This window comes from Pyrococcus kukulkanii (genome assembly GCF_041647995.1).
Taxonomy (GTDB): Archaea; Methanobacteriota_B; Thermococci; order Thermococcales; family Thermococcaceae; genus Pyrococcus.
Genome location: NZ_JARRIB010000003.1, coordinates 344430 through 400137 on the forward strand (window position 1 = coordinate 344430; position 55708 = coordinate 400137).

Here is a 55708-nt window from a genome sequence, read left to right on the forward strand (position 1 = left end):
CTTTTGTATTCCCGGATTTCTGTAACACAAATGGGTGACCGCCCTCTGAGGGGAACACTAGGTTTTGCAATTGTTGGGCTTATAGTGCCCATGATCCTCGCAGCGACTTGGCAGTGGGGACTCATTCAGCGCGAGGCAACATCCGAGGAGAAAGTTGCAATCCCGCTGAGCTTCTCAAATGATTCCAGCGTCTCAGTTCCAGCCCCAAGCATCTTTTCTGGCGAATCCGGAGAGCGGGTTCCTGCAACGTCAGAAGAAGCCGAACCACTCAACCTGAGCCAAGAAGAAGCACTCCAGCTAAAGGTAAGCCTCCAGAACTTTACCCAGAGCCTCTGGAGGAGCATCTCCAAGTACGGCTATGACAATGTCACCCTTGCTTTGGCGACATCCATCGCATCACTGCCCCTACTCCCCGAATGTGAGAACGTCTCCGGATACCGGAACCTCGCTACATACAACGAGGAAGTTTCAAACCTCACGGTGGCTCTCCATAAGTACAAGAACCTTGCAGAGGGGCTATCGAAGGATTATGGAATTGAACTGCCTTATTTAGATGACAGAGAAATCAAGAAGCTGAAAAACACTCTCAAACCTTCCCAAGTTGAGGATATGCTCATGGTCTGCTCGTTTGCCCGTGACTACAACAGACTCGTCAAGGCCGCACGGCGGGTAACTCCGGGAGATAAGGACACCTACTCAGCTTTCTACGAGAGGCTCTTCATAGTGGGGCTGGAGCTCATATTCATGAAGGAGAACGTTGCTTACAAGGTTTCGTACAAGCTCGTCGGCAATATCCTCTGGAAAACGCACCTTTTCCACGTGATTTACCGCTACGGGGGAAGCACGGCGCTCAAGGTCGTCATGAGCACTATGCACTGGGAGTTCCGGGGAGTCATAAACAAGTACTTTGAGGCCTTTGGAGACGATCCCGACAAGATAGAGGCCTTGATTTCAAATATCGACAATCCTGGCTGGATTTACGAACAGGTAAGCTCGCTGGGGGAGCTTCTCAAGAATAAGACCACAGAACTCATCGGAAATAAAACAGACATTGTTGATAAGCTCAAAGGACTCATTGGATCAAGTAATGGGTAGGTAACCGGAAAACTCAAAATACCCAAAGTTATACATAGCTCTTGGTGAGTCTATGGCGTTGAAGCCATTTTACCAGATTGCCATACCTCATGATGATATAAGAGAGGGGAGATTTACGCTTGATACCTTTGCGGCTGATCTGTGGAGCGTTTATCAGAATAAGGGACCAGAGGAGTACAGGAATCCCAAACTTTTCTGGGAGAGGACATATATAACAAAAGGCCTTAGCCAGCTCCTTGAAATCGCCAAAAGGAGATTACTTGAGGGAGTTGGTGATGCCATTATTCAACTCCAGACCCCCTTTGGCGGAGGCAAGACGCACTCGCTCATAGCCCTTTACCACAAGGCACGCGAGTGGAACGTCAAGGTTGTTGTTCTTGATGGGACTGCTTTTGATGCCAAGGAGGACATTCTTTGGGAGGAGCTCGAGCGCCAGCTCACTGGAAAGGTCGAGCTACTAAAGGGTATGACATCTCCAGGCAAGAAGAAGCTCTCAAAGATTCTTGAGGAGAACGCCCCTGTGCTTATTCTCATAGATGAGCTCCTTGAGTACATGGTGAAGGCCGCTGGAGTAGGAACGGGAGCTGTAGACATAAAAGTCGGAGAAACTACCCTTGCCGACCAGACTTTGGCTTTCATCCACGAGCTCACGGAGGTCGTAAAAACCACAGATAGAGTCCTGCTTGTGATGACTCTTCCATCGAGCATTCTTGAGCACTATTCCGAGAAAGCTGAAGAGTACTTCCAAAAGCTCCAGAAGATAGCAGGTCGCTCCCACAAAGTCTTCACGCCTGTTCAGGAAGAGGAGGTTTATGATGTCATACGAACGAGACTTTTCAAGAGGATCGACGAGGCCGAGATGGAGGCCGTCGCGAAAGAGATTGTGGACTACCTTGAAAAGGAAAACCTTATCCCCGAAGGTCTCAATGCTTACCAGTACAGACAGAAGTTCTTGAGGAGCTATCCTTTCCAGCCGGAAGTCATTGACGTCCTGTATCAGAGATGGGGCAGTCTACCAAAGTTCCAGCGTACGAGGGGTGTTCTAAGGCTCCTCTCGATAGTCGTGCGCTCGCTTCTTGGCAAGGACGTACCTTTCATAAGGCTTTCCGACTTCGATTTGAGCTTCAAAATGCTGAGGGATGAGCTCATTGACATTGTTGGGGAAAGCCGATATTACTCTGTACTTGACGCGGACATTCTGTCCCCGAACTCGGGAGCAAAGAAAGTCGATAGAATGCTGGGGGAATCTTACGAGCACTACCGTATAGGAACGAGAGCTGCAACAGCCATTTTTATGTACTCTTTCTCAGGAGGAGAAGTGAATGGAGCAACCACGAAGGAAATCAAGCTTTCCTGTGCCGATTTGAGATATTCGAGCAGTATCGTGGGGGATGCTATTCTATACCTCAAAGACAACCTCCTGTACCTTCACTATCGCAATGGGCGTTACTTCTTCAGCCTTGAGCCGAACCTCAACAAGCTTGTAGTTGATGAGATGAACAACATCGGAGATGAAGAAATAAGGGAAGTTGAGTACGAACTGTTGAAAGGCCAGCTCAAAGGAAGATACTTCAAGAAGGTATATCTTTGGCCCTCAAAGCCTTCAGACGTTCCAGACAACGATCCGAGCTTGAAGCTCGTGGTTCTGAGGGAATACGATAAGGATAAGGTTCTTCAGATCCTCCAGTCATATGGAGAGGGTGAGAGGGTTCACAAGAATACACTCATTTTCCTCGTTCCGCGGGAAACAGAAAGAGCTACGTTCAATCGGTTCATAAGAAGATACCTAGCTTGGAAGGTCATTGAGGATAAGGCAAAGAAAGGTATTCTCAACCTGACGCCAGAGCAGAGAGAGGATGTAAAGGAGAACCTGAAGAGAGCGAGGGACGACATTCTCCAGAAGATCTCTGAACTGTACAGGCTTGTCCTCCTTCCAAAGTCCGGAGGTTACGAAGAGCTTGACCTCGGAATGAAGCCGGTAGGAGTAAAAAAGACTATCGAAGAACTCATCTATGAGAAGCTCAAAGAGGAGGGTAAACTCGTCGAGAAGATGGCCCCAGTGGTCATTGAGATGAAGTACCTAGATGGGAAGAAGTACATCCCAACGAAGGCACTCTACGAGAGCTTCCTCAAGACTCCGGGAATGCCACTCTTGAAGAGTGAGAGTGTGCTTATAGATGCGATAAGGCAAGGAGTTAGTGAGGGGCGCTTTGGATTGGGATATCTCATCGGAGAAGAGGTAACCTGCGAATACCTTGGTGAAAAACCCACGGTTACTCTTGACGAGAAAGAGGTCATCGTGAACAGGAAGTACTGCGAAGAGCTGAGGGCAAGAGCAAAGGCTGAAGCTGAAGCAGAAGCTGAAGCTCAGGCTATAACTCAAGAGGAAGCTACGGCTGAGAGCATAGCTGGAGCTCCCAGGGAAGAATGGAAGCCCTCTGCAGTCAGGGATAAGCAGGCTGTACTGGTACCACCAGAAACAAAGGGCAGAGAAGAAGTCGTAGGAAGCCAGGTGAAGTCTATTCACCTACATCTGACACTTGGTCCGGGAATTGGAGGCCTAAGGGATATCCTGAGGGCACTAAACTTGCTGAAGAACAAGTTTGAGAGGGTAACTATTGAGATAAGAGCAGAAAAAGGTAGCCTGAGTCAAACTGAGTATGAGAATCTACTTGAAACATTCAGACAGCTTGGAATTGAAGTAAAAGACCTCAATGAGGCGTGATCCGCTTTCTTTTTATTCGCCTATAAGTAGTTTGTGAGAGTTTGATTCATATCTTCTTGTTTGTGATTCACATGGCATGGCAATAGTATGGGACTACAGGTTCTTCGTTGACACATAACCCCTCCACTCTCCTAAACCCTTACTTGCCCGATCTAGACTTCTACTGCTTGGACAGACCCGCTTTAGTAAATTTTCGCAATTTATGATTCGGAAAAAATTCTAAGAGCTTATTTCTTCTTGAAAGACGAAATAAAATCGAGGCACGGGGGTAAATTTCTCTGCAAAAATTTCTCGGCTAAGTTTGGGGTGATGTAGTGTTATCATTTGAACCTTCTCTGGGCTCTTTTTCTGATGAAGGAAAATCCAATGAATATTCCAGTATATTCTTACTCAAATCTGGGTAAAGTTTTTTCCTCAGAAAAGAAGTCTAGGTCAAATTCAACGCTCACACTTGTGCGCTTCTATCCAAATCTGAGTAATCTAAAACGAGGATGGGGGCAAGGGAAGGACGAGATGAGGGGAGGGTGAAAAAACACCATCCCAGGGGGCTAATCATATAAAAGCGTTGACGTGTATGAAAAACAGTATTGCGTTATCAATCGTGGATTTTGTCAGCATGCTTGTGAACGCAATGTGTTCATTTGCCTTCCACCCTTCCTGTATCCGGGACCACACGGGAAATCGATTGAAATTCCAGAACGAGGGTAGGGGGGAACACAAAGTTGTTCCCAGCCAGGTCCATTATAGGATATTCATCTAGGAATATATTACAGAGTAGAGATACACCCACAAAAACCCTCCTGTATCATAAACCTCTTTATAAAGCAAACTCGGCCCATTTTACAAAACAAGCCAAAAGAAGAAATCTCGTGGCTGTTTTTACAGGGAGTAAAAACCTTGCAAATATCAAAAATAAAAGAAAGGTCAAAGAGCACGGACAGACGCAACTTCATTAGCAATCTCTTCAGCCAGTTCAACGAGCTTGTTCTTCTTGAAGATTTTCGCAAACACAACCCCCCGCTTCGCTCTGGTTAGCGCTACGTATAGCAGGCGTGCTTCTTCAGTCCAGCTCGGCGTTTTTGAGTGAAAATCATCAACAAGCACGACGTAGTCAGCTTCTCGTCCCTTTGCCGAGTGCATTGTATCAACTACAACACCCTCACCGCTCGTATTGTATGCTTCAACAAGTTCTCTAATGTGTGTTTTCAGCATTCTAAGCTTTATCTCGAGACTGTTCAGCCTGTGCCAAAAGATTTGACCTTGCTTGAACGTTTCTGTCACGTATCTTACAACCCTTTGATCTTCAACAAGCTTTTGCGTTAGCTTCACTAGCTGCTCATAGTCTCTTTTCGACTTATGCTGTTTTTGCACGAGCTCAAGCAGCTGTCTAACTTCATGGACCTTGCTGGCATAGTTCTGCTGGAAAGTATCTGCGAAGATGTGATTTCTTATAAAAACATTTCTGAGCAGTTCCGCTGTCGATATTCTTCTCGTCAGTACCGCGACAGTAAAACATCGCTTTAGCGCAGCCCTCACAAGTGCTAGCAACTTCTTCACACTATCAACTTCGAAAAACTTCGCTTCCTTATCTTCCGCCGCAGCAAACTCGTAGTGGTATTTCAGCGTCGCGTCAGCGAAGCTTTTTGCAACATCTATCACATCCTTGGGTAGTCTATAGCTCTTATCAAGCAACACGACCTTCTTAGCACTCATATTTTTGAAAATCTCACTCTTTGCCCCCCTAAACTCAAAAATACTTTGCATATCATCGCCAGCCACAACGAGTTGGGCGGATGGAAAGAGAGAGGAGAGCACTTTCCAGTCTAGAGCACTGAAGTCCTGGCCTTCGTCTACGACAACGAGGCGGGGTAGATCGTGCTTTTCATCGTTCTCGATAGCTTCTCTTATTTCGTCAGCGTATTCAAGAGCTCTCAATCTTGCAAGATCGTAATCAAGCATTTTTCTCTTCGCAAGTTCAGCATAATAAGCCCTCACAACTTTGTTATGCTTTAGCACCTGTTCAATGTCTTGGAACGTGTGTATAGCTCTCGTCAGTTCTGCAAGGTGTGTGTTCAACGTATCAGCATCAAGCCTAAATCTTTTCATCAACCTCTGCTTGATTACATCGATTTTTTGAGGTGAGGGGATTTCTTTGCTCTCTATTTTGCCTGACACAACGAGAGCACGCACTATTACACCATCGAGGGTTCGTATCCAGCCCGCCTTCTCGTTTTGCCCTCTTCTATCAAGTATTTCTCGAATTGCTGAGTTTTCAAGACTTATAAATGCAAGTTCTTCACCCAGGGGTGCCCTTTCAAGCCCAAGCGTTTCGAGCACTCCTCTATCACCACCCTGCACTCTCTCAACTAGATCGACAAGGCTCCTAGTTTTACCAGTGCCGGGGGGCCCAATCACTTTTACGCGGGCTGATTTGAGCTCACTCATCACCCTCACCTCCGCTTGCAAGGTTTATGAGCTTTTTCAAGCTTGAAATAAACGCTTCTACTTCAACTTCAAGCTCTTCATCCTCACTTACCACTCTCACAACTTCCCCCTCACCCTCGGTGTGATCTTGACCCTCAAAAACGCTTATTTCACCTCTAAGGCGCTTTAGGTATAGGTCTCTCAACTCAATAGCTTCCAGCCCCTCCCCTACATATATAACATCAATATTGTAATAATCAAGCACGTGCAACAGCGCCCACACGGCGTCTCTCCACTCTCTCTCATTACCCCAATCAATTATTTCGTCTTGAAACTTCACTCTCATTATGTTTTCTTCTTCGACGTATTCAAAGTTCTCAGTATCTGCTTTCATTTCCTTGATTAGCTCCGGGTCGTCTGGCAAATCAACATACACTTCCATCCTCCCTGCGTGCTTCTTGATCTCCTCTGCAAGGGCTCTGAGTAGTTTCTCGTCTTTCAGAAATTCTTTCGCAAGGGTCATAGCTCATCACCTCCTGCGAGTTGTTCTTCTTGTTCGCGTGAGGGGTTCGACAAGAGCATGTAGAGTTCAGACTCGCTCGCGACGTGGTTTAGAACACTCTCAAGAGCCTCCCTGTCAATGTAGTCATTATCGCAACGTATGTAGTAGTAACGAATCCCTCCCTTCTTCTTTTTCTTTTGGATAATTTCAGTGCCTGCAAGGAGATTTATGAGCTTTGCAAGCTTGTTGAACTCTTTTGCGAAGTTCTTGAGCCTCTTGTCCAAAGCGAACTTCACAACGAGGGCGGATGGGACTGCGAGAACTTTTAGCTTGCCATCCGCGTCTGCAACTCTCACAACAGCGTTGCTCTTGACGAGCGAATTGACCTCATCTTCTTTGAACGTTGTTTCAACTACCTCAGCACCTTTCACGATCTCAATCAAGAATGCGTTGAACTGCTCGATGTAGTCGTCTTCATCGCTCTTCTCGCTCGATTTCGCGTCGAGATATAACGCGAGAAGCTCTTTTTCGAGGTTTGTGACCTCAATCTCATCGCTAAGACCAAATCTTGAGATTGCGACCTCGGCGAGGGCCTTCGAACTAATTGAAAGCTTTATCTTGTCATTCACACGCTTCTTCCTTACGAATTCATCTTCGCCAAAGACAAGAACTTTCTTACCAACACGAATTATTACAACTCCATCGTCTACTGCGAGTTCAATTTTATCGAAATCCTGCTTACTGTCGATAATCTCGGCCCTCTCGACAAGATAGTGTTCTATGGCGTCGAGCAAGTCTCTAATGATTGCTTTTGCCTCTTCCTCCGTAAATTTAGCTTCTTTTCTCAAGATTTTATAAGTCGCAACCTTTTCAGGATTTTTCGAATACGTTGATTCAACACACTCAAGGCGATCCTCTTCTTCCTCGTCGTTGAAATATGCTACGATATATTCGACGACACTCTTAGCAAGCTCCTTAGGCAATCCTCTCTTGTATAAAACACCCACGTAAGCTAATGTAGTGTTATGTCTCCTTCCCCGTATGTAACGTCCTTCCAAAACATTTGCTATCCTTCTTTTGAATTTGATAATGTTTACATCGCTAAGGTTATAAACAAACTTTTTCAACCCTCTCTTCGTTTTTACGACTGCAATCACTCTCGTCTCTGACAGTTTTGCAGTCTTTACATTCTCAGTGTGCTCAACTTCATCTGTAATTTCATCTTTCTCAATCTCTTCATCATAATTTATCTTCGCGAGCTCATTATCAACAATCTTCTGCAGTTCTTCGAAATCGATTGCCCTGTCATCAAACCTTACCACCTCAGCCCTGATCTTGAGTCTTTCACCATCTACAGTCATGTATTTGTTGTTTAGTGTCCCTATGGCTCTTAGAACTCTTGAAGCGTCATAGACACTCGTATCGACCTCTAAGTCTTTAGAGATATTGCTTGCAATCTCTTCGAAAAACCTTGCAAGCTTGTTCACTGCGAATTCTCTAACCTTCTCAAAACTCTCTAGCTTTGAAAGCTTGATCCAGACGTGCACACCACCCCCAGAGAATACAACAACAGCTGGTAAGTTCAAGCTTGATATAGCTAGGGAGAGGGCTTTGGCGTGCTTTTTGACTTCATCAAACAGCTTCAGGTCATCAACAATCCTTCTAAGCGTTCTCTTGTCCTGTTCTTTTTGATGAAGTTTTTTGCAGTCAATGTCAATTACTATGAACTGAGTGAGCTTCAACATGTGTTCTGATTTTCTACTCGTAGTTGTTGATAAAATAGGAGCAATGTACACGTCAAACTCTGCTTTACTCATCTCATAAAGCCACTTTGCTATCTCTCCAGCATTTTTCACAAGGGCCTCAGCAGATATAAACTTGTGGAAAGTCCTGCCATCTTTTGATTTGTATTTCTGCTTTATTTGCTCAATAACTTTTTCATCATCTCCAAAATACCTAAACACGAAGACAGCATATTTGTCGCCAAGCCCCTGCTCTACATAACTACCAAAAAGATAATTTAGGAAACGGGCGATAGTTTTATATTGCCCTTCGTCTATTTGAACCTGAGAGCTAGCCTGCATCCCGCCTCACCTCCTTATTGTTTTCGCAACTTCTCGTTCAAGTAGAGGAGTATGTCTTCTGTTGTCAATCCTCTCACGTAGATGTAATAATCGTCTCTACCTCTACGAAGACGTAGCACCACACCGAGGCCACGGAGAAGGCGCAGGAGTTCGTGCATCGTCATGTTCTTGCTTTCAGCGATACTTGCGAGATCTTCACGCGTGTAAACTCCACTCCTAACGTCGCTGACCTTCTCAAGATCTCTCTTCGTGAGTGCTTCTACTACCTCGTTGAGTTCTATTACTACTTGTTGTGGTAATATATGGGGTTTGGAGAGGGTTTGCACTCTGGCCATGGTTACCACCTCGGTGCGTAACTTTACGCACCGGGGTATAAATCTAACTGTTTGTAGGGACCTCACTCTCAGAAGCCCTCTCCATTAGAATATTCCAATCTAAGACAACGTATCTCCCCATAACTACTACAGGTAATTCTTTTACATCGAAAAACTCTAACAAGTGCTCAAGCAAATCAAACCTAACATACAATGCCTTCTCAGTCGCAAAGACTACGAGATCCCGTTCCATCGCCTCATCAATATTTTCAGTTATATCTGCACCCAGCCAAATATACCATAATATTTTATAGAACCCGCTCGCATCCTTGTTCTGTTTGAATCCTCCTATTTGAACCTGGGAGTTTGATTTGACCACAGCCTGCATGGCGCATCACCTCTGAGTGGTCTTCAGTGCGTAACTTCGCGCACGGGTATATAGTTTTGGTGCCGAGCGTGTTTATATACTCCAGTTCAAAAATCGAGATTACACACAACACGTTGTAGAAACTCCAAAACGATGCGAGGTAGACAATAGCTCTTTGAGAGGGATGCTCACAAACCCTTTGTCCGGAGTAGTAGTTTCAACAAGAATATCATCAATACTCACACCTTGTCTAACATATTTCATAACCTCGCTCTCAATTTTATCGGGTGAAGCCTGTTCATCAGGGTTATCTTTTCGGTAATCCTCATCGAGGTCGAGAGTAAACACGGTTGCCATTACGCTATCGCGCACTCGGATAGCTATATACCCCTACTCATCACACATGTTGTATATTATTTTTGAGTAAGGCGCATTATTTTAGCCTTCTCCACAGCGACCACCTCAAAAAGAGAGGGAGGCGGGAGAGATAGTATTGACCCACAACGAGTGGGGGGCAGCCCCCTATTTAGATACTTATCGAAATGTTCGGTCCCCACGTCCCCACCACTAATACATTGATTTCATAAGATCGAGTGCTGGGTACCTGGGAACTTATTTTCCAAAATCTTGGATAAAATACAACACCTCCTCTCCTCTCCCTCCTCGTTTTGAGAAAGCTCCTCGCCCCGTTATGCATGAAATTTTCTTCTATTGCAATTTTTCCAAAATTTTGGAAATTCTCAAACGATGGCTTTCGGACGATTCGATGCTCATCGAAACGTGTATGCGCCGTAAGTGCTGGGTGTCGTGGGTGAAACAAAATCCAAAAAGTTGGACAACCTCTACCCCCCCACCTCGATATGTATATAGGGGGCGTGACGGCTATGACACTTGTGACACTATGTCCATTTTTGTGCATCCCCTCACAATTCGGTTTGCTTACAGGGTTGAAATAGATACGTGAAAACAGGCATAGTTCACGAACCCATTTATAAATAAAACTCCCACCGTTTTACAAAAAATTCAAAATAAAGTAAGCAGGTGGCTTTTTTTACAGGTCTTATCAACCCTGCAAAGTTCACGAACCCTACAAACTCATTTTCTTACCGTTGCACTCTCGCGATATGTCTTTCACTATAGTGTGTGTCTTTCATTTTTGAGTATCCTCACCTTTGTGTGTTTGTCATTTTTTCTACTGTAGAACTTCGGAAGTAACATATACTCATATGTATACTTTTGGTATGACCGTCACCCTTTGCGTGGGCATAAGTGACTCACAATGTGTGACAAGGTGGTAGATATGAAAGTTAGGAAGCATGTGTTTGTTGAAGAAGAGATTGTAAGATTTTGTGAGGCGAATGGGGTGAGTTTGAGCGATTTTTTGAATCTCGCAGGAAAGCTCTTGATTTCGAAGCTACAGCAGGAATACAATCCTCCTCAGCAAAATACACCCCTCCCTCCCCTCGTTTTGGAATCTGAGCCTCGTTTTGGTGGGAATCTCAAAGAGAAAAGTTCTTGGTGGGCCCGCGGGGATTTGAACCCCGGACCTCCACCTTGTCAGGGTGGCGTCATAACCAGTCTAGACCACGGGCCCGCCCAAAATTTATGGTGGACCGGCCGGGATTTGAACCCGGGGCCTCCGCCTTGCCAAGGCGGCGCTCATACCAGGCTGAGCTACCGGCCCACCGTCCGTCATTCACTTCCTCGATTTTGATTTATAAACTTTACGATATCCACTTCCCTAAGATGACATTTCTCCTAAGAATTTCGGCTTCTAACTCCTCGATTAAATCACGGGAGATTGCTGTTATAACTTCACTGAAATACTTTTTAGCTCTCCCAAGGATTCTTGGAATGTCCTTTTCATGTCCCCAAACATAAATCCCTCCCAACCCGTTGGGTAACTCTCTTATGACGTAGTATGATTTTCCTAATCTCCCTGCCTCTAAAATTTTATCTATATCTGCAATTAAGTCTATAAAGCTTGAAAACCAGTGATGATACGAACTTTGAAATCTTCCAGCAACAAGCTCAAGTCCCTTTACCTTCTCCCACGAAAAACTGCAAAGCTTTGCATCTTCTGGTTCAAAATTCCTAGTGCTTATCTTAACGACATAGTTCTCTAGCAACTTTTTGTATCCCAGTCTCTTGTAGAAACCATAGGACCTGTCCTCAGGAGTCACTAATATGACATCACATCCTTTAGCCCTAGCAAATTCCTCCGCTTTTTGCATTAATGCCTTGCCAATCCCCTTCCCCCTAAAGTCTCTGTGAACTATAAGAACATCTGCGTTACACACTTTCCTAAGTTTCTTTAGAAACATTTCCTCCTCAATTAGGAGTTCAAGCTCTCCAACAACTTCATTTCCAATTTCTGCAACTAAGACTGGCTGGTTATGAAGGAACATGTAGTTTAGATGGATTGAGCAAGTCTCAACGCTCATCCAAGGTCCTCCATACTTATACCTATCAAAAACGCTTAACCTGGGATATTCTGGAATATCAACGTCAGAAAGATGGCACTTCACTATTCCCATGACATCATCTAGAGTTGCTTCCCTTATCATTTTGTAACCCTAAAGAGGTATAGGCTTGGACATATTTAATTATTTTTAAATTTTTGTCATTATTTATCTTTTTTCGAAGTTTTAGAGCCTCCCTTAAAGAGAAGGAAGCCTACAGCGACGGAGAAGAGATTTTATCTCAGTAGGAATTATCTAGCTGGCAACCATGGAGAAAAAGCTCATTAGGTTGCTTTCACTATGGGAACCTATATGTCTCCTATGTGGAAAACTGCCCTCCGGAGGCTGACTAGGGGCAATCCTGTCGTTTATGTCTATTATTGTTGAATGAGCAGAAACAGTGATCATTGAAAACCCACTCTCTCATGACTGGCACTCCAGCAAGTTTTTGTAGAGCTTGTTAAAACGTCAACTTATGTGACGACGATACTAGGACTCACTAACGGGTAATGAGTACTCGGTTGGTGGAGTTACCTTGAGTACAGCCATTTAAGGGCCGGAGGTGTTATCACGGTCGTGACGAACACCATGAGAATTGCCACTGTCAGGGCGTTGGGGCCTATTACCCCGCTCTCGATCGCAACCGCCAACATCGCCAGCTCAACACCCATTCTCGGAATCATTCCAACGCCTATCCGAAGGGAGGAGCTCCAGTCAAACCCAGCTAACTTGGCGCCGAGACCGCAACCGATTATTTTGCTAAGAACTGCCGTAAGGGTGTAGAGAACCGCGAAGAGGCCCGCGTGGAAGATGTAGCTCAGCTCTATCTTCATCCCCACTTCGACGAAGAAGAGTGGGATGAAGAGAGAGTAGCCGAGAACATTCATATGATCCATTATCGACTTCTTTTTGGAGCTCTGACCAAGGGCAAGGCCCGTGAGGTAGGCGCCGAGTATCGAAGCGAGGTTCAAGTGTTCCGCGAGAAATGCGAAGACTATGAGAAAAACGAGTGCAAAGGCCGTCTCGCTCTCTGGCAGATCAATCCTAGAAAGAACGCGAAAGACTCTGTCCGCGAGGCCTGGTCCAAAGTAAAGAAAGAAGAAAAGTAGGAGCGAAACCGAGAGGATAACCTCAGCAAGGCTTGCATAATTTATTTCTCCACCTTTTATCATCGAAATGGCCACCGTAAGGATAAGAATTCCAAGAACGTCATCAACAACGGCGGCAGCTAAGATAGTGGTTCCTTCTGGTGTGCTGAGCTTTCTGAGCTCCATAAGCACCTTCACTGTTATGCTCACGCTCGTTGGCGTCATCATTGCACCGTAAAGAATCGCCTCGTGAAGGGGAACGAAGAAGTAAGCCACCGCAAAGCCGAAGAGAAAAGCGACTAGAACGCCAAGACCAGCCACCACGACGCTCTGCTTTCCAACGCGCTTGAACTCCTCTAGCTCGCTCTCAAGTCCTGCCATAAAGAGGAGGAGAAGAACGCCGAGATTGGCAAACTGACCTATCACGGGGTTTGTTTCAAAGAAGATGCCAATCAACAGACCCCCGAATATCTGACCGAGGACGACAGGCTGACCAAGCCTTTCGAAGAGGTATCCCATCAGCTTCGCCGTTGCGAGCATTATCGCTATCAGGAGGAGTATCTCCATAGTATCGCCCCTATTCCCTTGAGAAGACCCATTTCAGGAGGAAGGGTGTCACTATAGTGGTTATCAGAACCATCGTGACTGGTATCGAGAAGACCCCACTGTCAAAGACACCTTCGTTGAGAGCCACGTTGGCCATGATGAGAGCCACCTCCATGCGTGGTATCATGCCAACCCCTATCTGAAGGGCTTCAATCGGCCTAAACTTCGAGATGAAGGCCCCAAAGCCGCAACCAACTACCTTCCCTACTATCGCAAGGATGGCATAGATTAGGGCAAAGGTTCCAGCATGAGCTAAAACCCTCACATCACTCTCTATGCCGATGCTCACGAGGAACACGGGGATGAAGAGGGAATAACCTATCGTCTTAAACTTTCTGTCAATTTCTCTTGCCTCATCAGTACTCGTCACAAGAAGACCCGCCAAGTATGCGCCTGTTATACCCGCTATCTGAAACTGCTCGGCGAGGTATGCGAAGATTAGCATTATCGCTATGGCAAAAGCTGTAACCGTCTCGGGTAAGGTTATTTTCTCCGAGAGCTTCAGAGTTTCCTTAACGAAGGGATGGCCGATGAGCAGTCCAATGGTAAAATAAAGGACGACCTCGCCAAGGATTATGAGGAGATCCTCGAAATAGACGCTTCCCCTGGTGTTTATTCCGACGAGTATCGTGAGCACGATGATGCCGAGGACATCATCAACTACAGCTGCAGCTAAAATCGTCGTTCCAACCCTCGTGCGGAGCTTCTTCATCTCCATGAGTATGCTCGTGGTCAAGCCAACGCTTGTAGCAGTTAAAATTCCACCGAAGAACATTGCTTGAACGCTTGAGTACCCCCAAGCTAAAGCACCAACATATCCGAGGATAAAGGGTATGAGAACGCCAAGGGCTGCTATTATGAAGGCAGGAATTCCGACGTGCTTGAACTCCTCAACGTCCGTTTCGAGGCCCGCTAAGAAGAGGAGCATGACAACGCCGAGGTCAGCCAAAAGCTTCACGGCCCCATCAAAGCTCACTAGGTTCAAAATAGATGGGCCTATCAGAATCCCGCCAATCAGCTGGCCGAGAGCCGCCGGGAAGCCAAGACGAACGGCAAGGTAGCCGAAAAGCTTTGCAACGATTAATATCAGAGCCAGCTCCAGGAACACATCCATGATTATCATCTCTCAGACGTTTTAGATTCGAACAGTTACCCAGATACTATACGTATCAGTCGGATTATGTCCTTAACCTCTAGGACGCCATGGACGCGGTTCTCATCATCAACGACGGGGAGGTGGTGCTTCCCAGTTTCAAGCATTATTTGTATCGCCCTACCAAGGTTCTCATTGATGTGGATAGTTATAGGCTTGCGAACCATTATATCCTCCACACGGGAAGCATTGCTTATGAAATACTTCTTGAGGAGATTCACACCCACTATGGAGTACCTCCTGGGGGGCTCGAAGAATCGGAGGATGTCCTTCATCGTGACAAAGCCAAGAAGACGGCCTCCCTCATCCACTACCACCGCTGAGCTCTCCTCACCCCGGAGGCTCTGCACAAGTAGTGATATTGGATCCTCGGGATGAAGGGTCAGAAACTCCCTATCCATAACGAGCTTTATTGGAACCTTAGAGATATAGCGGATATTGTAGCTCAGTTCCTCCTTTCTCTTAAGCTGGAGCATTTTGCGCTTGCTACGGATTATCTGGACTTTCTTTGCCTTTGACTCCTTGAGACTTTTCTTGAGGCTTAGGGTGTCCATTTTCCTCACTAATAGACACTAACGTGCGAAAGCGTTTAAAGATTTTGGAATGTATGTTAAACAGCAAATACCAAAACCATGAACAAATTAACCGAGGATCCCACTAGGCTTTTCACCATCTATGAGCTCACTGAGGAAAGCTGTTTTAAGCCCTCGTGGGATAAAAAGAATAGTACACGTCCCGTCTTTTTATGGTACTATAAAAACATGCCGTTGATATTTTTCTTTTTCAAGCCTCGTCCTTTAGGCCCTAAATAGGAAGGCAAAGACTTACGAAGCAATTGAAGTTTATGAGAAGAAGAAAGTGGAGTTCATCCCGCTGTGTAAGTGATTGTTGGGTTTAAATGTAAAAGGGGATTAGAGGTAGCCCCTATCCTCCTCCTCATGAGTTGGTCTCGGTAGCTGTTGTTCCATCATTGCCCTCTGCATCTCTTCTACCTTTCTCAATATTTCTTCAGTCTCCTTGGCCCTCTCGTCCAATGCCGTCATGTCTATCTCGAGGTTGAGTATCTTAGCCACAGCGGACAGAACTGCCTTTGCGGCCTTGGCGTCAACTATGTAGCCCAAGCTCTCCCCCAGGAGGCTTATCCCGAACATTCCCCTCAGCTTCCCTATTCCCAAAAGAAGACCCGCTGCACCGACTATTGCTCCTCCCTCATCTACCCTCCATATCACCTCAACGTTGCAGTCCTTGAGCTTCTCCTGATAATAGCCCACGAGATCCGGATGTGTTACAGCCGCTAAAACCCTGGGCTCTCCCTGTAGCTCTGGAACCTGGTAACCTCCCATGGTTATTATCTCTCTCGTCCCAAACTCCTGAACGAAGTCGAGCATCTTCCCGACTACTTCAAAGTGGCCGTAGCTGTCGGTTGGGGGAACTTGTGTATCCCCAGTTATTATTATCAAATCCCTGTGCTCATCGTCGGGGCTCTTCCAGTAGTAGAACTCGTTCTTCATCAGCTCAACTATTGAACCTTTCCTAATCAGCACTTGGTGCATGAAGTGGGGAGAGTAAAGCTCGGCAAACTTCTTCGCCTTTAGCTCCTGAATCAAGTGTTCGGCTGCAAGCTTTCCAACTAAACCAATCCCAGGAAGGCCCTCTATAAAGATTGGATCGTAAATGTCGGGCCTTTCGTGCACAACAATTATCGTTTCCTTCATTTTTCCTTCCTCCCTATCCCGAGGAGCTCCCTCTTGAGCCTCCTCCTGTACTCACCATACGGATCTTCAGGTGAGAACCTTGGTGGATGTGCTACTTTAGTCTTTTCCCCGCAGACTGGGCATATCTCCTTAAGGGTGTACCTCCCGCACTTGGGGCACTTCCTGATCCTGAACCTCATTCCCATCACTTCTTCCTCTTCTTGACCTTCCTGATCCTCTTCTCCTTCCTTAACAGCGTGGCCTCTCCTCCGGCCTGCTTTATAACCCTAAGTATCTCCTCGGCTATGTCCTCAAGGACTTCTTCAGCCTTGTAGTAGTCCGGAGCAGTGATGTCTATTCTGTACCTCGGAGCTCCCTGGTAGGTGAACTTAACCTCTATGTCCTTCTCCTTGTTCGCCCTGTCCCTGGCCCTAATTAGTGCCTCCTTTATTATCTCAATTCCGTTGGGCTTTGGAACGGTGATCTCGAACTCGGCATCTATCGTTACCGTTGGAACCTCAACGTAGTTGTCTATTATCTCCTTGAGAACTGGCAGCCACTCGTCGGGAACGTAGCCCTTCAAAACATCTATTCCTTCCTTGGCTGCATCCTCAAATGCGGCGTAAACCTCGCCCCACTCCTCCTCTAGGGGAACCCATACTTCCTTCCAAGCAGTCTCAAAGTCCTTTCCGAGCTTTTCCGCCGCCATCTTTAACAGGTTCTCGGCCTTCTGGGCCCTCTTGTACTCTTGGAGCTTGGCCTTCCTCTGCTGCTGGGTGACCCTCCTCAGGCTTAAGTCTATGTGCCCCTTCCTTGGATCTACCCTGATTACTTTAGCAACTACCTTCTGGCCCTCTCTTAAGTAGTCCCTAATGTTCTTCACCCATGTTGAGGCCACTTCACTTATGTGCATGAAACCCTCCTTGCCGGGATACTCGTCAAGCTCGAGGAATGCGCCATAATTGTGAACCCTCTTAACCGTTGCAACGACGAACTCTCCCTCTTCGGGGTATTCCCTTGCTCTCCTCGGCATAGTTTCACCCTCCAGAATTGGCTTTCGTGGACACCCTTTTAAATTTGCCTACCGAGATTTGAGCGATGATACTCGAGAAGGCCAAGGAAGTCCTCGAGAAGTACAGGCTGTGTAACCACTGCCTGGGAAGGCTATTTGCCAAACTGGGCAAGGGAAGCAACGAGGAGAGGGGTAGAGCCATAAGATTAGTGCTGGAGATGGAAAGTGGATTAAGCTTCGAAGAGCCCGAGGAGTGCGACCTCTGCGAGGGAGTTTTTAAGAAGATTCCCAAGCTCGTCGATCTCTGCATTGAGGCAGTTAAAGATTATGAGTTCGAAACCTTCAGGGTAGGCTCAAGGTTCCCCCAGGAAATTATAGAGAGGGAGAAGGGGATATGGGAGATGCTTGGAATAGAAACGGGAGAGCCGATAAACAGGGAGTTTAACAGGGAGTTAGGCAAGGCATTTGCGGTAAAGACTGGAAAGAAGCCCTCAGTTAATCCCGATGTGGTTATAATAGTCGAGCCGTTCTCCGAAAAGGTTGAGCTGCAGGTGAATCCAGTTTACGTTGCTGGCAGGTACAGAAAGCTCGTTAGGGGAATTCCCCAAACACCGGCCCCAGGGTTCGGGGAGAGCGTTGCGACGATAATATGCAGGGCATTTAGGAAGTACTTCAACGGAAAGTGCGTGTTTAAAGGGGCCGGGAGGGAAGATGTAGATGTCAGAATGCTTGGCAGGGGAAGGCCTTTTGTCGTTGAGATCAAGAGGCCCAGGAAGAGGAAGGTAAACTTGGAGGATGTTGAGAGAGAGATAAACTCTTCCGGGAAAGTCGAGGTGCTCGATTTAAGGTTCATAACCCCTGGAGAGGCCGAAGAAATACTTACGAGGAGGCACAGAAAGCTCTACGAAGCTTTGGTTTATGTAAAGGATGGGATAAGTAGGGAGGAGGTTGAAAAAGTAGTAAGAGAGCTGAGGGGCACGGAAATAAGACAGAGAACTCCAAGAAGAGTGTTAAATAGCAGGGCAGACCTTGTGAGGATTAGAAAGGTCTACAGGGCTGAGGGCGAGCTGATCGATGATAAGCATTTCAAATTAAGGCTACTCACGGATGGAGGCCTCTACATAAAGGAACTGATTTCTGGTGATAAAGGAAGGACTAGACCTTCGGTATCTGAGATCCTGGGGAAGGAAGCTTGGTGTGAGCTTTTAGATGTTTTAGAAGTTCTGGAGGATGATGCAGATGCTGAGGGAGATTGTTAAGAAGTTTGATGATCTTGTCGTCGTTAATAGACCCGTGAGGAAGGAGCTTGAGATAACAAAGTACCTCCTCGAGTACAAGGATAGTCCAGTTCTCTTCAAGGATGTTGAGGGCTGGGAGGTCGTTGGAAACGTCTGGTCCAAGAGGGAGAGGATAGCCAAGTTCCTGAACACTGACAATAAGGGATTGCTTAAGCTACTAGCTAAGGCTATGGAGGAGCCTAAGGATTACGTAGTTGTCGATAAAGCTGATTTTTTGAAGAACAAAAGTGAGGTTAATCTGCTTGAACTTCCAGTCCCAAAGTTCTACCCCAGGGACGGAGGGAGGTACTTCACCTCAGCAATGGTCATAGCTAGGAGCGGAGACTTCGTTAACGTTTCCTTCCACAGGATGATGGTTCTTGACGAGACAAGGGCGGCAATAAGGCTAGTCCCAAGGCACCTCTACGCTATGTGGAAGGATGCGGTGGAGATGGGAGAGGAGCTTGATGTAAGAATAATCGTTGGAAATCCCATTCATCTGTTGCTGGCAGGAGCAACGAGCGTTGCCTATGGTATTAGCGAGCTCAAGATTGCCTCCGCGATAAGCCTTCAGGCCTTTGGAAGGCCCGTGGAAGTTGTCGAGCTTGATGGAATTCCCGTTCCCGTCGAGAGCGAGTTCGTCTTTAAGGCCAAGATCACAGATGAGCTGGTTGATGAAGGTCCCTTTGTTGATATAACCGGAACCTACGACATAGTCAGGAAGCAGCCCGTGGTCGTCTTCGAGAGGATGTACCACGTTGATGATCCCGTGTTTCACGCTCTTTTACCGGGCGGCTACGAGCACTACATGCTCATGGGCCTTCCAAAGGAGCCCCAAATATACTCGGCTGTTAAAAGGGTTGTTCCAAAGGTTCATGGGGTTAGGCTCACAGAGGGAGGATGCATGTGGCTCCACGCCGTAGTCTCGATCACGAAGCAACATGAAGGGGACGGAAAGAACGCGATACTCGCGGCCTTTACGGGCCACCCGAGCCTGAAGAGGGTGGTGGTAGTTGATGAGGACGTTAATATTTACGACGACAGGGAGATTGAGTGGGCCATAGCAACAAGATTCCAGCCCGACAGGGATCTCGTTGTAATTCCAAACGCGAGAGGATCTTCACTCGATCCCTCCGGCAAAGATGGATTAACTGCCAAGTGGGGAATAGATGCTACAAAGCCCCTTGATAGAAAGGAGGAGTTTGAGAGAGCTAAACTATAATCAGCCTGGGCGTCCCTCATCACACCTCAGCTTTCCAACTACTCATCATCAATACTCCCTTAATATGCGGGATTTAAAAATCCTCAAGATCCCAAGCAAGCTCGAGCTTTTCTTTTCCTTTTATTTTCCTCGCGATGATTCCGAAGTGCTTTTCATATTTAATTCCCGTAAGCTCGCTCTTTCTTTTGAGATCCATAATTATATCCTCCACCTCTCTCAGGTTCAGATCCCTCCACTTGACCTCAACGAAGAGGGCCTTCCCCTCCTTATCGTTTAAAGCTATTAGATCTATCTCTTCCCCCTTATGCCACCACTTTCCAATCCTCGTGAATTTAAAGGGCAACTTCCCCTGTTTATTTATCCTTAGGAGGAACTGTCTCGCTACTTTCTCGAAAACTTGGCCCAAGTAGCTATCATAGCTTTCCTTGATTTCCTCAGCACTAAAAGTCCCCTCCTCTATTCTAGACAGGTTCGGCTCTATGAACCTGAACCAGAACGCGAGGAAGTTGTCGGCCAGATAATACCTGCCCTTCTTTGAGGTCGACCTTTCCGTTACCGGAACTTCCCTCTTAACGAGATCCGTCTCGATGAGATTCCTTAAATACGGTGTTATATCTGAATGCTTCAGGCCAGAAAAGTCCTTTATCTCTTTGAGAGTTGTTTTCCCAAAGGCTATTGCCTCGAGGATTCTCCTGTACTTTGTTGGTTCCGAGAACTCGTATTTAAGGAGGAAATCAACTTCATCTCTAAAAAAGGTTAGGGGACTTTTTATCTCTTCATCGAGCCACTCCCAGAAGGGCAGTTTGACCTGGGCTATATAGTACGGAATTCCATCAGTCAGTCCGTACACTTCGACGAGCTCTCTAGTGTCCGCTTCCGGGAAGAAGTCTCGAAGGGAGAAAAAGCTTAGGGGCCTTAGCCTCAGCGATGCAGTTCTTCTCCCATAGAGGGGGCTTTTATAGCTCAGCACTTTCTCTTTGATCATGCTCACTGAGGAGCCTAGAAGAACAAGCTTCGTCTTGGAATTTTGAAGCTCTAGATCAATCACCCTCTGAAATATCGAGATTATTCCAGGATTTTCTTTTATTAGGTTTGGAAATTCATCTATCACTACAACCTTGTCTTTAAGGGCATGAAGAAGCGCCTCCCAGTCTTCTTTGACGTACTTAATGTGGGGAAACACTTTCTCTGCCGTTGCCTTGAAGTGCCTTAGATTGCCACCTTCGGTTGCTAGGTAATAGACGTGAGGCGTACCTTTTATAGCCTCGAGTATCAGTCTTGTCTTGCCAACTCTTCTCCGCCCGTAAATTATTATGAGCTCAAATCTCTCGCTATTTAGCCTCTCCCTCAAGGCCTTCAGCTCTTCCTCCCTATCAACAAATTTGATAATCATGATTATCATAATTCAAATTATCATTTATATACCTTCCTCCTCGACGATGATCTCAATTACTGCCTCGGTGTTTGGGTTCTTTAGCCTCTCAATGAGCTTTCTGTCTATGTCCTTTGCAGCCTTATTCGCTTTTATCGCGAGCGTCCTCCCGTCTACGTAGTTGCTCTTTCTGATCACCATTGAAACTTCGCTTTCAAGAGTTAGCCTTGGATCTCCCTGGGCTATAACCTCATCCACCAGCTCACCAACCCTTATCCTTATCTTGATTTTCTTCCCCTGCCTTATCGCCTCCTTTATCTTGGGATTAAGATCTGCCAACGCCTTATCGGCTGAGATGCATATTATGCAGTCTCCCCTCGGCGTTAGATAGTTCTCCTTCGTTACCTCAAGGGTAGAGCGGTGAGTTGCCTTTACGTTTGGGTGCCCCCTGCACCTTATTACCTCTCTCATCACGGGAAAGTTTGGGAGAAGAATAAAAAGGTTCACCAAAGTTCCTTGGCAACGTCGAACCACTTATCATCATCACCGTAGAGTATGGCTATCCTATACCCGCTCGGGAAGCCAGCCAGCTCTATGTAGACCATTTTGTTGCCCCAGGATAGAAGGGTGAAGTTCACCAAGTGGCCCGCGGGATTCCTCCCGAAATCCGAGGGTAGTGTAATATCTTCAACCTTCCACCCGCTTTCCTTAAATGCCTTTACAAGCTTGCTGTAAACTTCCTGGGCTTCACGGGGCCTGTACACAAAGAGTGCAACGCTCACGTTCTTGTAAGCTCCCTCCAGGCTGTCCATGTAGCCCAAAAGTTTAAGGCCTTTTTCGGCGAGCCAGGACTTCTCCTCAAGCTTTCTCTCACTCCATTCCGAACCAAGTGGGGTAAAGAAGTGTAGTATCTTCCAAGGGGAAGGCCCAACTATTGCAGTGTAGAATTCTATAGCCTCCAGCTCCCACCTCGGCCCCTTGGCAACGAAGAGGGAATATCCCATGTCAATGAACTGAACAAAAACCAAGTACTCTCCATCCGGCCCCTCGTAAATCATTCCCTTCTCCCTTGTCAGCTTTAGCTTTTTAATGGCGTTATTCATTGCACTTGTTGCGCTCGAGGCGTTTGGATATGCAAACACTGCTACAACCGTGTTGTTCGCTTTAATGCTCAGGACAGGCTTCCCGAGATCTGGGAAGGGATTGTCAATCTCTTCTACCGCGAAAGCTTCGCTGAGCTGCCTGTAGTAGTGTTTTCCTATTGAGTCTGGAGAAAAGTTGAGCTTTGAGGGAGCTATTGTTGCATGGGGAAACTCCGGGTGAGAAGGCTTGGTGTAGTAAGCCAGTTTAACTACAACTATAGTGCAAACCAACATAACAACGATAAAACTTTTTCTCATTAATCAGCACCAAAAGTAAGTAGGAAGAGGGTATATATAGATTACCACTTAATCCTGAACTCCCTTCTCGTCCTCGCTTCTATCTGGGCTAAGATTTTTTTGAGCTTTGCATCATCTATCCTCTCTGTAATCTGGCCCGCCTGGTAGAGCTGAACAAGAATCAACTCTACCTGCCTAGCGAGCTCCGGCCTTACAAGCTTAACCCTTGCAAGCCTTTCCCTAGCTTCTGGAGTCAGGATTTTCCTAAGGATGGCCTGTATCTGGGCCTCGATTAAAGCTTGCTGTTTTATTTCCTCTTCTTGGGCCTTTTGCTGCTCCAAATATTTTTTCTGTAACTCCATGAGCTTTCTTCTCCTAATTTCCTCAATGTCTTCTGCCATTCTCTCTCACCTATGGGTGGTAGGAGGGACACTTAAAAAACGTTTTTGGTTTGCCGAAAAGTCATGAGCCAATAACCAACGATGAACTATTAGCTATTCAGACACCAGTGCTCTCAAGATTCTGAGGAACTCCCTAGTTTTTGTAATACCATCGTCAGTTGCCTCCACAATTGTCCTGGGCCTGTCAGCAAAGACTTTGTATATCTTCACGTAGCCTTCCTTTTCGAGTATCTTAAGGTGAAAATCCAGATTTCCTGGGGTTACCTCCAGAACCTTGAGGAGGTCTTTGAAGAGGGCCTTCCTTCGTGGGAGGAGGAAGACCATAACCCCTAACCTCACAGGGTTTCCAAGGGCATGATTTTTCACGAGCTTCTTAAGTTCCTCCATCAGATCACCCTGAAGACCCTGTAAAGGTTGACGAGCGCTGTCAGTGAGTACGTTATGATTACCAGAGAGTCAACAAAGGGCCACTCTGGCCTCAGGAATGTCATGAGAGTTAGCACTGGGATTAAGAATGAGTAGTCCCTAAAAGATATGAACATTCCCATATGCCCCAGGGATATCATAAATGCCAGTCCCTGGGGTCCCGGGAAAAGAAGTCCCCAGGAAGCTCCTCCCAGGATCCATGCAATTATCCAAACATAGTCAAGTTTTGAGCTTGAAGATTGTTCTCCCTTCATGTACCTATTGTAGACGTGTGTTGTCAAGAGTATTATTCCGAATATTGAAATAATCCAGTATACACCCAGCCACTGGAAGTGCAGGTAATCCAATAGCAGATAACCCCCCATCACGAGGAGCCAAGCTGAATATATGAGTGCGGTGTACACGTGGTAGCTCGCTATGAGCTTCTTCTCCACCCTCTCAAGGACATTCTTAAGCTCCCTAACCTCCTCCATGATCCCACCATAAGAATATGGGAGAGGAAGTATTTATACCGGGGAGTTATTCTAGTCTACAGAACTAACATTTTCATTGATATCCGGCATAGCGAGGTTCCACACAGATCCAAGCACGTTTAGATGGTGCTAGCTGAGTACGGAATACGTGCTGGATGTCTTAAGGATCCTTACAAATATTTCTGCCCACAGTGGTCGTTAGATTGCCTCGAGGTTCATCTAAGCTCCCCAGGGGAACTAAGAAGGAATTTCCACAAGGGCTTCACTTCTATCTCTTTGCCTTCCCTGCTTCCATCAACAACGTAAATCTTAGGCAGGCTCTTCTCAACTTTCTTTAAGCTGTACGAGAACCTCTTCAGCGGAAATATTACGTATGCATCGCTGAAGTATTTAAGGTAGTTGTGGAGGGTGTTCTTACTGACCTCTATTCTGAGGGTCTTCATGTAGTTCGCACTCCTGTTTATGGAAAACTCCTTGGAAAAGGAGGTTATCAGGAGCTTAAGAAACAATCGAACAGCCTTAAGGTTCTTTATTAAGTGTCTTTCAACAACATCACGGTAAAGCATGACATCCACGTACTCCTCCAAGGTCTTTCTTTTGAGGTACTCATCATCCATGAGGGCTATTTCTGGAAAACCCCAAATTCAAGATACTCCCTTAGAAAAGCTTTTATCCTCGCTTCCTTTTTAGTTGAGATGTACTTTTCAACCTTCAAGCCCTTAGCTTCCAGAAATTCTCGAAAACTGAAGGGAAAGAGTTCAAAAGTCAATGTTCTGCCCCTCAAGCTTGAGGCAATCTCCTTGCTTAAAAGTTTTGAAGAGGGCCCGTCAAGAAGACAAAGAACCCTTCCCGCTCAACTGCTCTTTTAGCGAAAAGCTCCCAGTTCTTGACTTCTTGAATTTCATCGAGGAACAGATATTTTTCATCGGCATCAGGATAGAGTTCATAAAACACCTTTATAACTGCCCCCAGGTCTTCCAAGGATGGAGGATAAAGCCTGTCATCGTCCAGAGGCAGAAAAAGAGTCGCTTTTCCTTCATCCCTAAGTTTCGTAAAGAGGGAGAACAAGTAGAATGTTTTCCAGCCCTCCTAGGCCCAATTATTGTGATTGCCTTTCTAACGGGTAATCTAGTGGGGGCTTGGAGTTTCCTCTTAACGCCTTTAATTTGGATCTCAAGAAAGTCCTTAGCGATCTGCCCAATGGTATCCTCGCGACTCATGTTAAGTATGTAGGTAAAAATTCTCAAAAAAGTTTCCCTCTATGAAGGGAAAGTTTGGTGGATCTAGTTTGACACTGTGAGAAACTCTTATAAACTATGTCCGACAAATGGGGATAATAGGTGGATAAAATGGCGACAACAGTTAAGGTTTCAGCGAGGATACCAAAGGGTCTTGTGGAGAAAATGGACAAGCTGGTAGAAGAGGGTCTTTACTCGAGCCGAAGTGAAATAATAAAAGAAGCTCTTAGGGACTTTCTGCTTCGAAGGAGAGTTGTAGAAGATTTTGAGCTTATAGAATACCTCAAAAGCGTTGAAAAAATCCTCAAAGAAGATTGGGAGAGCGAAGCAGACGAGTACTGGGACGAGATTGGGGGAGTAGCATATGAACCAAAGGAATGAGCTCCTTCAGTGGGAGATAGTCCTCCTTGATTTCCCCTTCGTTGATCTTATTGGCAAAAAACTTCGTCCTGCCCTCATTGCTTCAAATAATAATCTCAACAAAATTTCAAACGCCGTTATAGCTCTTCAAATCACGTCTAATATTAGAAGTGGTTTCACTGAGTACAACATTAAAATCACCGATAACGATGTTATACGTTATCCTGGGACGAAACCCTTAAGACCAAGCCTGATAAAGCCGTACGTTATTTTTACGATTGAAAAGTCTTTGATAAGAAAACGAATTGGTATCCTCAAGAGAGAAAAGGTTATAGAAGTCAAAGAAAGCCTCAGGCGAATCTTTGATCTTTAGCTTCTTTTGACTTCATGATCTCCTAAGGACAATGCCAACAACAGGATCAGTCAACTTGTACTCTCCGTTCTCTTCCCCAACCCACCCCATCTTTTTCAGGTTCTTGAGTAGCTCATAAAGTCTCGGCTCGGGAGTTTTCATGCCTTTTAAGGTTAGATAATCCCTTATAAGGCTCCACCTATTGTACCCGAGTGCTATTGCCCTCAAAATTTGAACGTACCTTCTGCTCCTCCTCTCCAGCTCTCTTAACTCCCCCACGAGGAGGCCCCTAGCAACATCGAATGTCGCCTTTATTGCCCTATCAAAGTCTTTAGTTTCCATGTACTTGACTCCAAATAGAACGAGCCACCCAGGAATACCATCAAGAGTTGATACTGCCTTTTCTACCTCCTCCGAAATTTTAGCGCCTGCTTCTTCGAACCCAGCTTTTAGGAAGGCTTTCGAGGTTTCTTTATCGAATGGCCCAATGTGGATTTCCCCCCAACCCTTCCGTAGAGGGGGCTCTCATAGTCATCTATACCGAGAAAATCATGGAGTAGACCAACCTCTGAGCCCGTGAGGATTATCCTCAGGTTTGGCAGACTGTCGTAGGCATGAGCAAACAATGCTAAAAGCTCCCTCCTGCCTCGTGAGCCGTAGAAGCGCAGGTATTGGGCCTCATCGAATGCTATTATAAACCTACCTGTTTCCTCGCCAAGCCTGTCCAGCTCCCTGAAAACTTCTCTCAGTGATGCTTCCTTTGGTTCTACCTCAAGGAATCTCATGTTTAGTTTTATCCTGAACTTGGCAAAGAGTCTTTGGAGTAGTCCTTGGATATTCCTTTATGAGGTCTTCCCTCGTTATGTGCCCGCTCTCCGCATAGAGCTCTCTGCAGTCTATCAGAATCCCAGGATTTTCATTGAGATATGCCCTGAGTATGGAGCTCTTGCCTACTCGCCTCATTCCGAGGATGAGGGTTAAAGGATACCTCTCGACACTCTTCTCAAGCTCTTCAAACTCTTTTTCCCTGTCAAATATTTCATCTCTTCTTTCCTTTGGCCTGAGATCGAACGGCACTTATGCCACCGTAAGTAACTTACGGAGGCATAAGTTATAAGGGTTCGAAAAGGCTATTTACCTTGTGAAAGATCGGCTGCCATGCGGATCTTCATCAGAAACTACTTTCTCCCCTGGCTCTTAATCATTGTCTTTTGGCTTGCCCTCTGGCTTCTCAGTTCTCAACTCAGGGAAAGCCTTAATGTCGTGAACGTTTTCGTTGCTTTCCTTCTCCTCGTTCCATTCCTCCTCGTGGCGCTTCACTTCGTTGGAAAGGCCCTCGAGCGCTACGGCTACTCGCGGGAGGATATAAAGCGCCTTCCGGAGATAATCAAGAAAACTCACGGGAGACTCTACATCTCAAAGGAAGTCTTTGATATTGTTGGCAAAGCGCTGATATTCTGGGGATTAATGGCTACAGCCGTTGTTATGACGAGGGATCCATTAAAGGGGCTTCTCAACGGGGCCGCAATATTTGCCAGGATCTTCGCCCTCTTCATTATCCTCGTCTCAATGGTCATCTGGGTTATGGCCTTTCCTCATGGCCTGTATAAGCTTCTTACCGGGAATAAACTCAATAGGGACTTTTTAGTTGAGCTAATGAGGCAGAACATCTTTTATACGGGGTCTTCTCCACGTGAGTTTTTGTGGGCTCACGTGGGGGTTCATTCCCCGAGGTTCTGCGGGTGCCCGGACTTAGACCGCCCCACCCACTGTTCTCTTAAGCCAGTACACTATGGCGGAACGGGTCGCCCGAACACCCGCAGGGTTCAGCCAGCCCTCCACCTCGCCTAGCTCACCGACTTCACCGGACTGACCTCACAACCAAAAACTATTTAAGTAAACAAGTATTTAAGTATTTTGGTGAATACAGTGGGAGTTATTACAGTGAAGATTCCGGATGAGTTAGAAGTTAAGTTCCGGAAGAAAATCCTCGAAGTTTATGGGCCGAGGAAGGGGGCCCTCGGAATGGCCATAACGGAGGCTATTGAGCTATGGCTCGAAAAACACGAAGAGCAGAAGTGAACTACGTCACCATCAAGACAAAACTCGAACCAGAAAAGCGAGAGGATTATTTGAAACTCGCCCTCTTGGCGGAAAAGTTCAGAAGAGCAGTTGAGCTGGCGATAAGACTCCAGCTTAAAGGCGTTAAGAAGAGTGTGGGTGTAAAAGAAGTCTCTCGGTTAGTTCTTAATAACTGGTGGTATTCTGATAGTGCATGGGATTATGCGAAAATGTTGTTGAGAGGAGCAGAACAGAACGGTGGAAATCCAAGGCACATTCACCTGAAGTCAAAATTCCTCATCAGTAAACCTAAGGAGAATGAGAAGGGGAATAGGAACGTGAGGATTGAGTGGCCGAACGTTAGAATTCGCTCCAACGGAGAGTGGTTGGAGTTTAGAATGAAGACTGCCGAGAAGTTTCTCCCAGTTATTCTTGATGTCCAGAAGTTCAAATACGGTGCTCAGGTTGTCCTGAAGAACGGGAAGATTTACCTGCACGTCCAAGTGCTCTTTGGAATTTATCTGAAACATCTCGGAAAGATCACTAGGGGTAGGCTGTACGCCGATTTCGACTTGAACTCTGATAGGGTGAATATGGTTATTCTTGACGAGACTGGTATTATCAGGGATGTTAGGGTTGAGCACTTCCCGGAGGTCAATTCCTCCGGGTTCTCAAGAAGGAAGGCGAGGGATTTAAGGCTGAAGGCTCTTGCCCAGTTACTGGACTATGCCTACCACCACGGGGTAGGGACTGTATTCTTCGAGGACTTGGGTAAGATAAAAAGAAGAAATGGTAAGGCGGCTGGTTCGAGGAAGGGGAATAGGAAGGCCTCAAATTTCGCCAAGAAGGAGCTCCTTGAACACGGGATTGTTATGGCGTCGAAGAGAGGTTTCAAGGTTTACCTAGTTAATCCTGCCGATTCTTCGAAGTCGGGACGAGAGCTGGCCCGGGGGCTGGGGCTGGACGTCCATACTGCATCAGCGTTCGTTATTGGTTGGTGGGGCGTTAATTCCCTGAAGACTCACGAAAACTCACAAAAAGAGGAACAGTTTGGATAGGCGATTCTTATCGCGGTCAGAATCATCGGACTTCACTCTGGCTATCTTGCTGGCGATGATCCCATAGGGGAGCTCATGGCCCTTGGCAGAAGTAGCAATATTGTAAACTCACTTCTTGAACTTTCTGGCCTGAACTTCCTCTTTGGTCTCGTGGGCCTCTACGGGCCGAGGAAAAGCAGAAAGCTGACAGCGTTGGCTTTAACTCTAATCGTGATTAGTCAGGTGTGGATTGTGCGGGTAATAATTTTTGGATGAGCAAGGGTTAAGTAGGAAAAGAGTGATATTCAAAACATGATGAACAAGGAGCGTGCTTCGGGACAGGAGAAAAAAGGCAATTTTGATGTTCTAATGATTGCATTTGGGAGCATGAGCGATGAAGAAGCTGAGAGATTCAGGAAAACATTGAAAGAAGTTGAGGAATGGATGAATGAGTGGACTCCCCGAAGCTTGCGGAGGAGTGACTCTTAATTCTTCACATATGTCTCAAAGTACTTCTCCATAGCTCTGTAACAGATATCCTTAACATTAAGTTTGATTAGCTCAAGCTTCTTTTCTTTCAGCTTACTATCATCTCTAAAGTTGTAGTAGTTGAATTGGGGCTCCAATCTTAGGTATACCTCTCCATCGAACACAGAAAAGTGAGTGTTTGCTATGATTGCTTTACTGCTTGGATTGTAGCTGATTGAGACGTATATGTCACCAAAGATCCTCTCCTTTTTGCTTACTCTCTGCCTTAGTTCTTTAAGTATGTCGTTAATGTTCTCAATCGGGAATATGTTGGTAAACAGTCTCAGAAATCCTTTTCTATCGAACCTAAAGAAAACGTTTTCGCAAAAGTTTTCTGGTTTTCCTTGCAGTATTTGCGGAGCCGTTCAAGCTCCATGAACACCATATCGGAAAGCCCTTCAGGGTCGTAAAAATAAAACAGCCTATCATCCTTTATTAGCTTATCAAAATCCCCAACGACTTTTCCTTTGTTTAATATTTTCTCGACTTCTTTCATAGCTCTCTTAATGTCATCGCTCCACGCTCTTAGGAAAAATATGGTGGTAACCATGAACGTCCATTTCTCGAATTCCTCATCAGAGAGCTCCCCGAATCTCTGCTTAATTGTCTCTTTGAACTTCTCATTCGACTTAAGTGCACTTAAGTAGTACTCTACTGGGTCTTTTGGCTTGTCTCCCTGCGTGAGCAACATATATGATGCCCATTTTGAGTTCAACATCTTAGTAGTTTCCTTGATATAGTCGAGGAGCTTCTGAGTTGTCAGCTTCTCTTCCAAGTTGAGAAGTATATAGCTCACATCAACACCTTCCCTGTAAAGGTTCCATACGGCTTCGCTTAAGTCCCGATATTCTTCGGTCTTGGGAGTCATTGTGATTACGAAAACCTTTGTGTTCATTGGGCTCGAAACTCTAATCAGTCTTCCGAGCCTCTGGTAAAACCTTAGTGGGCTCTTAGGAACGTCAGTCATCACAAGAACCCCTGCCTCGGGAATATCAACACCTTCTTCTCCTACGAGCGTCGAGATTATTATGTAAACATCACCCTTTTTGGCCCTAGAGATTAATTCCTTTCTCTGTTCTTTCGAAAGGTCGCTTGTTAGGACTTCAACCTTATTAGATGGCACGTCAAGCTCCCTAATTATGGCGTCTTTGAACTCATATGCGGTGGCCTTTCGAGAGGTAAAGACAATAATTGGCCTTAATTTAGGGGTTTCTTTGGGATTATATACTGTCAAGATATCAAGCAGTGCACGGGCTTTGTGGGAAAGTTGCTCACTTCTGCAGAAGTCGCTAATTTCATCTGCATATTTGGATTTTGGAATTTTTCCTTTCTCTATTGCTCTGAAAAAGCTCTCACAGAATGCCTTTTTCCCATACCTTGAAAATGTTCTCTCGAGAAAATATATTATCCTTACTTCTCCCGGTAACCTTCCGAAGTACAGTAAGTCATACACTCCTCTTTCCCTTTCGTCTAGTTCTGAGTCAAAAATATCAACGAGTGCCTTTGGAGGATTGAATTGAGAGTCAATACTGATAAGCTTTTGAAAATCGTAGTGAAGCAGTTTTAACTCTCCAACAACTTTCCCAATCTTGCTAACGCTTGCCCTGTAAGCCTTCTTACTCGGTAACAACGCTGTGAATCCAACGACGACTTTTGGTCTTAGCTCTGCGATAAGCTCATTGTAGTACTTCCCAGTGATCGCATGGTGAACCTCATCGATTATTACGGCATCAAACTCTCCCTGAAGGGTTGAAACACACTTTAGAGCTGTTTGAGGGGTTGAAATAACTACTTTATAATTCTTTAAAAAACTCCAGCAGTTTCCTTCATATTCTTTGCCAGTTTCAACTAATTGTTTCCACCTTGAGTGCATCTGGTCACAGAGAAAGCGAGTTGGTTCCAAGACAAGTATCCTTCTGTATCCTTTGCTGAGCAGATATTCTGCTGTCAGCATTTCAAGAACTGTTTTTCCACTTCCAGTTGGCATTGACACTGTGATAAATCTCTCTCCATGCTCCAATTGATCTATAAGCTCTCTAGCAACCGCTTCTTGGTACTTGTGAAGGGTAAATCCAAATGCGTTTTCGAGCTTTCTATTAAACTCGGAGATAAGATCCATGGCTATCACTCACCACATGACATGACCACTAGAGAAACTCTATGCTTTCTGGTGTTATAATGATAAAATTAAAATTAGATGAGAAAGTAAAGGGTCTCAGCTCTCCACCTTCTCAATCCCTATCTTCGCGTTAACCTCTGGCCACTCCACCACGTATCCCTTCGCCTCTCCAAAGATTACCTCAGTAGCCCTCGTCTCCCTCTTTATGTAGTCGAGCTGCTCCTCGAGTAGCTCCCTGTTCTCCTCGGTTGTTTCTATCGTCACGAGTATCCTGTCGTTCACGTCGAGGTCAAGCCTCTTCCTCATCTCCTGTATCCTCCTCACGAATTCCCTTGCGAGACCTTCTGACAGCAGTTCCCTGGTTAGGGTCTTGTCCACGTAGACCCTTCCGCCCTCGAACTCCTCCATCACGAAAAACTCTGGAATCTCCTCTTCAACTATTATGTGATCCCTCGTTAAGTGGAATGCCTTCCCTTCAATCTCAACGTCAACTTCGCCCTTCTCGTAGAGCTCGAGGCCGTGCTCGCTTATCCACTTCGCTATAACCTTTGCATCCCCCTTGAATTCTGGGCCAAGCTTTGCGAAGTTGGGCTTGACGATTATCTCCCTCTTGACGGTATCTAGCACTACCTCCTTGGCGTTGAGCTGATCCCTCAGTATTCTGTTCAGCCTTTCAACTGCCCTCTTTACCGTCTCATCCTGGGTTTCGACTATTATTCTCCTCACTGGATACCTAAGCTTGATCCTGGCCTTCTGCCTTGCAGCTGAGCCCGCCTCGACTATTCTCCTCACGTACTCCATCTCATTCTCGAGCTCCTTATCTATGGCCCTCTCATCTGGCTTGGGCCAGTCGAGCATGTGGACGCTCTCCACTCCAGTGAAAGGCCTTATTAGGTTCTGGTAGATCTCCTCGGCTATGTACGGTGTGAACGGGGCCATCAACCTCAGGAGAACATCAAAGACCTTCCAGAGCGTGTAGTAAGCAGCCAACTTGTCCGGGTCATCCCCCTCGACCCACATCCTCTTCCTGATCAGCCTAACGTACCATCTGCTCAGGTCCTCAACTATGAACTCGTAAAGGGCCCTAGTTGCCTTCGTGAGGTAGAAGCTCTCTATTCCGTTCTCGACCTTTTCTATTAGGTTGTTAACCCTTGAGAGTATCCACCTGTCCTCGTCCCTGAAGGGTAACTTCTCTGGATTCACTTTAGTTGGATCGAACTTGTCTAGGCTCATGTACGTTGACGCCAAGACGTAGACGTTCCAGAGTATGTTGAGCATCCTCCTTACCTGCTCAACTCCCTTCCAGCTGAACTTGAGGTTCTCCCATGGGTTGGTGGCCCAGAGCATGTAGAACCTAAACGTGTCCCTTCCGGCCTTCTCAACGACTTCCTCAGGCCTTATTATGTTTCCAAGGCTCTTGCTCATCTTGTCTCCTTTCTCGTCCAAAACGTAGCCGTGCATTGCGACCCTTAAGTAAGGAACTGTGTCGAAGGCTATAACTGAAGCTGCCTGCTGTGAGTAGAACCACTTGGTTACCTGATCCTCTCCTTCAACTATAAAATCAGCTGGCCAGAGCTTCTCGAACAATTCCTTGTTCCTGGGGTAGCCCAGGGAAGCCCAGCTCGCTATTCCGCTGTCGAACCACACATCAACTACATCTTTAACCCTTCTCATCTCCTTGCCGTGGACCTTTATTATGAATGCATCGACATAGGGCCTGTGGAGGTCTTCCGGCCCGAGCTTCTCCTCGATAACCTTGAGCTTCTCCTCGAAGCTCTCTGGGAGGTCAATCCTCTCGCCGTTGACCTCTATCGCTACTGCCAGCTCAACTAACTCCTTCCAAGAGCCGACAACGTAAATTTCCCCGTCCTCGGCTTGCCATATTGGGAGCGGGATGCCCCAGTACCTCTGCCTGCTTATTACCCAGTCCCCGCTGTCCCTAACTCCGTTGTCGAACCTTATCTTAACCCAGTCCGGATACCAAGTAACTTTTTCATCGTTCTCCTTGATTATCTTGTCCTTGACCTTGCTGACCTTGAGGAACCACTGGTCTGTGGCCCTAAATATCAGGGGTGTCTTACAGCGCCAGCAGTGCGGGTACTTGTGCTCTATTTCTCCAGCCTTGAGGAGGTAGCCTTTCTCCTTGAGGTGCTCTATTATCTGAGGGTCAGCTTCCTTGACATAGATCCCCTTCCACTTGCCCTCCGTGTACTTTCCTTGGTCGTCAAGCGGGCTGTAGACTGGCAGACCGTACTTCTGTCCAACTTCAAAGTCTTCCTCACCGTGTCCTGGGGCGGTGTGCACTAAGCCCGTACCTTCCTCGAGCGTCACAAAGTCGGCCAAGATTACCCTGTGGGCCCACTCATATTTTTCCCTGAATTCCTTCTGCCTCGGATACTCATCCATTAGGATGTGAACGTACCTCAATCCCTCCAGGTCTTTACCCTTGAACTCCTCAACGATCTCTCCCTTGACCCCTATCTCTCCCAAAACCTTGCCAACTAGGGCCTTGGCGAGTATCCAGTACTCTTCTCTCCCTTCCCACTCGACCTTGACCTTAACGTAGTCATATTCTGGGTGAGCGGAAACCGCAAGGTTTGCGGGCAAGGTCCATGGGGTCGTCGTCCAAATTAGGAGGTACTCGTTTTCCTTACCCTCAACCGGGAACTTGACGTATATGCTCGGATCCTTCCTAAGCTTGTACTCTCCCCTAACTTCATGCTCGGCCAAAGCTGTCTCACACCTCGGACACCAGTGAAGAACCCTCTTGTCCTTCTCGAGAAGGCCTTTCTCCCAGGCCTTTTTGAGCGTGAACCATGCTGATTCAATGTACTCGTTCTTTATCGTCATGTACGGATTATCCCAGTCCATCCAAACGCCAAGCATCTTGAACTGCTCGGTCATTATCCTGAGGTTGTTGAGTGCAAACTCCTTACACTTCTGTATGAAGTTCTCAACTCCAATTTTCTCCTCTATGTCCTTCTTCGTTTTAAGCCCGAGGGCCTGCTCAACTTTAACCTCTATTGGGAGACCGTGCATGTCATAGCCTGGCTGTCTCCAGACGTTGTAGCCCTGCATTGTTCTAAATCTTATTATCATGTCCTTGATTATCTTGTTCCAAGCGGTTCCAAGGTGGATTGCTCCGCTAACGTACGGTGGACCGTCAAGGAAGTAGTACTTTGGCCCATTCTCCCTGAGCTTCTTCACCTTGTTATATATCTCATTCTCCTTCCAGAACTTCTCGATCTTTTCCTCAAGCTGAGCTGGATTGTATTCTCTAACCTCTGGCTCCTTTATCATTTTAGAACCCTCCTAGGGGTTATAGTAAGAACTAGGCAAGAAAAGGTGAGGGATTTTATTTCAGCAGATAAATAAATCCCCCCTCATTAGCATCGGCCAAAGTTGGGTGGAGAGCTTATAAGTTTTTCTCAAGCTTCCTCAACTTATCCTTAAACCTCTTAAGCTGGGCATTCGCTACCTCTACCAGCTTTCTTATATAGTCCTCGCTGACGAGCAACTCTCCCCCTTCCCCCAGGAAGGCATCAAGCCTCTCCGTCGATCTAATCTCAACTATTAACTTCCTGTCGCTTATGCTCTTTATGTTGGAGTACTTGAAGCCGCACGATACCGCTAAGTTGACAAGTTTAACTGCATCTTCAAGCGTTCTAGCCCCGACGTGAAGGATGGGGCTTCTAACCAAAAGCCAGAGCTGTCCCTCCCTGTGCTTCTTTATAGCTTCCATAACCTCCTCAAACTCAACTTCCCTGTGCCACTTCCCGAGCCACTTGGCGTTCACCTTGTCCCCGAAGTGCGGCATCTCCATGACCGAAATTCTCCCGGAGCACGAGCTCGTCGTGAAGTAGTTCTCCATGGAGTTAATTTTCTTGAGTAGGGGGATTATGTCTTCGTCAACCTCTCCCCTCCTCAGGGCTATTTCCAGGCTCATTAGCGCCTCCTTCTTGGCCCTCTCAAAGTTCTCGGTAAACTTCATGCTCTCACCCCAGGGTTGAATCGAGGAAAAGCATTATGTAGAACCCGGTGAGGAAGCCGAGTGTCACTATGGTCTCACTTGTTTCTCCCTTATAAATTTCCGGTATGAGCTCCTTAACGGTGACGTAGAGCATTGCTCCTCCCGCAATTCCCATTCCATAACCCAAGAAACCTGAGAAGGACGAGAAGAAGGCGTAGCCCAGGATGACCATTACCATCTCAGCAACTCCGCTGACGACTCCGAGGAGAATGGGCTTAAGTCTTTTCCCTTGAACTGCCGCTAGAGGTAAAGATACCGCCGTTCCTTCTGGAAAGTCCTGAATTCCTATAGCTAGAGCAGTTATTAATCCCTCTTTTGAGCTGAAGGCTATTGAGGTTCCCACCGCCAATCCCTCGGGAATGTTATGGATAATCATCGCTAAGGCCAAGAGCCAGGCCTTCCTGAGCTTCTCCTTTAAGCTTGGAGGGCCTTCATAACCTTTCGTGAGATGTTCATGAGGTAGATACATGTCTAGGAGATATATCAGTCCGACTCCTAAGATTATCCCGATAGAAACTTCTAAGAAGCTACTCTCTTCTATTCCTGGGAGAATTAAGCTAGTAAAGCTTGCAACAAGCATTATTCCAGCCGCAAACGATAAGCTGAAGTCTATACCCCAAGCTGGAATCCTTTTAACGAATACTGCGAGGAGGGCTCCCAGGGAAGTTGCAAGGGCAACAAAGAGACCTCCAGCAAACGCTAAGTTTAATCCTTCCATGCTAAGTTTAACCCCAAAGAGAATTATAAGCATTGTTGAATTATTAATCTTGGTGAGATCTATGATAGTTGTCCCGAAAGAAAAACATGTATACTCTTTTGGTCCCAACATGAAAGAAGTTGCAAGGGCAAAACCCGGAGATATTGTAATATTTGAAACCTTAGACGCCTTAGGAGGACAAATCAAAACTGAAAATGATACGATCGAAAAAATAGACTTCTCAAGGGTGAATCCAGCAACAGGTCCAGTGTACGTGGAGGGTGCGAAGAGGGGGATGGCTCTGAAGGTTAAGGTTCTGGATATAGAAGTTGCAGATAGGGGAGTGATAGTGACAGCTCCAGGGGCTGGAGTTCTCGGGGATAAAGTCAGGGAACCAAAGACAAAGGTTTGTGAAATCAGAGATGGATTTGTGCACTTTAATGGCCTGAGAATTCCCATTAAACCAATGATAGGAGTCATTGGAGTTGCTTCTGAAGAGGAAATTCCAACAGGGACACCAGGGAAACATGGAGGCAACATGGACACTAACCTCATAACCATAGGATCAACGGTGTACTTTCCCGTGTTTAAAGATGGAGCTTACCTTGCCTTAGGGGATCTCCATGCAGTCATGGCCGACGGAGAGGTTTGTGTCTCTGCCTGTGAAGTTAGTGGAAGGGTTACTGTGAAAGTTGACGTCGTTGATTGGAAGATAGAGTGGCCGATCGTTGAAACGAGTGAAGCTTACTATATCCTTGTTTCCCATGAGAACCTCGAAGAGGCGATTAGGGAAGCAGTTAACCAGGGAGTCAAATTTATTATGGAAAGGACGGGGTTATCGTGGGATGAGGCTTATATGCTTGCCAGCCTGGTGATGGATGTCCAAATAAGCCAGCTTGTCGACCCCAAGAAGACAATTAGGGTTAAAATACCAAAGATATTCCTCGGAGGAACTTTTAGGGTAGAGTAAAACTTTTTCTTTTTCCTATTTCCTCATGCTGAAAAATTCCTAAGCTCTTTACCATAAAATTAGGCCAACCGAAAACTTTATATTTGTGAGCATATGCACAAAATATTGGTGGTGACAATGGTGAAGGTTGCTGTTCCAACAAATGGAGGAGGTTTGGAAGACACAGTTGCTCCAGTATTTGCGAGAGCCCCAGCTTTCCTAATCGCTGACGTTGATGAAAAAGGTAACATTACAAACACTAAGGTAATTCAGAACCCAGCTGCTACAGCCGCTGGTGGCGCAGGCCCACTAGCTGTGCAAACGCTCATAAATGAGGGAGTCGAGGCGATAGTAGCACCGCAAGTTGGGCCAAACGCAATGGGAGCTATTCAGGCTGCAGGAATAAGACTCTACACAGTGGCCCCAGGAACGAAGGTTGAAGATGCCGTTAAGGTAGTTACCCAGGGAGCTCCAGCCCAGCCCAGGGTATTTGCTCCCGCACCCGCAATTACCCCAGCTCCCGTTGCCCCAGCAACCCCAGTTCAGCCAGTAGCTCCGGCCTACTACTGGTGGGGCCCAGGTTGGGGTCGTGGCTGGGGTAGAGGAAGAGGATGGGGAAGAGGTTGGGGCAGAGGCGGTAGAGGCTGGGGAGCAAGACTGGGTTACTGCCCGTGGACAGGGATGCCAAGCAGAAGAACCCTAAGGTGGCTGTACGGCTGGTGGTGGTGAGGTAGTTGCCAAGAGGCATGGGTAGAGGTTATGGAAGGGGCTTTTTCCCTTATTCCCCATTTGGTGGGCCGTACTGGCTAATCGATGTGATCCTATTAATTGCAATGTTGTACATACTCTTCAAGCTCTTCCTCGTTGCGGCTCCATATGCAATAGCCCTAGTTGTGATTATGCTCATTAGGAGTTTCTTAAGACCAAGGCCCTTTTTCAGCCCGCGCTTTTGGTTCTAATCTTTCCCTCCCACTATAAACCTCATCTTTTGTGATATTTCTCTTCCAGCTCAACTCAAAGAATTCTTTAACGAGCTCATGAGTTCTCCCGTACTGTCATCTCTCAGGTAACCAAGAACCTTGTCAAGAGGTTTAAGGAAGGTAACCTGCCCTGCACCTGAAGGCCGGGCTTCTCCCTTTCCACTTCTACCTCTAGCGTTCTTCCCCAGGCTAAGACTGCTTTTTCTTCAGGGGATTGAAGTTACCTGTCTAGGGGGATCTTGAGAATCTCTACCTTTCTAAGCCTAAAGAATTTTCAGAAAAACAAAGCTCCAACCTTAAGGTTTGAAATCCCTCATCCATAATATCAGATTCATCACCTTCTTTGTTGGTTGGAAGCCTCGCCGTTTACGGCGGGGAAGAGGTCAGTTAGCTCATGAAACTCCTAGTTTTCATTTTAACGATCATCCCAAATTCAGAAAACTAAGGCGTTACCTTAATCTCCAACTTTCTCTTTTATTCTGAGCCCCTTCATGCCCTCTCCCTGGGCTTATCTAAGTTTAATGAAAGGTGGGAAACGAGGAATCACATCCCCCCGCTGACCGCTAGCTCGATTATCTTCCGTATCTCAACTAAGAACTCAACTGGAATATCCTTGAGCATTGGTTCGAGGAAGCCCTTAACGATTAGCTGAGTCGCTTTTTCTTCGCTAAGCCCCCTTGACATAAGGTAGAAGAGCTCCTCCTCTCTTATCTTTCCTATTGCAGCTTCGTGGCTTAGCTCGGCATCATCCACTAAACTAACCAGTCCTGGATATGTCTCCATCCTAGCCTTATCGCTCATAAGCAGGGCATCACAGCTTATATGCCCCTTGGTCTTCGGAGCTTCAGCCCTTATCACCCCTCTAGTTATGACGGTAGACTCGTCCATTATGACTGCCTTACTGGCGTTTATGCCACTTGCCCCTTCGCCTTGTAAATGCATTTCTCCCCCTAAATCAATGTACCAGTCTTTCTGGCCCAATATTATTCCGTTAAGCTCTACATAGCCGTTCCCACTAACCCAGTACTTTGGATTTGCTATGTTGCTCTTTCCGGCCCCCAAGCTAACCGTCGTATTCAGGAACTGAGCGTTTCTCCCTATCCTAGCCCTAGTCATGGGCCTCGTGTGAACGTACTCTGGCCAGTTCTGTAAAACGGTCAGCCTAACCTTGGCGTTCTCATGGAGATAAGCCTCGGTCATGTCCAAGTGGAGGGAGTGCCTAACAAGTATAGGGGCAGTGCATCCCTCTATTAGGTGAACCTCACTATTTCTCTCAGCTACTATGATGATGTGAGGGGCCTGGGCTAGGGAACTCTCCTGGATGAGGAAGAATAAGTGTAGAGGGAAAGGAACCTTGAGGTTCTCCTTTAGGTAGAGGAATATTCCGCCATTCCACACTGCGGTGTGATAAGCGGTAAGCTTGCTCTCTCCAGCATTAAACAGCTTAAGGAAGTGCTCCTTTACGACGTCTGGATATCTCCTCACGGCTTCCTCTGTTGGAAGAATTATCAAGCCCTTTTTAGCCCACTCCTGAAGGAACTGGTTGTAGATTACTCCCGTATCAGTCTGAACCGCCAAACCCGCTATGTACTTCTGCTCCACCTCACTAATTCCAAGTCTATCGAGTAGAGATTTCATCTCTGGGGGCAAGTCATCTAAGCTTTCAATTTTCTCGGGCAAGCCCTCAATTTCAGGCTTGGCTATGAAGTGGAGAAGTGTTTGTTCATCGATAATTGGATCGTTGAGGGGAGCATGAATGAACTCTTCAAGGGCCCTATATCTTATCCTCGTCATCCATTCAGGCTCCCTATTCCTCCTCGCGAGATCCTCAATCTGGTTCTCGATTATGGATTTAGCATCGGATAAAGTGAGTGTTTCACTCACCGTTCTCACCTCCAAAGACTGCCTTAAATCCCTCTCTCTCGATCAAGTCAACGAGCTCGGCTCCTCCGCTCTTCACTATCCTACCATTCCTTATGACGTGAACCTTCAGGTTCTCCCGATCGATGTGCTTGAGTATCCTCCCGTAGTGGGTAATCAGGATTACTGAAACTCCTTTCTTGTGCAACTCCTCAATCTTTCTGCTTATGACGCTTAGGGAATCAACATCAACCCCACTGTCGGGCTCATCCAGAAGGAGGAGCTTTGGCTCAAGAAGCAAAGCCTGAAGTAGCTCAAGCCTTTTTCTTTCACCGCCCGAAAAGCCAACATTAACGAACCTCTTAAGGTCTTCTCCCTTGAACCAGAGATCTTCGGCCTTCTCCTTTATGAGATCGTAGGCTTCTCCTATGTCAATCCCTTTAATCTCGGCAAGAACCTGAGCGAGAAAGTCGATTATCCTGACACCCTCAACCTCAGGTGGGGTCTGAAATGCGAGTAAAATTCCCCTCTTGGCCCTCTCATCGGGAGAATATTCCGTGATATCCTCGCCCTCAAAGATTATCTTTCCCCGGGTTACCCTGTACTTTGGATGACCGGCAATTGTGAGGGCAAGTGTTGATTTTCCAGAACCATTTGGCCCCATTATAACGTGAAACTCGCCCCTACCAACTTCAAGACTCACACCTTTCAGTATTTCCCTACCCTCAACGGCCACATGGAGATCATCAACTTTGAGCATTAAACCACCTCCATGTGTAACTGAGGGGATCATTTTTTAAGCATTTTGGGGCATTTTTGGGTACTAATCTTCAAGTCCAATGATGCTCCTTAGAATACCAGAATCTTTCACTAAAGCTGAGCGCATTCTCACAACTATATAATCTCGTCTTATAAAGCACCACGGAGCTCAAGTTAGCTACAATAACAAGATTCTTAAGAATCGTGCGGATTAAATTTCCAAAGAAGGTAATAAAAAGAAGGGAAATCACTCAAGCTTCTTGTAGCAGAACCACCAGTCGTAGCACTCGATCTCTCCCCTGGCCTTGGCTTCTTCCCTCTGCTTCTTCTCGTCTACGGTTGAGGCTGGTGGAATAATGACCTTGTCCCCGATGAGCTCATTGTTCGGCCACTTGTGCGGAAGAGCAACTCCCTTCTCCGTGCTTATCTTAAGGGCCTTGACGAGCCTGAGGATCTCGTCCCAGTCCCTTCCGACCTCGGCCGGATAATAGACGATGGCCCTTATAATTCCCTTGTCATCAACCACGAAGACCGCCCTAGCGGTTGTTGTGGCACCGCTTGGGATCATGCCCAACTTGTCAGCGAGCTCTCCCCTGTCGTCGGCTATAACAGGGAAGTCAATCTCAACGCCGAGGTTATCCTTTATCCACTCCATCCACTTGATGTGAGCGAAAACCTGATCAACGCTAAGCCCTATGGGCTCAACGCCAAGCTTTCTGAACTCTTCAACCCTCTTCTGCATTGCATAGAACTCTGTCGTACAAACAGGGGTAAAGTCTGCGGGGTGGCTGAAGAGGACGAACCATTTTCCTTGCTTTGCGAAGTGGTCAGGCAACTTAATTACCCCATGGGTGGTCTTTACCTCAACTTCTGGGAACTTTTCTCCTATCACTACCATTTCGATCTCCTCCTTATTTTTGTTCTCAATACGAACTAATGCAGTTCGAATATATAAACTTTTCGAATTGATTTGGATCATCACATCCCCATACCTTTGAAATGGGAGTAAGGTTAGATTTTTAATTTGGGAGTTAAACTCTATAAGAGAGCTGACTTCAAAAATAAAACCAATCCTCAGAAAATTTCAGGAGTGGAAAGTGCATGACATCTCAGAAAGAAAAGCATTTCAAGAGGAAAGAAAAAAAGTTAGGACAATTTTTTACGCCTCCGAAGGTTGCCAAATTCATAATTGAATTTGCGTGCAACCATCTTGATAACAGAAAAACAAATCTTGCATGCGACCCTGCATGTGGAGAAGGCGTATTTTTGAAGTACTTAAAGGAAAAGGGTTTTGAAGTTTATGGATTCGATATTGACCCATCAGTTAAAGATAGGGCCCCAAAGGACATAAAAGATAGGATATTCATAAAGAATGGTCTCTCAGAGCTCCCCCACGAAGGGAAGTACGACATAGTAGTAGGCAATCCTCCTTTTTCAGCTAAGTATGGGCGAATAACGGATAAAGATATCTTATCAAATTTTGAACTTGGAAAAGGAAAGAAGAGTCAAGCTATCGAGATATTATTCCTCGAGAAATTCTTTAGGTGTGCTAGAGACGGAGGAATCATTGGAGTAATACTGCCGTTTGGAGTATTCTCAAATACTGGCTTGAAATATGTTAGGGACTTTATATTGGAGAATTCACGGGTTCTGGCAATTGTTTCTCTTCCACGTAATATTTTTGAAGGAACTTCAGCAAGAACCGCAATTTTGTTCGCGAAAAAAGGTGGACCTCACAATGGAGAAGTTCTCATGGCTAAGGTTAATTCAATTCACAGTTTAACGTTGGCAAAGATCAACGCAATAGGGAAAAGGGTAAAGATCGTCGACTCAATATTGTACCCAGAGTTTTACCTACAAAGTCATCTCGAGTTAGCGAACAGCGTTCCATTAGGGGAACTAGTTGAGATAAGAAGTGGAAGAACAGAGTACGGAGAAAAGAGAAAATTCTCAAAGAGTGGCATTCCATTTATATCCGCAAAGGTTGTAACACCCTTGGGTATTGATTTTAAGAGAGACATGAAATTCGTTCAACCAAACTCGGAAATGTACAAGAAGAGCGCGCACGCTCGGGTTGGTGAGGTAGTTTTCGTTAGAGTTGGTGTAGGGACAATTGGCAGAACAGCGGTCATTGCGTCAAAAGAGGAAGAAGGAGTTGTGGATGATTGGAGCTACATTTTAACAGTCAAATCAGATAAAATAAATCCATTTTATTTGGCATTTTACTTGCAAACTCCAACGATTAGAGAGCAGATATTAAAGTACGCACGCGGGGTTGGGACAATAACGATTCCACAGCGAGAATTGAAGAGAATTCCCGTTTTAATTCCTCCAAAAGATTTTCTCGAAAAGTGTGAAAAGGCGTACAGAGAAATTATCCGACTAAGGAAAGAGGGCAAGATTCACAGAGCAAAAAAGGTACTGGAGGAAATTAAAAAGGAGATAGAAGAGATGATTAGGAACAATATTCCAAAAATTTCACAATAACCTCCCTATCGGATCTAGATAAAACCGAGAAGATTTTTCATGAGAGATTAGCATCAGCCACCTAAACTTTGCAGTACTAAGCTCTATCGTTATCCCTTAGATGTCTTATGGGTTTCCCAATAATGCTAGAGTCTCCGACAAAACTTAAGGGCATAGACCATCGGTTGTAATTCCGAAGAGCCCTACAAAATTTTTATAACCACCAATCGACAACTTAACACTAGCCCAGCATTATTATCAAACCCTGATCCCTACCATAGGATTCCTCCTTTCCCTTGGAGGCCCAAGTTGCTCTAAATTAACGCTAACACACAACAAAATCCCATTTCTAGGTCAGCCTTTAACACTCCTTAGTAGAAACCCGATAACATCCTTCTTATGAGATTCGGAAGCTATGATAAACGCTTTCAGGGTCTCCTTTATTAGTTCTGGAGGAACTTCGTACTCAACTATCTCATTCTTCCTCGCGCTCCTTCCCGCCAAACTCGGTCGGATATTTGTTAGTGGAATACACACATAGACCATTGACTGGTAGCCAACTGCTCGTTGTTTGTGCTTTAAGACTATCTCGATGAATTCCCCAGTCGGTAACTCCTTCTTTGCGACGGGATAAACTTCCTCATAGAGTTCAAAACCATGAAGGCAACGCTTAGTGCTCTTCCGCCAAATCCCCTTGTCTTCAAGGTACGAACTGACACCGTCAACAAATTCTAGAAGTTCTTTTATATCCCTCTCAGAGAGAATACCAGCCCTGTACGCTAACTTCACAATTTTTGACAACTCATAATCATATAAGCCATCTTTTGAATATGATATCTGCCACTCAATGTAATATGCCCTCAACTCATCTTCCCTCTCTGGAAAATGTGTTTTTCTTGGAGGCACTGGAATTCCTATGCCGTTCTCAATTTTCTTAACTCGAACTTTCGAAGTAGGTCTGGTTATTGGTAGCTTGACAACTATTTTACCATTTGCAAGGGAAATTTCAACTTCCGAATTATTGCTCAAAATTTGTCACCTCCAAAAAGGACATAGCCGAAGGTTAAATAATATTTATGAACCACTTAGGACTACTCAAGATGGGCGATGAAGAGTTTAACCCCTCCTGACGGCTTCGCTCCCCCGGATGAGGAGGCGGTCCCCCCTGGAGCCCTCTTCTGGAGGTGAGAAAGTGGAAGAGCTGATAAAAGAAGTCCGGGAGAAGTTCGGAATTGAAGTTAGGAACATGGAAGATGCGTGGAGGCTGGTCGAGTGGCTTGAGGAGAGGGGATGGGTGGTTTACATAATCACTGCCAAAGATAGGAAGCAGGTAGATGCTTGGCACTCGAGCTATGGAACGCTCTTCGCCCAGTTCGGCGAAATCCCTAACTTCCCAAGCATACTTGAAGGGATACTAAAGGTAGCCCTATTGGCGAAGAAGCTTGAGGAGGAAGGCGTTGTATGATACCCATCGAGATAGAGCCGAACATCCTGATGCTAAAGGGGGTTCACCTCGACTCAAACGTCTACTTCCTCAAGAGCGGTAGAGAGGTCCTAATAGTTGACACTGGAACAGGGGTCTACTGGAACAAGTACATCGACGTAGCGAAGGGAGAGGGTTACCTCGACGTTGAGAGGGTGTACATCTTCAACACCCACGAGCACTTCGATCATGTAGGTGGCAACGAAGCCTTCAAGAGGTACTTTAACGAGAAAGGAATTGATGTTGTATTTGTTGCTCACGAGCTCACAGCTAAGACCTTAGAGGAAGGAGATGATTACGTAATCCTGTCCTTCTATTACGGGAGGAGGTTTAGGCCTCAGAAGGTTCAAATAAAGCTGAAGGATAGTGATTACCTCAAGGTGGGTGGTATTGAGCTTAGGTTAATACACACCCCAGGTCACACCCAAGGAAGCTCGTGCCTGTACTACGAGGAGGAGGAGATAATGTTTACCGGAGATACCGTCTTTCTAGGAGCTTACGGGAGAACTGACCTACCCACAGGCAACTTTGAGGAGCTAGTTAAATCCTTGGAGGAACTGCGCGAGTTCAGGGTCAGGCTGGGTCTTCCTGGGCACGGAAAGATAATAAAGGACTGGAGGAGAAACCTTGAGAGGATCCTGGGGGAGCTCGTATGAGGAAGGGAACCGTTAAGGAGGTCTTAGCCAAGATAAAGTACGATCCCAGGGAAAACGAGGAAGATTACTATATCGTGATAGAGCACAGGGGAGCTTACGGTAACGTGAGGAGAATTCCCGTTAAGCTGATCGAGCTCGGCCATGGCTACTTCTTCGTTGGAGAGACCCAGATACCCTACCACAGGATACTGAAGGTGGTAAGGAAGGATGGCAGGGTCGTATGGGAAACTAGGAAGAATAGGTAGCTTAATTCTGGTGTTCTTAATCCTCGGATGCTTGTCTCCTCAGCCCCAGGTTTTACACGGGAAAGTCGTTAGGGTAGTTGATGGTGATACACTCTACGTGAAGCTCGACAGCGGGGAAGTTGTGAAGGTCAGGCTCGTTGGAATAGATGCCCCAGAACTTGAACCAGAGCTCATGAGGCCAGGCGAGTACAGGGGAGTTCACAATGTCACCTGCCTAGTTAACTATGCCAATATAGCGAAGGAGTTCCTAGCTAACGTTACCCTGGGCAGGGAGGTGACCTTGGAGTTTGACTCGAAGCAGGAGAGGAAAGATAAATACGGCAGGCTTCTCGCCTATGTATACCTCAACGGAACCGATGTGAACGAGCTGATACTCGAGAAGGGGTTGGCTAGGGTATTTTATGAGAAGAGGTTCGACAAGATGGGAGAGTACTTGAGAGTTGAGGAAGAAGCGAGGAAGAAAAAGCTAGGCCTGTGGAGCTGTAACTAATTGTAACTTACCTTTATCCCATCGATGATTTCTTCACCGTTCTCATTTATTATCCAATCATTTGGATCTATGGTTATCTCCACTAGTTTCTCTTTAAGATCAAATTTCACTCTTGCACTTCCATTTACCCATAATCTTCTTTGTGAAGCTCTTGGTTGGGGTTATTACTTGAACTTCCACGGGCATCGTAAAATTGCTCTCATCGATGATATCGAATTCTAAAGATCCTCTTAGGTTACTTATCCTATAGCGAGGCATTTCCTTCGAGTAAAACCACTCCCTGAAGAACCAGTCCAAATCCCGTCCACTAACCCTTTCAAAGATCCCCTGAATATCTGTTAAATTGCACTCCCTATTGTGGCATGCCCTTAGGAGTTCCCTCAACCCTTCGAAGAAAGTCTCATTCCCAAGAACAAACTGAAGGGATCTGAAAATGAAGCTCCTTGGTAATATATTTCAGCTTCAGCCTTGGGATTGAATACATTTCCCTCGTATATCCTGACCAAAGAGTAAGTGGAATTCGCCAAAGAGTTCTCAACGTAATCGATTAGGCCATATGAGCCCGTGCAAACTATAGCTAGGTAATTCGCCAAGCTCTTATCGACCCTTCCAAAGGATGCATAGTCGCCGAACCATACGTGAGCTATTTCGTGGGCAAGCAACAAGATTTCATTCCTTTCTGGGTGCACGAGTATTATTCCCCTCGGGAACTCAAAACCGGCCTTTTGGCTTAGGCTTTCAAGGTAGAATACCTTAATGGATAATCAAGGAATTGGGAGTAGTTCCTTATGATTGAGGTTATCGTGTCAGCTGTACCCTTATTAGCATTGTACACTTCGATGGAAACCCTCAAGTATTCCTTCTTTATACGGGAGAAGTTCCCCAGAATTATTACGGGATTCATGGAATTGTTTGAGAAGAAGTAGTCATCATTGTTGATCCAGAATCCTTCCCTTTTCTCGTCTATTATTGCACCTCTGGGCGTCTTTATCTCGGCCTCGTAACTCTTGAAGCTCCCAAGCTCCTTCAGTAGCCACATTGATGAAAGTACAATCTCATTCCTAGTGTACGAAGTCCTAAAGATGCTCCCTCCTTCCCTTAACTCAACGTAGCTCGTGAAAGGCTCAAAGGGGGTTAGTTTGCCTTCGTACCTAACCTCAACGATAGCCTTTCCCCTTATTTTGAGCGCCAATAGAAGGAGATTTGCTTGAGGCATAGATATTATGGAGGAGTTCTTCATTACGAACCGTTTCCTCCTGCACCTACTGTCGTTTTTGTTACTAGTATGAATTCTCCTACACCACTCCACTCTTGATCCTTCTTTCATCGAATCTCTTACCCTGAATAGAATTCTGAAGGTAGAAGTATGTTGAGACGAGTTTAAGGTCTGCAAACTTTTCCGTGATGAAAAAGAAGGGAGGTATATGGTTTAGCTGGGATCTCTTTTTACTGATGTTCTGGAAGGAATTCATCCCAACATGCTCTCTATCATCCTGTAGTCTTCCTCGGGAATTTCTCTCATGGCCTTGCCCATTAGGTGCCCGCTCCACCTCTTCTTGTTCTTTATGAACTTCAGCTTGGGAATTAGGGGCTTGAACTTTATCTCCCCAATCTTCAGGGGCTTTATCTTCACCCTTATTGGGTAAGTTTCTCCTGGGGTGTGGGCCTTGAAGATCCTGGTTGAATCAGTATAGGGCTCGCTTACGACCTCAAATATCCCGACTATCATTGGCTCTAGGATTTCTCCCTTCCTGTTTTCCTGCTTGACGTAGATGACGAGTTTATCTCCTGGCTTCACCCTCTTCATGGTATTTTCGTGCCTCCTAGGGACACCCCATATGTTCTTCTCCTTTATTATCTCCCAGTTATCCCTATTGGTTATGCAGAGCCAGTGGGCCATTAAAACCACCTAAAAGAATCAGGGAGTAGGGGATTAAATAAGTTATTGGTGTAGCGAAAGATACTGTCAGGATAGGCAGTAGGACGTTAGGCTTAAGTTGCTGATAACACTTCAGAAAAGAAAGGGGGAAGCATGAAGGCTGAAACCATTATTTACTTGCTGTTTTCAGCCTTAAAACCTTTTTGTTGGAATAAAATCCCCCAGAAAAGAAAATCAGGGCAGTAGAATTATACCTGCGAGGCCTCAGTTACAGGCAAATCGCAGAAATCCTGGAAATCAGCCACACAGCTAGAAGACAGTAAAAAAACTCGCAAAAACAATTTACCAGCAGTGAAAAACAGAGTTGCAGTTGACGAGACTGTAATAAAGATTAATGGGCAGAAAAAGTATCTCCGGGCTGCCATTGACGTTGAGAGCAGGGAAGTTTTGGCAGTCTGGATTACAACAACCAGAAACTATTGGATTGCCAGGGAGTTTATTCTGCTTGTTTTAAAATCCTGTGAGGGCCAGCCGATTTTTCTGGTTGATGGCGGGCCTTGGTACAAGTCTGCTTTTAAGTCTCTTGGGTCGGATTTTGTTCATATCGGATCAAGGAGCAGTGTTGAAGGCTGGTTCAGGACTGTTAAAGAGAGGGCACTTCTGTTCAGGAGTAAGGACTGGGGGAGAGTTCACAGGTTTGTTTTCCTGTTTGCCCTCTGGTATAATTTTGTTCGAACCCATTCTCGATTTGGTTCTCCTCCCAGTGACATTTCTGAATTGCTCCAGGAGGTGATGCCAAAATTATCCTGACAGTATCCTATGGACGCTAAACAAATTTGTTGAGAGTGAGCGTTGAATAACCGTTTAATTATTTAATCAAATAATTATTGCATTATTTGATTGAACAATTATTTAATTATTCAAATATTCAAGGTATGCACGTGTTTCTCGCTTTCTCCAGGCTGAAACCAATAATTATTTAATTGTTGCATTATTTAATTATTTCAAGGTAGTTCACACGCTGAAATAATTATTTAACCATTTAAATAATCAAATAATTATTGCATATTTAATCAAATACTTGAATGATTATTTAACACTCAAACGCTCAACGAAATTGTTGAGCGTTAATTTCGCCACTTCTGCACGATTTTACGCTCAACATTTTTGTTGAGCGTAGGAACGACGGTTTAGGAGAGAAAATAAAGGGCGGGCTCAATGAAGAAGCGGGCACTCCTAATAATAATCCTCATGATTACAACAACACTCGCAACGGCAGAAGACAGACAGGAGCTCCCAGCGAGAATATATCCAGCACCAGTTGGCTACACAGTCCAGTTCGATACGGGGGAGGAAATCGGTCAAATCTACGGTATAAGGACAAAAACAGGCGACTACTTGGAACACAAGGCCCCGCCAAACACGAAGACGCTCTGGCTTCCAAAAATCACAATCCTCGACGCAATAATCACGAAAACGGCAACAATCACCCTAAGACCGCTCCACCAGCCAGAACCACAAGCCCTCACCCTAAGGCTTGACAAGAAAACAGTCCTACTCCTCACAACGGCCTACGGACAAAATCAACATAACAGGCTACTTCACACTCAAAAACTACCAGCCCAAAGACCTCACCACACTCCAGAACTTTGCAGAGAAAAATCAAAACAATAATCCCACTCACGGAAGAAGACCCAACACCACTAATCGAAAACATAGTCGAGAAAACCCTCGGCCTACACATGGAATACGACAAGACCTACACCAAAGCAATCAAACAAGAAGAAGCAATCAAATGAGACCACTCGCCACAACAGGAAACACTGCACAATATGGACACTACACCACAAATGAAACCAGCACCACCATACCAGAATAATTGAACCAAATGGCACCATCACCAACAGAAGGCGACCAACCAACAGAAACAGAACAGGTTATGAACCATCATCCGCACCCACCACCCTTGCGAGACAACACCAAACCCAAAACCCAAATGGTTTGGTTTTTGTTTTGGTTTGGTTTTGGTTGCCCCCCGCACTTGGTTAAATAAATATTTATTGTGCTGTTTAAATAATTGAATAATTGAATGGTTAAATGATTAAATAATCAAATAATGCAATGATTAAATAATGAAATAATTGAATAATTGAATGATTAAATGATGCAATAATTATTTAAGGCCTGTTGTTGGAGCTGGCTCTTGGTGTTATGCTGTTTTGTGGGCTGTTGTCTGGTGGTTGCCGTGAAGGTTTATAATCGAGCTTGAGGAGGTTGATAGAATTGAGGACTTCGCGGAATTATTGAAGAGGGGCAGGGGTTGGAGAAACTCTCTCCCGGAGGGTAGCTGAGTTCGTTGGGAAGAGAGTCGCAAATGGAGCTATGGACTTGGAGAAAAGAGTATAAGCCCCACCTTAGGCTTTTAAAAGTAAAAAGGACTTTTCTTCCGAAAGGGTGAGTATATTTTGTTTTCTTTTCTGAGCTTATTCAGTTATCTTCCCCACCCTGAAGGGCGAGGCTTTCAAAAGAAAAAGGTAAGAGTTTGGTTGTGCCCTATCCGAGTCAATCTCCAAGACCATGGGGAGTGTCATGGGAACATGTAGGGGTCCTTGGGTACTACCCCACGCGCTATACTAGAAAACGTTCTGGCCTAGAATGGTTATAATAGCCTATGATTTGTCAGTTTCGTGAAGTATACGGACTATCTTGGCTATTCGGCTTAATTCGGGCCTTTTTAGCTTAGGTAACCAACATAACTGAGTGTACAACAAGGGGCATTTTAGTGGGGTCTATGGAGTGTGTCCTAATGATTACTAAATATTCGGTTCCGAATTATTTCCGAATGCATAGCATATTTACTCTTCTGTCAATATATAATAGACTTTGCGCCCTTTTCTAATCTTCTTTATCCTTCGTTCTGTTATTAGCCTGTTGATTATCTGATAGTGCTTATCTGCCGAAATGCCAAGCATACGTATTAGTTCGGTGGGTGAATTATGCCCCTGTGAAATAAGCTTAACTAACCTCTCTTCTAGCTCAAAATCATCCACTTGGACTTTTTGAACCTCTGTCGATAGCTCTAAAGTCTCGAATTTTAGTTTTATCTCCTTAACCTTCTGCTCTAATGAATCAACGATCTTTCGTTCAGTTTCAAGCACCTGTGAGAGTAAATCTAGAGCCTGCTTATCGGCCTTGTCATTGAGCATTTTTGGAGCTCTTTCATGCTTTCTCTAAGCTCTTGTATCTCTTTTTCAATTTTCTCAAGCCGAATTAGGGCTGTCTTTAATTCATAAAACTCTCTCGGGTCAAAACCAAGGATTCACTTCCTAAACCCCACGAATCCCACCGAATAGTAGTTAGCGCACTTGCTATATATAATAATATTGACTTGGGAATTTGAGTGACTTCTTCCCCGCTCTAAAGGCTGTTCTCTAGTTGGTGTCTTTTGTTGGTTTTGTAGCTTTTGTAGCCGTAATTTGTGAGGTTTTAGTGTAATCCCTCTAGGTGGGCTGTTTCCGTTTGGCCTTAGGGCCTATGGTTGGTGCCCCCAATGTGGATGGGAGTACAAAGACAACAACACCAGTTGTACTACAACCGGCAATATGGCTTGTAGTCAACAAAAATTAGTATTTAAGTTTTATAAAAATTATTCCTCTGAAAGGTCACAGAAGTTAGGAGAAAATGGGTGATTAATAGGATTTTAATGAGGCAAAATAATTAAGGCAAAAACAAACAATAAGATAGGGAAGGGAAATGACAACATTTCTCGATTATAGGAATACAAAGGGAAATGGAAAATAAACATATAAAGAGAGTACGGCTTGCCATTCATTATTCACATTTACGGGGTATTAAAGAAGAATGTGTAGATACTTTGTTGGCATAGGGGGAAAGGTTATCGGGTTCTCTTCCGGTAAAGAGGAAGTTATTAAAGAATGTAAAGACGTTAACGAGATGTATAAATTCTTTGAAAAATGGGCGAAAAAAGAGAGGGGAAAGTACTTTGCCGTTACGTCGTCAGTCTGTAAAAGGGGGCTAGCTAAGGCTAGTAACAACACAAATAATACGAATACTTGAACCCACAGGGGAATACTTTAAAGGGTCTTAGATTAACCAAAAAAGGGACATAAAGTGTGTCAGTCTTTGGTGATTGATTTTAACTTTCTCTCTGAAGTGAAATGCCCTTATTGAGCGTTGGTGGTTAGGATGGATAAAGGGAAAGTTGCAAAAGAGGAAAGGGAGAAAGTGTATGTCGCCCTCGTTAAGATTATTGTAAGGGGCCCCTGGCTAAATGTGAAGAGAAGATGGTACTTGCGTTTTAGCTCATTAGAAGAGGCTGCTTTAGTACTCTGCACTCTCTCGCTCAAACAGCCAGTAATAATCTATCGGAGGAGGCACAAAGTCATTACAGCTCCAACCCGCAAGTATAAAGTCACGTACTTCTATGCCCGCCCCCAACTTGACCCGACACATCTCAAGATAAAGGGCGAAATCGTAGAGTGGATTTCATATAGGGAGGTTAGAGCCGAGGTAAATAATCTAGTTGAAGAACTCTTTAATGTCGAGGTGAAGAATCCCGAAGTGCTGGACGAAGCAATGCCTAAAAAGGCGGTAATGTACGACATAATTAAAATTTGTTGTAGGGACAAGTATGAGCGATTTGGAGAAATTTGGGTGTTGAGGAGATTTTACAAGGAGACGCTAGAAAAATACAAAGGTATAAGCACTAATAAAAAGTGAAGTGTTTTTAAGGGAATAGTACAATCTGATCTGGCCTGCTATTCTTCAAGCACAATATGGGGATTCTATTAAGGATCTCCTCCTTGAAGTGATCAGGCTACTAAAGGAAGGGTTTGACATTCGACTCCTACTTTATTACCATTATATGGAGTATTTTTAGCGACCCCTTATATAATTTAATGAAATATTTCATAATTTGTAGGGTTGAGGAGGTGGTTGGGTATGGATATTGAAGAGTTTATGAAGCATTTGAAGGTTGGTGAATATGTGAGGTTTGATGTTAGTGGAAGGGTTTATGAGGGGGTTGTAACAGAGATTGGCAGGAATGGTTTCGTGATTGATGATGGTGAAGATGAGATTTTCTTTTCGAAGTTCTTCTCGAAGAGGCTCGGTTTAGAGTATGAATTTGTTTGACGTTTTATTTATTTTTGGAGGGAGGTGGGTTGGTGTTAAGAAGAAGTATGTGGATTTTTCCTTTTGTCAGCGACTGACGAAACAATAACGGGCTTACTGGAAAAGACAATGTGGCCTTTGTCGTAATATCTAGTAGGGTCGATATACTAAAACGCTTAAAGTACTAAGGTTTAAGGTTATCTCGGAATCGTGTATTTCAGGGAGTACAATACCAGAGGGCAACAAATTATTTGGTGGCATTGATCAAAAAAACAGGTCGTGACCTACGATGGGGCTTAAGAGTCCTTAAAGAGGCAGGGTTCAGAGCTTCAAAACAAGTTACAGAAGAGGACATTAGAGAAGCTATGGAAATTGTAGACCGTGACATGCTGACCCTACTCGAGAAGAGCGAGACAACACCAATGAATGGTGCAGTCTACCAGCTATATAAAGAAGCATGTTACAAGTTAGGCCTACCTCCAAAAACAATGAGGCACATAGTGCACTATGTAACCCCAAAATTAGAAATACAAGGTCCCGTCACTTCTCGGGAAAAGGCCTCGGGAGAGGGAGAGGAAAGACCCTAGTCTTTAACTTAGAAGAAGATCCTTCCCGCATTCTCAAATTAGTAGAAGAGATCATGGAGAAAACCATGAGCTACCGTTCTCCCGTCCTGTATCGTTGTGATACGGGGCGGGTCATCACGGCGATGCTCAAGCCTCACGGCAGCAACTCCACCCCCGTTGCCGGTCACAGCACTACCGTTGACGGAAACCCGAGCCCACCAAACACAATGACACACAATGGGGCTAATAAAGGTTCCTGCCCCTTCTTCTCGGGTTGACCTCCCCCAATACTTCTCTGAGCCTTTCCGCGCGACGCTCAAGCTCAAGCTTGGCATAAGCCTTGTGGAATTCCATTATCCTCCCCATAAGCTCTTTCTCCCTCAACTCTGGATAATCCTCCAAGTAAAGCTCCAGCGCCTCCAAGAGGTTAGCGTAAGCCTCATCCGCCGTCCTCACCTGTGACGCAACGCCTGTGACTGGCTCCTGGGCAACAAACCACTCACCCTTCTCACCCTTCTCCCTCCACATGATTACTATTGGGGCTTCCATACTCCCACCCCCTTAATCTCAGCTTCCCAAGGTATTAAGTTTTTGGCTTAAAAACCTAGGCACTGCTCTTTCAATTCTCTTAGAGAATTTTTTCTTCCGAAAGCCTCAAGGCTGGGAGGAGGTCAGCCTCCAGGGCAGGAGGGCCTCAGTAGATTGTGACCTTTTTAACTCCTTTGAGCCTTGAGAGTTCATTCACGAGGTCGCCAGGAATTGGCTTCCTAGTAATGATCGTGATCCTCCCCCCAGGGTCAAGCCCGAGATTGTCCACGACAACTTGAATGACGTTAATGCCCCTTTCCTCAAACTTCTCCGCAACCCTCGCAAGAACCCCCAGGGAGATCCTGAGGAGAAGGCTATGGAAAAGGCTGTGAGTTATGCTAGTGGTATGCTTGCTTCTTCTGGGCTGTTGGGTGATTCACAAAAGAAGCATTCTTTCATGATCGCATTAGAGGTCATGGTGAAATTGTCTGAGGGGATGGTAGATTTGTTGAGGGAGCTTTCTTGATTTTTCTCCTACGCTCATCTAGATATTGTGACTGAAGGGTTTTAAGTTTTCTTCCCTAAGCACTTATCATGACCGGGGTAATTACAAACGATGTTATCGCTCGAAAATTATTCCTGCCAGACCCAGAAGAATGTTACAGAATAATCAGACAAACACGCTGGCCGAAAGGAGTAACCTGCCCATACTGCGGCAGTAAAGAAGTCCAGAAAAACGGACACACACCAAAAGGAGCCCAAAAATACCACTGCAAAAACTGCGGGAAATACTTCAACGACTTAACCGGCACAATATTCGACCACCACAAACTCCCAATCAACGAAGCCTTTTACATAATCTGGTCAATGCCACACAAAAGCACCAAACTCATCGCTGAAGAACTCAACAGGGACTACCAAGCAGTCCTAAATTTTGTCCACAAAGTGCAGAAAACAGCCGGAAAATCCAAAATCAGGCTGGAAGACGTTATCGAAATTGACGAAGTTTACCCGCACGCTGGCAGTAAAGGCTTTAAAAACTCTCGGAAGGAGAGGCAGTTAGAACGTTAGGGGGACTGCAAAGTCCGGAAAACCGCCGGCGGTGACTCTCGTAGTCCGAAAAACAGGACGCGTCCTCTTTCTTGTCTTTGAGAATCTGAGGGAGTTTCCTCAGAAGTTTAAGCAGCGGGTTGGGAATTTGATTGTGGGGGACTGA

Annotated in this window: 62 protein-coding genes, 2 tRNA genes and 3 pseudogenes; 27 read left to right on the plus strand and 40 right to left on the minus strand. The window is 45.6% G+C overall.

The features are described 5' to 3' along the window. The first annotated feature begins 30 nt into the window (after positions 1–30). Together P8X24_RS08075 and P8X24_RS08080 are read left to right on the plus strand one after the other, a co-directional pair. Positions 31–1095, plus strand: coding sequence for a hypothetical protein (locus tag P8X24_RS08075; RefSeq protein WP_372915197.1), 1065 nt, complete (start codon positions 31–33; stop codon positions 1093–1095). A gap of 52 nt (positions 1096–1147) precedes the next feature. After that, positions 1148–3820, plus strand: a complete 2673-nt coding sequence (locus P8X24_RS08080; protein ID WP_372915199.1) for an ATP-binding protein — start codon at positions 1148–1150, stop codon at positions 3818–3820. A 924-nt stretch (positions 3821–4744) separates the two neighbouring features. Here the strand turns inward: P8X24_RS08080 and P8X24_RS08085 are convergent. The 15 genes from P8X24_RS08085 to P8X24_RS08155 all read right to left on the minus strand — a co-directional run bounded on the left by P8X24_RS08085 (position 4745) and on the right by P8X24_RS08155 (position 17547). Beyond that, the gene (locus tag P8X24_RS08085; RefSeq protein ID WP_372915201.1) at positions 4745–6265 is read right to left on the minus strand and encodes a UvrD-helicase domain-containing protein; all 1521 of its coding nucleotides are present in this window, start codon (positions 6263–6265) and stop codon (positions 4745–4747) included. Continuing rightward, entirely contained in the window at positions 6258–6767 is a 510-nt protein-coding gene (locus P8X24_RS08090) for a hypothetical protein (RefSeq protein WP_372915202.1), read from the minus strand. Before P8X24_RS08090 ends, P8X24_RS08085 begins: the two co-directional genes overlap by 8 nt. Continuing rightward, complete coding sequence (locus P8X24_RS08095; RefSeq protein WP_372915204.1) at positions 6764–8830, minus strand: hypothetical protein; 2067 nt, start codon at positions 8828–8830, stop codon at positions 6764–6766. Before P8X24_RS08095 ends, P8X24_RS08090 begins: the two co-directional genes overlap by 4 nt. Positions 8831–8844: 14 nt before the next feature. Next, positions 8845–9165 (minus strand): hypothetical protein, encoded by a 321-nt coding sequence (locus P8X24_RS08100; protein WP_372915206.1) that lies wholly within the window; start codon positions 9163–9165, stop codon positions 8845–8847. Positions 9166–9208: 43 nt separating this feature from the next. Further along, positions 9209–9532, minus strand: a complete 324-nt coding sequence (locus tag P8X24_RS08105) for a hypothetical protein (RefSeq protein ID WP_372915208.1) — start codon at positions 9530–9532, stop codon at positions 9209–9211. Between the two features lie 99 nt (positions 9533–9631). After that, complete coding sequence (locus tag P8X24_RS08110) at positions 9632–9868, minus strand: hypothetical protein (protein ID WP_372915210.1); 237 nt, start codon at positions 9866–9868, stop codon at positions 9632–9634. Positions 9869–11027: 1159 nt separating this feature from the next. After that, positions 11028–11105 (minus strand) — tRNA-Val (locus P8X24_RS08115). A gap of 12 nt (positions 11106–11117) precedes the next feature. Then, a tRNA-Ala gene (locus tag P8X24_RS08120) sits at positions 11118–11195 on the minus strand. A 40-nt stretch (positions 11196–11235) separates the two neighbouring features. After that, on the minus strand, positions 11236–12078 hold the full coding sequence (locus P8X24_RS08125) for a GNAT family N-acetyltransferase (RefSeq protein WP_372915212.1): 843 nt from the start codon (positions 12076–12078) through the stop codon (positions 11236–11238). Positions 12079–12503: 425 nt separating this feature from the next. Next, a complete protein-coding gene (locus P8X24_RS08130) occupies positions 12504–13628 on the minus strand; it encodes a cation:proton antiporter (RefSeq protein ID WP_372915213.1) in 1125 nt (374 codons plus the stop codon). Positions 13629–13638: 10 nt separating this feature from the next. Continuing rightward, positions 13639–14781, minus strand: coding sequence for a cation:proton antiporter (locus tag P8X24_RS08135; RefSeq protein WP_372915215.1), 1143 nt, complete (start codon positions 14779–14781; stop codon positions 13639–13641). A gap of 35 nt (positions 14782–14816) precedes the next feature. Further along, complete coding sequence (locus P8X24_RS08140; RefSeq protein WP_372915354.1) at positions 14817–15374, minus strand: CBS domain-containing protein; 558 nt, start codon at positions 15372–15374, stop codon at positions 14817–14819. A 357-nt stretch (positions 15375–15731) separates the two neighbouring features. Further along, positions 15732–16535, minus strand: coding sequence for a proteasome assembly chaperone family protein (locus P8X24_RS08145; protein WP_372915217.1), 804 nt, complete (start codon positions 16533–16535; stop codon positions 15732–15734). Continuing rightward, the gene (locus P8X24_RS08150; protein ID WP_068324743.1) at positions 16532–16714 is read right to left on the minus strand and encodes an RNA-protein complex protein Nop10; all 183 of its coding nucleotides are present in this window, start codon (positions 16712–16714) and stop codon (positions 16532–16534) included. Before P8X24_RS08150 ends, P8X24_RS08145 begins: the two co-directional genes overlap by 4 nt. 5 nt (positions 16715–16719) lie before the next feature. Beyond that, positions 16720–17547 carry a translation initiation factor IF-2 subunit alpha gene (locus tag P8X24_RS08155; protein WP_372915218.1) on the minus strand — a complete coding sequence of 276 codons (828 nt, stop codon included), beginning with the start codon at positions 17545–17547 and terminating at the stop codon, positions 16720–16722. A gap of 65 nt (positions 17548–17612) precedes the next feature. Between P8X24_RS08155 and P8X24_RS08160 the strand changes: the two genes are divergently transcribed. Beyond that, positions 17613–18785 carry a tRNA pseudouridine(54/55) synthase Pus10 gene (locus P8X24_RS08160; RefSeq protein WP_372915219.1) on the plus strand — a complete coding sequence of 391 codons (1173 nt, stop codon included), beginning with the start codon at positions 17613–17615 and terminating at the stop codon, positions 18783–18785. Then, a complete protein-coding gene (locus P8X24_RS08165; protein WP_372915355.1) occupies positions 18766–20025 on the plus strand; it encodes a UbiD family decarboxylase in 1260 nt (419 codons plus the stop codon). The genes P8X24_RS08160 and P8X24_RS08165 overlap by 20 nt, the downstream gene beginning before the upstream one ends. A 73-nt stretch (positions 20026–20098) precedes the next feature. Here P8X24_RS08165 and P8X24_RS08170 read toward each other — a convergent pair whose 3' ends face one another. The 8 genes and pseudogenes from P8X24_RS08170 to P8X24_RS08205 form a co-directional block, all read right to left on the minus strand. Then, positions 20099–21418, minus strand: a complete 1320-nt coding sequence (locus P8X24_RS08170; RefSeq protein ID WP_372915221.1) for an ATP-binding protein — start codon at positions 21416–21418, stop codon at positions 20099–20101. A 24-nt stretch (positions 21419–21442) separates the two neighbouring features. Next, complete coding sequence (locus tag P8X24_RS08175; RefSeq protein WP_068324739.1) at positions 21443–21871, minus strand: DUF371 domain-containing protein; 429 nt, start codon at positions 21869–21871, stop codon at positions 21443–21445. A 29-nt stretch (positions 21872–21900) separates the two neighbouring features. Continuing rightward, on the minus strand, positions 21901–22797 hold the full coding sequence (locus P8X24_RS08180) for a hypothetical protein (protein WP_372915222.1): 897 nt from the start codon (positions 22795–22797) through the stop codon (positions 21901–21903). Positions 22798–22838: 41 nt separating this feature from the next. Then, complete coding sequence (locus tag P8X24_RS08185) at positions 22839–23177, minus strand: DNA-binding protein (RefSeq protein WP_372915224.1); 339 nt, start codon at positions 23175–23177, stop codon at positions 22839–22841. 93 nt (positions 23178–23270) lie between these two features. Further along, the gene (locus P8X24_RS08190) at positions 23271–23564 is read right to left on the minus strand and encodes a transcriptional regulator (RefSeq protein ID WP_372915226.1); all 294 of its coding nucleotides are present in this window, start codon (positions 23562–23564) and stop codon (positions 23271–23273) included. After that, positions 23564–24076, minus strand: coding sequence for a hypothetical protein (locus tag P8X24_RS08195; protein WP_372915227.1), 513 nt, complete (start codon positions 24074–24076; stop codon positions 23564–23566). The genes P8X24_RS08190 and P8X24_RS08195 overlap by 1 nt, the downstream gene beginning before the upstream one ends. 215 nt (positions 24077–24291) lie before the next feature. Then, positions 24292–24693, minus strand: coding sequence for a DUF4143 domain-containing protein (locus tag P8X24_RS08200; RefSeq protein ID WP_372915229.1), 402 nt, complete (start codon positions 24691–24693; stop codon positions 24292–24294). 5 nt (positions 24694–24698) lie between these two features. Continuing rightward, a pseudogene (locus P8X24_RS08205) lies at positions 24699–25144 on the minus strand (AAA family ATPase). Between the two features lie 281 nt (positions 25145–25425). On the opposite strand from P8X24_RS08205, the gene P8X24_RS08210 reads away from it, so the two are divergent. Both P8X24_RS08210 and P8X24_RS08215 read left to right on the plus strand, forming a co-directional pair. After that, the gene (locus tag P8X24_RS08210; protein ID WP_372915230.1) at positions 25426–25695 is read left to right on the plus strand and encodes a ribbon-helix-helix domain-containing protein; all 270 of its coding nucleotides are present in this window, start codon (positions 25426–25428) and stop codon (positions 25693–25695) included. After that, a complete protein-coding gene (locus tag P8X24_RS08215; protein WP_372915232.1) occupies positions 25679–26047 on the plus strand; it encodes a type II toxin-antitoxin system PemK/MazF family toxin in 369 nt (122 codons plus the stop codon). The genes P8X24_RS08210 and P8X24_RS08215 overlap by 17 nt, the downstream gene beginning before the upstream one ends. Positions 26048–26059: 12 nt before the next feature. On the opposite strand, the pseudogene P8X24_RS08220 reads toward P8X24_RS08215, so the two are convergent. Continuing rightward, positions 26060–27103, minus strand: a pseudogene (locus P8X24_RS08220) (AAA family ATPase). An 81-nt stretch (positions 27104–27184) separates the two neighbouring features. Between P8X24_RS08220 and P8X24_RS08225 the strand changes: the two are divergent. The 5 genes from P8X24_RS08225 (at position 27185) to P8X24_RS08245 (ending at position 29613) form a co-directional block, all read left to right on the plus strand. Next, positions 27185–27877 carry a hypothetical protein gene (locus tag P8X24_RS08225; RefSeq protein WP_372915234.1) on the plus strand — a complete coding sequence of 231 codons (693 nt, stop codon included), beginning with the start codon at positions 27185–27187 and terminating at the stop codon, positions 27875–27877. A 69-nt stretch (positions 27878–27946) separates the two neighbouring features. Beyond that, positions 27947–28108, plus strand: coding sequence for a hypothetical protein (locus P8X24_RS08230; protein WP_372823327.1), 162 nt, complete (start codon positions 27947–27949; stop codon positions 28106–28108). Beyond that, positions 28105–29145 (plus strand): transposase, encoded by a 1041-nt coding sequence (locus P8X24_RS08235; RefSeq protein WP_372915236.1) that lies wholly within the window; start codon positions 28105–28107, stop codon positions 29143–29145. Before P8X24_RS08230 ends, P8X24_RS08235 begins: the two co-directional genes overlap by 4 nt. A gap of 75 nt (positions 29146–29220) precedes the next feature. After that, positions 29221–29400: a hypothetical protein gene (locus P8X24_RS08240; RefSeq protein ID WP_372915238.1), complete on the plus strand. Its 180-nt coding sequence runs from the start codon at positions 29221–29223 to the stop codon at positions 29398–29400. A 36-nt stretch (positions 29401–29436) separates the two neighbouring features. Next, positions 29437–29613 (plus strand): antitoxin VapB family protein, encoded by a 177-nt coding sequence (locus P8X24_RS08245; RefSeq protein ID WP_372915240.1) that lies wholly within the window; start codon positions 29437–29439, stop codon positions 29611–29613. Here P8X24_RS08245 and P8X24_RS08250 read toward each other — a convergent pair. From P8X24_RS08250 to P8X24_RS08270, 5 genes are all read right to left on the minus strand, one after another. After that, positions 29610–29777, minus strand: coding sequence for a hypothetical protein (locus P8X24_RS08250; RefSeq protein WP_372915242.1), 168 nt, complete (start codon positions 29775–29777; stop codon positions 29610–29612). The two genes, P8X24_RS08245 and P8X24_RS08250, sit on opposite strands and share 4 nt — an antisense overlap. 158 nt (positions 29778–29935) lie before the next feature. Then, positions 29936–31771, minus strand: a complete 1836-nt coding sequence (locus P8X24_RS08255) for a DEAD/DEAH box helicase (RefSeq protein WP_372915244.1) — start codon at positions 31769–31771, stop codon at positions 29936–29938. 96 nt (positions 31772–31867) lie between these two features. Beyond that, the gene (ileS, locus tag P8X24_RS08260; RefSeq protein ID WP_372915246.1) at positions 31868–35071 is read right to left on the minus strand and encodes an isoleucine--tRNA ligase; all 3204 of its coding nucleotides are present in this window, start codon (positions 35069–35071) and stop codon (positions 31868–31870) included. Positions 35072–35186: 115 nt separating this feature from the next. Further along, positions 35187–35762: a tRNA(Phe) 7-((3-amino-3-carboxypropyl)-4-demethylwyosine(37)-N(4))-methyltransferase Taw3 gene (taw3, locus tag P8X24_RS08265; RefSeq protein ID WP_372915248.1), complete on the minus strand. Its 576-nt coding sequence runs from the start codon at positions 35760–35762 to the stop codon at positions 35187–35189. A 4-nt stretch (positions 35763–35766) separates the two neighbouring features. Then, positions 35767–36519 (minus strand): ZIP family metal transporter, encoded by a 753-nt coding sequence (locus P8X24_RS08270; RefSeq protein ID WP_372915249.1) that lies wholly within the window; start codon positions 36517–36519, stop codon positions 35767–35769. A 61-nt stretch (positions 36520–36580) separates the two neighbouring features. Here P8X24_RS08270 and P8X24_RS08275 point away from each other — a divergent pair, with 61 nt between their 5' ends. The 3 genes from P8X24_RS08275 (at position 36581) to P8X24_RS08285 (ending at position 38406) form a co-directional block, all read left to right on the plus strand. Then, a complete protein-coding gene (locus P8X24_RS08275) occupies positions 36581–37468 on the plus strand; it encodes an acetamidase/formamidase family protein (protein WP_372915251.1) in 888 nt (295 codons plus the stop codon). Between the two features lie 120 nt (positions 37469–37588). Further along, on the plus strand, positions 37589–38176 hold the full coding sequence (locus P8X24_RS08280; RefSeq protein WP_372915357.1) for a NifB/NifX family molybdenum-iron cluster-binding protein: 588 nt from the start codon (positions 37589–37591) through the stop codon (positions 38174–38176). A gap of 5 nt (positions 38177–38181) precedes the next feature. After that, positions 38182–38406 (plus strand): hypothetical protein, encoded by a 225-nt coding sequence (locus tag P8X24_RS08285; RefSeq protein ID WP_372915253.1) that lies wholly within the window; start codon positions 38182–38184, stop codon positions 38404–38406. A 564-nt stretch (positions 38407–38970) separates the two neighbouring features. Here the strand turns inward: P8X24_RS08285 and P8X24_RS08290 are convergent. The 3 genes from P8X24_RS08290 to P8X24_RS08300 all read right to left on the minus strand — a co-directional run bounded on the left by P8X24_RS08290 (position 38971) and on the right by P8X24_RS08300 (position 42025). Next, positions 38971–40311 carry a SufB/SufD family protein gene (locus tag P8X24_RS08290; protein ID WP_372915255.1) on the minus strand — a complete coding sequence of 447 codons (1341 nt, stop codon included), beginning with the start codon at positions 40309–40311 and terminating at the stop codon, positions 38971–38973. Further along, positions 40304–41047 (minus strand): Fe-S cluster assembly ATPase SufC, encoded by a 744-nt coding sequence (gene sufC / locus P8X24_RS08295; RefSeq protein WP_372915257.1) that lies wholly within the window; start codon positions 41045–41047, stop codon positions 40304–40306. The genes P8X24_RS08290 and sufC overlap by 8 nt, the downstream gene beginning before the upstream one ends. Before the next feature lie 246 nt (positions 41048–41293). Then, positions 41294–42025: a peroxiredoxin gene (locus P8X24_RS08300; RefSeq protein WP_372915258.1), complete on the minus strand. Its 732-nt coding sequence runs from the start codon at positions 42023–42025 to the stop codon at positions 41294–41296. A 122-nt stretch (positions 42026–42147) separates the two neighbouring features. Between P8X24_RS08300 and P8X24_RS08305 the strand changes: the two genes are divergently transcribed. Beyond that, entirely contained in the window at positions 42148–43533 is a 1386-nt protein-coding gene (locus P8X24_RS08305) for an N-6 DNA methylase (RefSeq protein ID WP_372915260.1), read from the plus strand. 333 nt (positions 43534–43866) lie between these two features. Here the strand turns inward: P8X24_RS08305 and P8X24_RS08310 are convergent, their stop codons facing one another. Beyond that, a complete protein-coding gene (locus P8X24_RS08310; RefSeq protein WP_372915262.1) occupies positions 43867–44541 on the minus strand; it encodes a R.Pab1 family restriction endonuclease in 675 nt (224 codons plus the stop codon). A gap of 163 nt (positions 44542–44704) precedes the next feature. Here P8X24_RS08310 and P8X24_RS08315 point away from each other — a divergent pair, with 163 nt between their 5' ends. The 4 genes from P8X24_RS08315 to P8X24_RS08330 are packed head-to-tail and all read left to right on the plus strand — an operon-like array spanning position 44705 to position 46386. Further along, entirely contained in the window at positions 44705–44977 is a 273-nt protein-coding gene (locus P8X24_RS08315; protein WP_372915264.1) for a hypothetical protein, read from the plus strand. After that, on the plus strand, positions 44974–45651 hold the full coding sequence (locus P8X24_RS08320) for an MBL fold metallo-hydrolase (RefSeq protein ID WP_372915266.1): 678 nt from the start codon (positions 44974–44976) through the stop codon (positions 45649–45651). Before P8X24_RS08315 ends, P8X24_RS08320 begins: the two co-directional genes overlap by 4 nt. Continuing rightward, entirely contained in the window at positions 45648–45896 is a 249-nt protein-coding gene (locus tag P8X24_RS08325) for a DUF504 domain-containing protein (RefSeq protein ID WP_372915268.1), read from the plus strand. Before P8X24_RS08320 ends, P8X24_RS08325 begins: the two co-directional genes overlap by 4 nt. Beyond that, entirely contained in the window at positions 45859–46386 is a 528-nt protein-coding gene (locus P8X24_RS08330) for a thermonuclease family protein (RefSeq protein WP_372915270.1), read from the plus strand. Before P8X24_RS08325 ends, P8X24_RS08330 begins: the two co-directional genes overlap by 38 nt. Positions 46387–46485: 99 nt before the next feature. On the opposite strand, the gene P8X24_RS08335 is transcribed toward P8X24_RS08330, so the two are convergent. From P8X24_RS08335 to P8X24_RS08350, 4 genes are all read right to left on the minus strand, one after another. Further along, positions 46486–46770, minus strand: coding sequence for a hypothetical protein (locus P8X24_RS08335; RefSeq protein WP_372915272.1), 285 nt, complete (start codon positions 46768–46770; stop codon positions 46486–46488). Further along, positions 46767–47075: a hypothetical protein gene (locus tag P8X24_RS08340; protein WP_372915273.1), complete on the minus strand. Its 309-nt coding sequence runs from the start codon at positions 47073–47075 to the stop codon at positions 46767–46769. The genes P8X24_RS08335 and P8X24_RS08340 overlap by 4 nt, the downstream gene beginning before the upstream one ends. A gap of 41 nt (positions 47076–47116) precedes the next feature. Then, the gene (locus tag P8X24_RS08345; protein ID WP_372915275.1) at positions 47117–47578 is read right to left on the minus strand and encodes a hypothetical protein; all 462 of its coding nucleotides are present in this window, start codon (positions 47576–47578) and stop codon (positions 47117–47119) included. Between the two features lie 276 nt (positions 47579–47854). After that, positions 47855–48286: an EVE domain-containing protein gene (locus P8X24_RS08350; RefSeq protein ID WP_372915277.1), complete on the minus strand. Its 432-nt coding sequence runs from the start codon at positions 48284–48286 to the stop codon at positions 47855–47857. A 132-nt stretch (positions 48287–48418) separates the two neighbouring features. Here P8X24_RS08350 and P8X24_RS08355 point away from each other — a divergent pair. Together P8X24_RS08355 and P8X24_RS08360 are read left to right on the plus strand one after the other, a co-directional pair. Then, positions 48419–49075 (plus strand): annotated as a pseudogene (locus P8X24_RS08355) (IS6 family transposase). Between the two features lie 408 nt (positions 49076–49483). Further along, complete coding sequence (locus P8X24_RS08360) at positions 49484–49939, plus strand: hypothetical protein (RefSeq protein ID WP_372915279.1); 456 nt, start codon at positions 49484–49486, stop codon at positions 49937–49939. A gap of 1181 nt (positions 49940–51120) precedes the next feature. On the opposite strand, the gene P8X24_RS08365 is transcribed toward P8X24_RS08360, so the two are convergent. Then, positions 51121–51471 (minus strand): hypothetical protein, encoded by a 351-nt coding sequence (locus tag P8X24_RS08365; protein WP_372915281.1) that lies wholly within the window; start codon positions 51469–51471, stop codon positions 51121–51123. Positions 51472–52126: 655 nt separating this feature from the next. Between P8X24_RS08365 and P8X24_RS08370 the strand changes: the two genes are divergently transcribed. The 4 genes from P8X24_RS08370 (at position 52127) to P8X24_RS08385 (ending at position 53985) form a co-directional block, all read left to right on the plus strand. After that, the gene (locus P8X24_RS08370) at positions 52127–52342 is read left to right on the plus strand and encodes a hypothetical protein (RefSeq protein ID WP_372915283.1); all 216 of its coding nucleotides are present in this window, start codon (positions 52127–52129) and stop codon (positions 52340–52342) included. A 129-nt stretch (positions 52343–52471) separates the two neighbouring features. After that, on the plus strand, positions 52472–53005 hold the full coding sequence (locus tag P8X24_RS08375; RefSeq protein ID WP_372915285.1) for a hypothetical protein: 534 nt from the start codon (positions 52472–52474) through the stop codon (positions 53003–53005). Positions 53006–53227: 222 nt separating this feature from the next. Continuing rightward, positions 53228–53419, plus strand: coding sequence for a hypothetical protein (locus P8X24_RS08380; RefSeq protein ID WP_372915287.1), 192 nt, complete (start codon positions 53228–53230; stop codon positions 53417–53419). A 233-nt stretch (positions 53420–53652) separates the two neighbouring features. Beyond that, a complete protein-coding gene (locus P8X24_RS08385; protein ID WP_372915289.1) occupies positions 53653–53985 on the plus strand; it encodes a hypothetical protein in 333 nt (110 codons plus the stop codon). Between the two features lie 222 nt (positions 53986–54207). Here the strand turns inward: P8X24_RS08385 and P8X24_RS08390 are convergent, their stop codons facing one another. Further along, positions 54208–54513, minus strand: a complete 306-nt coding sequence (locus tag P8X24_RS08390) for a hypothetical protein (protein WP_372915291.1) — start codon at positions 54511–54513, stop codon at positions 54208–54210. A gap of 145 nt (positions 54514–54658) precedes the next feature. Beyond that, positions 54659–54781 (minus strand): hypothetical protein, encoded by a 123-nt coding sequence (locus P8X24_RS08395; protein ID WP_372915293.1) that lies wholly within the window; start codon positions 54779–54781, stop codon positions 54659–54661. Positions 54782–54868: 87 nt separating this feature from the next. On the opposite strand from P8X24_RS08395, the gene P8X24_RS08400 reads away from it, so the two are divergent. Together P8X24_RS08400 and P8X24_RS08405 are read left to right on the plus strand one after the other, a co-directional pair. After that, a complete protein-coding gene (locus tag P8X24_RS08400) occupies positions 54869–55018 on the plus strand; it encodes a hypothetical protein (protein WP_372915295.1) in 150 nt (49 codons plus the stop codon). A 68-nt stretch (positions 55019–55086) separates the two neighbouring features. Continuing rightward, on the plus strand, positions 55087–55563 hold the full coding sequence (locus P8X24_RS08405; protein ID WP_372915297.1) for an IS1/IS1595 family N-terminal zinc-binding domain-containing protein: 477 nt from the start codon (positions 55087–55089) through the stop codon (positions 55561–55563). Positions 55564–55708: the final 145 nt, after the last annotated feature.

Bases quoted from the DNA above. Each gene is read 5' to 3' on its own strand.
- P8X24_RS08100 (WP_372915206.1), bottom strand. From the start codon at position 9,165: ATGGCCAGAGTGCAAACCCTCTCCAAACCCCATATATTACCACAACAA.
- P8X24_RS08155 (WP_372915218.1), bottom strand. From the start codon at position 17,547: ATGCCGAGGAGAGCAAGGGAATACCCCGAAGAGGGAGAGTTCGTCGTT.
- P8X24_RS08305 (WP_372915260.1), top strand. From the start codon at position 42,148: ATGACATCTCAGAAAGAAAAGCATTTCAAGAGGAAAGAAAAAAAGTTA.
- P8X24_RS08180 (WP_372915222.1), bottom strand. From the start codon at position 22,797: ATGAGAAAAAGTTTTATCGTTGTTATGTTGGTTTGCACTATAGTTGTA.
- P8X24_RS08245 (WP_372915240.1), top strand. From the start codon at position 29,437: ATGATGAACAAGGAGCGTGCTTCGGGACAGGAGAAAAAAGGCAATTTT.
- P8X24_RS08330 (WP_372915270.1), top strand. From the start codon at position 45,859: ATGGCAGGGTCGTATGGGAAACTAGGAAGAATAGGTAGCTTAATTCTG.
- P8X24_RS08165 (WP_372915355.1), top strand. From the start codon at position 18,766: ATGCTGAGGGAGATTGTTAAGAAGTTTGATGATCTTGTCGTCGTTAAT.
- P8X24_RS08125 (WP_372915212.1), bottom strand. From the start codon at position 12,078: ATGATAAGGGAAGCAACTCTAGATGATGTCATGGGAATAGTGAAGTGC.
- P8X24_RS08325 (WP_372915268.1), top strand. From the start codon at position 45,648: ATGAGGAAGGGAACCGTTAAGGAGGTCTTAGCCAAGATAAAGTACGAT.
- P8X24_RS08090 (WP_372915202.1), bottom strand. From the start codon at position 6,767: ATGACCCTTGCGAAAGAATTTCTGAAAGACGAGAAACTACTCAGAGCC.
- P8X24_RS08255 (WP_372915244.1), bottom strand. From the start codon at position 31,771: ATGGATCTTATCTCCGAGTTTAATAGAAAGCTCGAAAACGCATTTGGA.
- P8X24_RS08200 (WP_372915229.1), bottom strand. From the start codon at position 24,693: ATGGATGATGAGTACCTCAAAAGAAAGACCTTGGAGGAGTACGTGGAT.
- P8X24_RS08080 (WP_372915199.1), top strand. From the start codon at position 1,148: ATGGCGTTGAAGCCATTTTACCAGATTGCCATACCTCATGATGATATA.
- P8X24_RS08370 (WP_372915283.1), top strand. From the start codon at position 52,127: ATGTGTAGATACTTTGTTGGCATAGGGGGAAAGGTTATCGGGTTCTCT.
- P8X24_RS08195 (WP_372915227.1), bottom strand. From the start codon at position 24,076: ATGGAGGAGGTTAGGGAGCTTAAGAATGTCCTTGAGAGGGTGGAGAAG.
- P8X24_RS08270 (WP_372915249.1), bottom strand. From the start codon at position 36,519: ATGGAAGGATTAAACTTAGCGTTTGCTGGAGGTCTCTTTGTTGCCCTT.
- P8X24_RS08105 (WP_372915208.1), bottom strand. From the start codon at position 9,532: ATGCAGGCTGTGGTCAAATCAAACTCCCAGGTTCAAATAGGAGGATTC.
- P8X24_RS08320 (WP_372915266.1), top strand. From the start codon at position 44,974: ATGATACCCATCGAGATAGAGCCGAACATCCTGATGCTAAAGGGGGTT.
- P8X24_RS08075 (WP_372915197.1), top strand. From the start codon at position 31: ATGGGTGACCGCCCTCTGAGGGGAACACTAGGTTTTGCAATTGTTGGG.
- P8X24_RS08110 (WP_372915210.1), bottom strand. From the start codon at position 9,868: ATGGCAACCGTGTTTACTCTCGACCTCGATGAGGATTACCGAAAAGAT.
- P8X24_RS08185 (WP_372915224.1), bottom strand. From the start codon at position 23,177: ATGGCAGAAGACATTGAGGAAATTAGGAGAAGAAAGCTCATGGAGTTA.
- P8X24_RS08215 (WP_372915232.1), top strand. From the start codon at position 25,679: ATGAACCAAAGGAATGAGCTCCTTCAGTGGGAGATAGTCCTCCTTGAT.
- P8X24_RS08145 (WP_372915217.1), bottom strand. From the start codon at position 16,535: ATGAAGGAAACGATAATTGTTGTGCACGAAAGGCCCGACATTTACGAT.
- P8X24_RS08150 (WP_068324743.1), bottom strand. From the start codon at position 16,714: ATGAGGTTCAGGATCAGGAAGTGCCCCAAGTGCGGGAGGTACACCCTT.
- P8X24_RS08380 (WP_372915287.1), top strand. From the start codon at position 53,228: ATGGATATTGAAGAGTTTATGAAGCATTTGAAGGTTGGTGAATATGTG.
- P8X24_RS08170 (WP_372915221.1), bottom strand. From the start codon at position 21,418: ATGATTATCAAATTTGTTGATAGGGAGGAAGAGCTGAAGGCCTTGAGG.
- P8X24_RS08275 (WP_372915251.1), top strand. From the start codon at position 36,581: ATGATAGTTGTCCCGAAAGAAAAACATGTATACTCTTTTGGTCCCAAC.
- P8X24_RS08360 (WP_372915279.1), top strand. From the start codon at position 49,484: ATGAAGAAGCGGGCACTCCTAATAATAATCCTCATGATTACAACAACA.
- ileS (WP_372915246.1), bottom strand. From the start codon at position 35,071: ATGATAAAGGAGCCAGAGGTTAGAGAATACAATCCAGCTCAGCTTGAG.
- P8X24_RS08160 (WP_372915219.1), top strand. From the start codon at position 17,613: ATGATACTCGAGAAGGCCAAGGAAGTCCTCGAGAAGTACAGGCTGTGT.
- P8X24_RS08350 (WP_372915277.1), bottom strand. From the start codon at position 48,286: ATGGCCCACTGGCTCTGCATAACCAATAGGGATAACTGGGAGATAATA.
- P8X24_RS08190 (WP_372915226.1), bottom strand. From the start codon at position 23,564: ATGGAGGAACTTAAGAAGCTCGTGAAAAATCATGCCCTTGGAAACCCT.
- taw3 (WP_372915248.1), bottom strand. From the start codon at position 35,762: ATGAAGTTTACCGAGAACTTTGAGAGGGCCAAGAAGGAGGCGCTAATG.
- P8X24_RS08140 (WP_372915354.1), bottom strand. From the start codon at position 15,374: ATGGACACCCTAAGCCTCAAGAAAAGTCTCAAGGAGTCAAAGGCAAAG.
- P8X24_RS08225 (WP_372915234.1), top strand. From the start codon at position 27,185: ATGCGGATCTTCATCAGAAACTACTTTCTCCCCTGGCTCTTAATCATT.
- P8X24_RS08365 (WP_372915281.1), bottom strand. From the start codon at position 51,471: ATGCTCAATGACAAGGCCGATAAGCAGGCTCTAGATTTACTCTCACAG.
- P8X24_RS08130 (WP_372915213.1), bottom strand. From the start codon at position 13,628: ATGGAGATACTCCTCCTGATAGCGATAATGCTCGCAACGGCGAAGCTG.
- P8X24_RS08300 (WP_372915258.1), bottom strand. From the start codon at position 42,025: ATGATCCAAATCAATTCGAAAAGTTTATATATTCGAACTGCATTAGTT.
- P8X24_RS08375 (WP_372915285.1), top strand. From the start codon at position 52,472: ATGGATAAAGGGAAAGTTGCAAAAGAGGAAAGGGAGAAAGTGTATGTC.
- P8X24_RS08210 (WP_372915230.1), top strand. From the start codon at position 25,426: ATGGCGACAACAGTTAAGGTTTCAGCGAGGATACCAAAGGGTCTTGTG.
- P8X24_RS08085 (WP_372915201.1), bottom strand. From the start codon at position 6,265: ATGAGTGAGCTCAAATCAGCCCGCGTAAAAGTGATTGGGCCCCCCGGC.
- P8X24_RS08135 (WP_372915215.1), bottom strand. From the start codon at position 14,781: ATGGATGTGTTCCTGGAGCTGGCTCTGATATTAATCGTTGCAAAGCTT.
- P8X24_RS08390 (WP_372915291.1), bottom strand. From the start codon at position 54,513: ATGGAAGCCCCAATAGTAATCATGTGGAGGGAGAAGGGTGAGAAGGGT.
- P8X24_RS08095 (WP_372915204.1), bottom strand. From the start codon at position 8,830: ATGCAGGCTAGCTCTCAGGTTCAAATAGACGAAGGGCAATATAAAACT.
- P8X24_RS08400 (WP_372915295.1), top strand. From the start codon at position 54,869: ATGGAAAAGGCTGTGAGTTATGCTAGTGGTATGCTTGCTTCTTCTGGG.
- P8X24_RS08405 (WP_372915297.1), top strand. From the start codon at position 55,087: ATGACCGGGGTAATTACAAACGATGTTATCGCTCGAAAATTATTCCTG.
- P8X24_RS08240 (WP_372915238.1), top strand. From the start codon at position 29,221: ATGGCCCTTGGCAGAAGTAGCAATATTGTAAACTCACTTCTTGAACTT.
- sufC (WP_372915257.1), bottom strand. From the start codon at position 41,047: ATGCTCAAAGTTGATGATCTCCATGTGGCCGTTGAGGGTAGGGAAATA.